Consider the following 57300-nt stretch of genomic DNA (forward strand, 5'->3'; position numbering starts at 1 on the left):
AGGTCGCCGCCAGTTTTTTCAAAACCTCAATCATTTATTTGATTGAGGTTTTTTTGGCTTTATACCTATATGACTTAGCCAACTTAAACTATCCTATCCTATCATCAATTTATTGATTAACCTCTCAGATCATCTTTCTGAGGGTTTATGTACAACTCACATTCTTTGAAATTTGTATCCACGGTCTGGGTTTGTTATTTTTAGTATTATACCGTTTTTGAACATTGTGTAATTAGTTTAATACTAGATTCTGTGAACCAATGGATTTCTGTTAGGTATTATTTATGAGAGTTTTTCTTTGGACAAATTTGGACTTTTTTTGATAAAAGTCCGATTATATCTTTGTTAATAATAAAAATAATTATTTTGGTTAAAATAATTTTAAAGGTTCAGCCTTATGGAAAAGTTATTGAAAAATGTATAGGAAATTACCGTTTGGGAATTAGCAAAAAAGATTCAGATGAAATTTTTAAAATCAGAGGGTTTAAAGTTTTCATAATTTTAGATAACATTGCAATTGAATTGGAAACAACTTGCGGAAGCCCAAACACGAAGGGTTTTGATTTGTATAACAAAGATTTAGATATCTGGATCAAAGAAAATTTATTTTGTGATTATGAAAAGGGTAATCCAACTAAATTAGAATTTGAAATTCTTGAAAATCATACTGATTATATAAAATTAAAATTTGTAAAAAAAATTGCAAATTCATCTAAAAATTATTAATTATGAAAAACAAATACATTTTTATCGGTTTGTTATTTTCTATTTTTGGTAAAGCACAAGTTTTGGAAAAGGATAACTATAATTCTTACAATATAGGTAATGTTGGTTCTTTTGTTTTTAATGGACATACATTTCCCGGAGTAGGAGGGATGTTTACGTCTTATTATTCAGGGACTATTCCTTTAGATTTTCAAATAGTGTCAATTGATAATATGCACGATAAATCTTTAAAAATAACTAGTGGCGAAACCCAGTTTAAAAATGATGATAATAGGCGGTTTGTTTGGAAATCTGAATTTCGTTCTAAATGGGATGCTAGAATAGCGGGAAACAATATATTAAAAGTCACGTTGGAAATTTTCACAGGAGATTGTAAAGGAGAAAATGTTAATTTGGGCTCTGAAGTACAAGAAAGTAATGGCTACGTAAGCTTAGGCAGGCTAGTAGGTATTAGTTATAATACTTCTACTCAAAAGTTTCAAGTAGGAGCATTACTTACTAAGGAGAATGAATATGGTAATGGAGGTACAGTTTTTCGATACATTAATGTACCATCTCCGACAATTCCTGCCAATACTTGGGTTTCAGTAGGCTATACCTATAATAAAGTAACAGGAGATATTACTTATAGTATTAATGGTATATCATCAACTTTAGTCGTAAAAGGTTACTATGTTAAAAATTGGTATACTCCTAATCAGCATGTTATATTTTCAACTCCTCCTATGGAATCTACAAATGTAGCGACTACTTTTGCTGTTGACAATTATATTGTAGAGGCGGTCTCTACTTCATTATCTTCTACTGAAATAGCAAATTATTCTTCGGTTGTTGATGTCTTCCCTAATCCTACAAAAGGTATTTTCCATATCAATTCAAAAACGAAAGAAGATGTTTTTATTTATAATTCTTCGGGGCAATTCTTAAGAAAAGAAACTGTAAAAACAGGAGATAATATAATAGATATATCTGCATTTTCAAATGGAGTTTATTTTATTCAAAAAGGTAATGAAAAACATAAATTGATTAAAGAATAACTAATTTTTATTTACTTTTGGGCTTTCATTCTACTATGACCTCAGAAGAAAACCAAAAAGAACTCCAAAAACTGATACGGGAAAAGTTCGTAAAACCTTTAGATTCTATAAAAAGTTTTGAAGAACTAGCTGAGAAAACGTCTTTAAGTTTACAAACTTTAAGACGTTTTTTCGGAAAAATAGATACACATAAACATATAGGTACTACTTCGCTGTCTATATTGTGCAAATATGTAGGCTTTCGGGATTTTTCGGATTTTATGGCAAATTATGAAATACAAAATGAGTTATCGGAAAAAGATAAAAGTTTCATTAAAGATATGTCTGTGTTTTTCCGAAATGGAGAACATTATAATATAGATTATCACCAAAATACAATTATTGTAGATACTTTGAATGATTATGCAGTAGTTATCCACAAGAAAAAAAAATCTGATTTTTTTCTACCAATGCTATCACAAATATCATTGGTGTTCCAACTATTTCTTGGCTTGGTTACCGAATTATAATTTTTTCGGGCAAGATTGGTTTCGTAAGATTTTGAAAGAGCGAATGATAAAATCAGAAAATGTTATAGTGAAATTATCTCAATGTAATTTCTTATTTTTTGGAAATTATCTTTCACGGGGAAATTGTGAATATCTTCCCACGATTGCAAGTCTTCATCTTTTTTACAAACAATACAGAAGTACGTTTAGCTATATGCCATATCACGAAATGCGCTATCACACGATTTTGATGATTCTGGCAAAGGAAAAACAGGACGAAATAGAATTTCATAAAATACTGCACAATTATCTTGACGGTTTAGACAATTCCGGATTGTCCGAAATCCACAAACAGGAGTTATTGATTTTTATTTGCAATACACTTCTTTGGTTGCAAGAATATTCTCTTGCCTACGAACTTTTGAAAACTGCAAAATCCTTTATTAAAAACTATCCAAATCGGGGAGAAAGCGAAAAGGCAATGCATTATTTTGGCATTAATACAGTTTTTGTAAAAACCACTTTTACATTAGCTTGGATTGCCAACGGAGATTCTAAAACAGATGATTTTAAATTATCGGATTCCGATTTTGAAGACATCACAGGTTTACTCTACAATAATTATATCAAAATAATGTATTTTGTAAATTGTATAGTTACCGAAAATGGAATGATAAAAAAGAAACTCCTTTTTTCTGAGCTTAAATCTCTAATTGATATCACCAATTATTCCAAAATCTACGATATTCTTAACGATTTGGATTCCGATTTTTCACGTTACTTTTATTGATTTGCCGTTTTATTATTGGATAAATTTGGACTTTTTTTGTGGAAAACTGATTAATAGATTTGTGGAAAAATTAAATATTTATGAAAGAACTATTACTTATTTTCTCTTGTATTATAATTATCAGTTCCAAAAAGAATGAAAATTCTATCCAAAATTTACCAATCGAAGATTCTTCTGTCGCAATAACTAAGACCAATGAAAATAGTGCAGAAAAATTTGAAACACCTTCACAAAAACAAAACAATTGCAGTGGTAGAGATGAGAAAGGAAATTATAAAAATATAGTAATCAACCGTCTTCGAGATACTGGTAAAATACCACAATTTGTAGAGTTTAATGGTAACGGAAATTATGTTGTACAAGCTTATGATACAGAATACGGATTAACTTTCGGAGGATATGTAACCATTAATGAATGTGGAGAAGTAATAGATGTACAAGTAAATGCAGACCCAAATAACCAATGATTTTTGAAATTAGAAATAGCCTTAACCATTCAATCTACAGGAAAAGGAAAATGGAGATTAGGCTTAAATACTTCCGATTTTATTAACTGTTTTAACCATAAAGAAATAGTGATTTTTAAATTGGTTGAAGAGAGCATTGAAACAAAACTGTTTGTATCTAAACCTGACTATCCATCCATCCATTCATTGATTAACCTCAAACATTATTGTGATTGAGGCGTTTTTGTGGGCTGTTGAGAATAAGTAAGTGTGTTAGTAGAGCTCGGAATAACTAAATAAGTTCTACACCTGGAAAAGCCGGTTAAAAAGAAAAAGAGAAGTGCTATAAGCCGGATTCTGTTATAGCCTGTTATTTATCTGCGATTTGCATTGCTGCAAATCTTGAGCTGCTTACCCCTCATCAACGGACGGGCAACCCTTGACTGATGATATACTTAGCATTGCACCGCATAGAGTTTACCGGGTTTCACTACAGCCGTACTGTACTTGCTTTCTGTTGCACTTGTCCTATTTTCACAAATGACGGATGTTATCCGCTATGCTGCCCTCTGGTGTCCGGACTTTCCTACCCGCCACAAGGCGGATCAACAGGCCGCACTTCTCTTTTGCAAATCTAGTGATATTGTAGGAATTTTCTATTGTTATCCACAAGTTCTTTTGTGCGCAGCGCATCCCGGATGGAACGGCATGTCTGAGCTCATTCCAAAATAGGGGAGAATTATGCTGTGGTTTTTGGGATAGCGAGTAGTGACAGTCGGAAATGATGCCCAAATTAGCATCTTTGTGTGATTATTTCTTATCTTCGTTTGCGGAATGGACAGTAAACAGACAGAGTTTTCTAAACTGATAAAGGATAACCAAGGGCTTATTATAAAAGTCTCGCGCCTTTATACCCATTCTCTGGAAGATCGTGAGGATCTTTTTCAGGAGATTGTGTTACAACTTTGGAAATCTTACGACTCATTCCAAGGGAATTCTAAGATCTCGACCTGGATGTACCGCGTGGCCCTGAATACGGCTATTACGCTGTTCCGTAAGAAAACCAAGCAACCTTTGACTGATGAGCTTCAGGACTTTCATGGTAAGGATTTTGTTGAGGATAATGGTGAGAAGGAGCAGGAAATTGCCCTTTTGTATAAAGTAATCAAGATGTTGCCGGATGTAGAAAGGGCGATTGTGATGATGTATCTGGATGATGAGCCTTACAAAGAAATTGCGGAAACGCTTGGTATAACTGAAGTGAACGCCCGTGTGAAAATGAACCGATTGAAGAAAACACTTAAAGAATTAATGATAAAGCATGCCTAACCAAGATTTTGATATAGATTCTTTTAAAAAATCCTGGCAAGATCAGGTGATTTCTTATGATTATAATCAGAAGGATATTGAGCAGATGCTGAATAGCGGGTCGCGAAATTACGTTAAGTATATTTTGTGGATCAGCATTGCAGAATTTTTTGTGTTTGGCGTTATCAATTTTGTGACGTTGTTTTCTTCCAATTTTCATACAGATTTTACGAGTATTCTTAATAAACTACAGATCAAAAACCAATCTGAGGTTGAGTTTTCCCTGGATAGGCTTTATAATTGGATGAAGGTTGCCAGCCTTGTAATAACTGGTTTTTTTGTAGTTGTTTTTTACATTAATTATAAAAGAATTAATGTAGAAGCTAATTTGAAAAAGTTTATCATTCACATTATCGCCTTCAAAAAAACGGTTAATCTTTTCATTATTTCCAACATTGTCCTGCTTCTATTATTCATTGGATGCTCTACCACTCTTATTATTTATACCATCCGGATGCAAAAAATACATTTAGATAATCCTACATTTTGGGGACTTATAACAGGCGTTATTCTCAGTCTTTTGATTTGTATTATTCTGATTCTTGTATATTATAAAATTGCTTATGGTATTATCTTGAAGCGCCTTTCTAAAAACCTGAAACAGCTGGAAGCGATTGATTCTCAGAAAAACTAAGAACCGATATGGGCACAGTTCATCAATTTTCCACAATTTTACGTATCTTTGCAGCCATAAAAGTTCTTTGAAATGCTGGGAAGAAGACAAATCCGCGAAAAGATTGTAGAAACACTGTATTCTTATTATCAAAATCCAATTAAGTATGATGTACTGGAGAAAAAAATGTTTCTCGACATCAGCAAAATCTATCATCTTTACATCTACGAAATCAATTTTCTTGTAGGGCTGAAACGATTTGCTGAGGATCAAATTGAAATTGGAAAAAATAAATTTTTGAAAACCAATGCGGATGAAAATCCCAATCAAAAGTTTGTATGTAACCAGGTGTTGATTCAGTTAGAAGATAATGAGGAACGTAAGAGTTTCTCTTCAAAACATAAAGATCTTATCTGGGATCCCAATGATGAACTTCTTGTAAAGACTTTCCAAAGGATAAAAGCTGGGAAACGCTATCAGGAATACATGGCAGATGAAACAATATCTTTTGAGGATGACCAAAAGTTTATTGGTAAACTGTTTTTGCGCTATGTGGCAGAAAATACAGATTTACACGACCGTTTTGAGGAAAAGGAAATGTCTTGGGCCGATGACTTCCATATTGCCAACAGCATGATTCAGAAAACCATTGGTTTTATGAAAGAAGGAGAAGCGTCTCACACACTCATCCGTATGTTGAAGGATGATGAAGATGAGGCGTTTGCCACAAAATTGCTAAGGTCATCTCTCAATAACTGGGAAGAGACCGAAAAAAAATTGGGGGAAAGACTTCTCAACTGGGATCTTGAAAGAATTGCCCTCATAGACCGCATTATCTTGATTGCCGCTATCACAGAGATGGATCAGTTCCCGGCAACAGCATCCAGAATTATTATTAATGAATATCTTGATATTTCTAAAATCTACGGAACAGAAAAATCCAATATTTTTATTAATGGTATTCTTGATAAATATACCAAGGATCTGAATAGGATCTAAGGGAATACGACAAAATCAATCAAATCATATTAAATTAGATTAAGTATGAAATCTATCAAATTATTAAGCCTCGTTGCATTATGCACCATTGCTTTTTCCTGTCAAAAAAAGGAAGCAAGCGCACCTGCGGCTGAGCATATAGACTCCACAAAGGCAGCTCATATCACCAATGCTTTGTCGCAAGAGGAGCAACCACAAGATGAAATGCTGAAAGAAGCTAAGGAAAAGCCTTTGACAACGGTAGCGTTCAGTGAGACCGATCACAACTTTGGCGAAATCAAAAAAGGTGAAAAAGTAGAACATGTTTTCGAAGTCACTAATACCGGAAAAAATCCATTAATTATTTCCAACGTTAAACCAGGCTGTGGTTGTACAGTTCCAGACTATACAAAAGAGCCGATATTACCAGGAAAAAAAGGAAAAATCACCCTACATTTTGATTCTACAAACTTTGATGGCGCAGTCAACAAAGCTGCAGACGTCTATGTGAATGTAGAAAAAGCTCCTGTAAGATTAACATTCTCCGCTAACATATTACCATAATTATTATGCTGACCATATTTTTGCAGGCTGCCCCGGCGCAGTCTATGACACCAACTATTATCATGATCGGACTTATGTTCGTTGGATTTTATTTTCTGATGATCCGTCCGCAAATGAGAAAACAAAAACAAGAAAAGTCTTTTCAAGAAGCTTTAAAACCTGGTGCCAAGGTGGTAACCACTTCGGGGATGCACGGAACCATTTTTTCAATTAACGAAGATGGCGTAGTTTTGGAAACTTTAAGTGGCAAGCTTAAATTTGAGAAAGCTGCTATTTCAAGAGATTTTACAATGGCAAGATTTCCTGAAACTTTCGGGGTAGAAAAAAAGAAATAGAAGTTTCTTTTAGGAATAAAAAAAGCGGGTGAAAATTTAATATTTTCGCCCGTTTTTGTTTTATAATCGTTTATTTGGTGACGTTATCAATAAACTCCAAAATCGACTCTTTGCTCCAGTCCATAGAACTGTCCTCTTTCTTTAGGATCCTGCCATCTTTTGCAACAAGATAAGTAGTAGGAAATGCAGAAGGGAGGATTTTAGGATCTAACGGGCTTTCTGCGATATAAACAGGAACCGTATAATTGTTTTCTTTCAAAAATTTCCTTACAGCATCTTCCTGATCCTGCATAGCTATCAAAGCAAATTCGAGTTTGTCTTTTCGCAGATCATACAGTTTTTGGATGGTAGGCCATTCGGTCCTGCAAGGTGGGCACCATGTCCCCCAAAAATTAAGAAATAATACTTTGCCTCGCAGGTTCTTAAGATTGGTGCTGCTGGTGTTAATACCTTTCAGATCTACATCCAAAACTGTCTCGCTGAGCATCGTATCATTATTGATTTTTTCAACTGTTGGGCTCATCGCAATCTGCTCTGTCACAAAATCACGCAAAGGTTTAATAAGCACAAATGCAGATAAAACAAGAATCAAGATAATGTAAATGATATTTTTTCTGAAAAAATTCATGATTGATATTTCGATAGATTTGGACTGTGTTATAGCTATTTGAGAAGAGCGTTAAACGTATCTCCCTGTCTGATGTCGCCTGTGTTATAACCTTTCATAAACCATTCTTCTCTTTGCGCAGAGGATCCGTGTGTAAAGCTTTCCTGATTAACATAGCCTTGCGCTCTTTCCTGTATATTGTCATCACCCACCGCCGCCGCTGCGCTCATAGCTTCCTGAATATCGCCCGGTTCCAAAAATTTCTCTCGGTTTTCTGTCTGTTTAGCCCAAACACCAGCATAGAAATCGGCCTGCAATTCTGTAGCCACAGAGACTTTATTCAATTCCGTCTCAGGATAGCGGCCGCTTTGTCTCAGGTTGTTGGTTTTTGCTAATGTTCCCAAAAGATTTTGGATATGATGGCCATACTCGTGAGCCAAAACATAGGCTACAGTAAACTGACCTACTTTTGCCCCAAACTTTTGTTGAAGTTCATTAAAGAAGCTCATGTCCATATAAATGGTTTGGTCTTGTGGGCAATAGAAAGGCCCCATTTCTGACTGCGCGGTGCCACATCCCGAGCGGGTTGCATTTTCAAACATCACCACTTTGGCTGGCGTAAACCTGATACCGTTTTGGTTAAAAACTTTGTTCCAGGTTTCCTCATTTTCAGCGGTCAGCATTCGTACAAATTCGCGAACATTCACTTCTTGTGGCGTGAGTGCGCGCTGCTCAGTTTGCGTTTGGCTAGAGCCACTGTTATTAAGAATTGCCGATGGGTCACCGCCAAGGAAAAAGACTATGGCTGCTATAATTATTGTTCCCAATCCTCCGCCCACAAGAGCTCCGCCGCCGCCGCCGCTTCCGCGTCTGTCATCTACGTTATCACTTCTGTCGTTTGTCCATTTCATAACTTAAAATTTGTGTTTTAAAATTAGCAAATTCTTTTGGATTGCAGTTGTATAAGCTAGCTGAGCAGTTCCTTAATGGATTTTTTTATTAAAATCAATCATTTTCAAAGCGGTTACAGCTGCCTCTACTCCTTTATTACCTAGGTTTCCACCACTTCTTGCCATCGACTGTTCTTTGGTATCATCGGTTAGCACACAAAAGATTGTTGGTGTATTGGTAAGGATATTACAATCCTTAATACCCTGTGTAACGCCAGAGCAAACGTAATCAAAATGAGGGGTTTCCCCACGGATAACGTTTCCAATAGCAATCACAGCAGCAAATTTATTGGTTTTACAAAGCTTCATACTAGCGAAGCTCAATTCAAATGCGCCGGGAACATAGAAGATTCCAATGTTTTCTTCTCTGATGCCTTCCTTCAAAAGAGTTTCAACAGCTCCATCTCGAAGGTTAAATGTTACAAAATCATTCCACTCAGAAACAACAATGCCGATAGAATATTCATCGGCATTGGGTATGTTAAGTGGCTTATAATCTGAAAGATTGGTAGTTGCCATTTATTTAATAATATTTTGTCATTTCTATAAAAGCGTCGGACTGGCCGTTGTCATAATCCTGATATTTTTCGTCTATTGTAGAAAAATATTTTTTGGCATCAGCGTTTTTCTTAAGTGCCAAAGCCAGCATGCCTGCTTTTTTTGTAAAGTAATAAGACGTGTAGGGATCATCCGAAGCAGAAGATGCTTTGTCAGCCAATGTTAAAGCGTCATCAGCTTTGTTAAGATTGGACATACAATCTGCCATTGCGCCATATTTCAAAGCAACGAGAATTTTGTTGCCAGAGCTGAAGTTATCCAACAAATCGTACGCTTTCTGGTAGTTTCCTTTTTTGAATTCGATTAGACCGGCATTGTAAGCAGACAATTTCCCTGCTTTTGTGCTAGAGAAGTCGTTATATGTACCAACAAAGCCTGGGTTCGCAACAGATTTTCCGCCTAAGGCCAGATCTTCTTTACCATCGGCAAGATTCTTTTGTGCTGCAAGGTAACTTTTGGTAGCTTCTTCATTCTTTGGTTCCAAAATAAACTGTTGGTAACCAAACCAACCCAAAACGGCTACAATCAAAACCCCAAAACCGATCGTAAGGGCTTTAGAATTTTTTTCTAAGAATGATTCTATGTTAAGTGCTTCTTTATCAAGATCTTTAAAGAATTCTACTGTTTCTTTACCTTCGCGTTCTTGTTTTTTGTTATGCAGATCTGCCATAATTTAGTTATAAATGAAGTGCAAATTTAATGCTTTACTTTTGATTTGCAAAAACTTCTTTTTCTGTTAGTTAAATTATTATTAATATTGAAGGATTGAGTAAACTTCCGCATTATATTTCTTAAGCCTTTCTTTGCCTTTCAGAGCTTCCAGATCAATCAAAAAGCTGAACTGTGCAGGTATTGCGCCTTGTTTTGATACTAGTTTGGCAGCCGCTTCTGTCGTTCCTCCTGTGGCCAGCAAGTCATCATGGATGAGGACGCGTTGCCCGGTTTTAAGATGTCCTGTTTTCATTTCAATTTCTGCGGTTCCGTACTCTAGATCATATTTTTCACCAATGAAAGGTGGCGGCAGTTTTCCGGCTTTGCGGATAAGTACAAAAGGCACATCCAGAGCCACGGCTATGGCAATCCCAAAAAGATAACCACGGCTTTCTATGCCGCAAACCACATCAATTTTTCCTCGGCTAAAGTCCGCAAGGTCTGCTATAACTTCTTCATATAATTTTGGTTGAAGAAAAATTGGGCAGATGTCTTTAAACTGTATACCGGGAATGGGAAAATCCGGCACATTTTCGATAGTTTCTTCGAGTTTCTTGATTAATTCTGCAGATGCCATTTATTTTTGGGAGTTGTTGATTTTATAGGTTGTTATTTTCCAATTGTTATTAACGCCTTTCAGTCCATAGGTGACATTCAGGGATGTGGTTTTTCCGCTTTTGTCTGTTACATCATAAGTCACATTCACATTAGCCGAATTATCTTTGTGGTAAGGTACGGTTATGTTTTTTACATTGATATTTTTAACAGAGCCAAATCCAGAGTTGGGGTTGGAGAATTTATCATAAGATCCCCAATTTGGATTTTCCGAAGCTTCGAATGCGGCTCGTAGATTTTGCGAAGAAATGTTGTTTAGGAATTTGCTGACTGCAGCTTTTGGATCTCCAGAAGGTTTTGCAGCTGGAGCTGGTGGGTTTTCCAATCCTGGTGCCGCTTCCGGCGTTTGGTTAACGTTTACAGAATCGTTTACAACAGGTGCAGGAGGTGTGTACAGTGCATCTCCGTTGACAGGAATGCCTGTTTTGATCATTTGCAACACTTTTTTAGTTGTTTTTACACTTAGTTTGATGTCAATTTTATTTTCGAAAATTTTATCTTTTGGCAATGATGCATATTTAATTGTAAAACCTCGGAAAGCTGGATCCTGCATTAGATTTTTGGAGGTTGATATTTTATTGCCGCCGCTCGATATTTCCATAACGGTTTCCAGAGCGGCACCTTCAAAATCAACACGGTTACCATTGTTATCTACCAATTGTGGCACGACTACTAGACCTTTTGATCCTGTAAGGCTGTCGCCTGCAATGTTCCTTACAATAATATTAAGCGCAGCCGCATCGATATCGTTCGGGTCTTTCTCCGAAGCAATTTCATTTCCGAAGATATTCATCTCGCCAAGACTTGGTGGAGAGGTACTGCTCCATGCAATCCCATTTTTCTGGGCGACCTGATCAGCCATCGCAAAAATCTCAGCCGTGTTTTTACCGTCCAACAGTTTTCCCAGGGCGGCAATCTCAGCAATGTCACCGTCTGCTTCTACGCCAAAGGTTTTAAGGATGTATAATGCTTCATTAAATTTAACCTGTTTCAGGGTAGGAAGGCTAGACGCCATATCGTTGATACTCTCCTGAAAGCTTTTTCGGTTGCTGCCGTCGACACTTGTTTTTTTACAGCCGGTCATCAATACCAGCAGCATTGTGAAGACGATGTATTTTATGTATTTCATTTTCAATGGGATTTATTTCTAAAAATAGCAAATCTTCTTGATTTTCTATTCTAAAATTGATCAAAGTGCAAAATTAAATTTAAAATTTATAATTTGCTGATTTTTCAAAGAAAATTAAAAAAAGTAACTTTACAAAAAATTAGACTTAATGCAGAAAAAATTGGTTATAGATGTCCATAGTTTTTCTTACAAAAAAGGCGGAATTCCCAAAGACGAGTCGGGGAATGGCGGCGGATTTGTTTTTGATTGCCGTGGCATCCTGAATCCCGGGAGAGTAGAAGAATATAAATCACAAACCGGCAACGATCCTGGTGTTCAGGAATTTTTGGAGACAAAAACCGAGATGCCGGAGTTTCTAAAGTTGGTGCAAGGTATTGTTTCCATCAATATCAAGAATTATCTGGGTAGAGGGTTTGAAAACCTACAAATCAATTTTGGATGCACCGGTGGGCAACACCGTTCTGTTTATGCGGCTATTAAAACGGCAGATTTCATTAAGGCTAATTTCCCCGAGGCTGATGTAAGTCTGCATCATGATGAGCAGCTGCACCTAAATCCGGTAACTGTATGAAGGCACTGATTTTTGCGGCAGGCCTAGGAACAAGACTGAAACCTTTTACTGAATCGCATCCGAAAGCTTTGGCGCAGGTAAATGGCGTGGCTCTTCTGGAAAGGAATATCAAGTACCTGCAAAGTTACGGTATCAATGATTTTGTAATTAATATTCATCATTTTGGTGGTCAGATTTTGGCTTTTCTGGCTGAGAATGATAATTTTGGTGCTAACATAGAGATTTCTAACGAATCTGATGAGTTGTTGGAAACCGGTGGTGGACTGCTTTTTGCAAAAAGGTTTTTGGAGAACGAAACAGATTTCCTTATTATGAATGTGGACATCTTGACTGATCTTAATATTACTAATTTTGTCAAACATCACCTTAATAAAGGAAGGATGATTACATTGGCCGTATCGGACAGGAACAGTTCAAGAAAGTTATTATTTAATGATCAGATGCTTCTTAAAGGATGGAAAAACCTGATTAATAACCAAAAGAAAGTTGTTGGGGGTATTTTCAAGTTGAGGGAATTGGCATTCAGTGGGATTCATTGTATTAATTCTGATATTTTTGGGAAAATAACCCGAACCGGCAAATTCTCTATAATGGATGAATATATGGATCTGATGAAAGATGACTACATCATTGGATACCAGCACACCGCCAACCTGATAGATGTGGGGAAACCTGAATCTATTGAGGAGGCAGAAAAATTTTTTAAATGACACAGGAAGATAACGAGAAAAAGCTACACGAAAGCCTGAGGCAAAAAACCTGGGATGAGACTGTGACCAAAGACAGCTGGATGGTTTTCAAAATCATGTCTGAGTTTGTGGATGGATACGAAAAGATGGCCAAGATTGGTCCTTGTGTTTCCATCTTTGGATCTGCAAGGCTTAAACCGGATAGTTATTATTATAATATGGCGTCTGATATTGCGAAGAAAATCACAGAGATTGGTTTTGGCGTCATCACAGGCGGCGGCCCAGGAATTATGGAGGCGGCCAACCGTGGTGCCAACGGCAACGGAAAATCCATAGGTCTTAATATAGATTTGCCATTTGAGCAGCACTTCAATCCTTACATCGATAAAGGCTATAGCATGAATTTCGATTATTTCTTTGTGAGGAAAGTGATGTTTGTGAAGTATTCTCAGGGGTTTATCGTTATGCCAGGTGGATGGGGAACGCTTGATGAACTTTCAGAAGCATTGACATTGATTCAGACCAATAAAATCGGGAGATTCCCTATCGTTTTGGTAGGTAGCGAATATTGGAATGGCTTGCTGAACTGGTTTACCAATACACTCGTAAAAGAGGGCTTGATTGCCGAGCAAGATCTAATGTTGTTCCGTGTAGTGGATACTGCGGATGAGGCCGTAGCGCATATCAAGGCTTTTTATGATAAATATTCGGTGAGTGTCAACTTTTGATGTGGCATATAATTTGAGCAAATTCTAGTTAGTATTTAAATAAATTTACGCGATGAAAAAATCAATTTTAATATGGTCTTTTGGTATTTTATTGATCGGTCTTTGTAGTTTCAAGGCTTTGGATTTCTTTTCTTCTATGACTAAAGTAGATTACATAGATGGCACAAAAACACTCAAGTTTACGACCAAACTTAATACATCACATATCTCTCAAGCAGTAAAAATAGATCCTGCAACGGCAGGTTTTGAAGCAGAAGTAAAAAAATATGTTAATAATAATGTAGATGTAGCGGTTAACGGAGCTCCTAAAACGCTGACTTTTACGGGGAGTCAGGTAAATGGTGAAACCGTTTGGGTATATTACGAGATTGGGAATGTTTCTGATATTAGCAGTTTGAAGATAAGAAATAGCTTGCTTCTAGGAACTTTTCCAAAACAGGTAAATATCATGAATATTACTTACAAAGGAAGCCTTAAGACCATTAATTTCCAAAAAGGTAAAGAATCTTCGGAAGTTAATTTTTAATAAAAATGTCAGCAAATTCTGCTTACATTTTTTGTTTTTAGTGACAGTGGGAATGATCCATTCCTTTGCTGCTCCCGGGTTGCTGGATATGCATGGCTTCAGATCTTGGTGACACATAAGGTATTCCCAGTTCTAGACCACGGAGGACGAATAATCCGCCAAGACAAATCATCATTACCGGAATAACCCGTAGTATTTTCACACGGAATGTTGCTGTTATAAAGTTGCCAAGAAAAACCACGGCAAACATAAAAGGAAAAGTTCCAATCCCGAATAAGAACATGAATAGGGCACTCTGCCAAATACCGCCAGAAGCTAATGATGCTGTTAAGGCCATATAAACCATGCCACAAGGTAGGAAGCCATTAAGGAGGCCTGTAGCAAACCGAGACTTGTAATCCTGACGTTGCATGATCTTGCCAAGTTGCATTTTCACTTTCAATAATGCTTTGGAAACCAGTGGAATTCTTGCTGCGAAATCTTTCCCTCCGAATGATGAAACAGCCATTACAATGAGCAATATACCAACTGCTATTGTAAGGTATTGCTGGAAACCTGCAAATTCAAAACTCTGCCCGATGATTCCTAAAATAGCTCCAAGAATAGAGTAGGTGAGGATTCTGCCTAATTGATAGGTGACATTCTGAAGATAAAAATTAGCCTTTTGATTTTTGGTAAGTCCCATAGACAGTGCAATAGGTCCACACATGCCAATACAATGGAAACCCGATGCAAAACCTAGTCCTAGTGCTGATATGATAAGTGCTATTTCCATAAGATGTCGTAATCTACCTGGTAAGGTATTTTATTTTCTTTCCACTTTAATTTTAAGGTATATGAACCTGCAGAAATTACTTTTTTCGGGATGAGAAATACATTGTGCTGAAGCGCAATTTCTTTCTTAACATCCAGGTTAGAATCATTGGTGCGAAACAATACAAAATTGACTTTGCCATTATCTGGCATAATTTCGTTCGGGAATGAAATCATCATGCCCTCCGAAGTGGCTTTGTATGCTGGTTGTTGCTTTAACTTAGTGGCATTGTTTTTTGCATCAATTACCTGCTGGTACTCCAACTCCTCTTCGTAGTAATTATTACTTATCATTTCGGCATTTTGTTTTCCCATAGGAAATACAAATATTAGAAATAAAATAAATATGATAAAGCATCCCAGAGCAATGGCAAGCCCGTGTCCCCAATGTAACTTTTTCATTGTTTTAATTAAAATTGAAATTTAAAAGGTCCTTCAAAATAAGTCGTGTATTTGTCCAGCAATTCACCATTCATATCATAAACGCCTAAAACAAGGTTTTGTTTGGACAACTTCATTTGGCTTTGCGGGAAACTCACATTAATGGTTCCTTTTACCATGGCATCACGTTTCATTACAATTTTTTCAGATCCGCCACCAGATGTAATCTCACCGTTGGCAGGCTCAATAATTTTAATGACAACAGTTTTTGTTTCATTAGATTTATTAAGGAAAGTATAATTGTATGTATTGGTAATTTTATTGTCTCGGATAAAAAATGTCGATCCCGGTGGTTTTAGGAATTTGGCTTCCATATCGCCACGGTTATACAATAAAAATCCTAAGAAACCCATTAAGAAGACAAGAACAGCGGTGTAAGCTTTCATCTTCGCGGTAAATTTGAATTTTTCTTGATTTTCAATTTCCTTCTCAGAAGCGTATCTAATGAGACCTGTCGGCAATCCCACTTTTACCATAACTTCGTCACAAGCGTCTATACAAGCCGTACAGTTAACGCATTCCATTTGAAGTCCGTTCCTAATGTCTATACCGGTTGGGCATACAACAACACACTGTTTACAATCGATGCAATCGCCTTTTCCTGCTTCAGCTCGGTCTTCGCCTTTTTTCCACTTAGAACGGTTTTCGCCTCGTTTGTAGTCATAAAAAACATTAATGGTTTCTTTGTCAATTAGAACCCCTTGCAATCGGCCATATGGACAAACCATTGTGCAAACCTGCTCCCGGAACCATGCAAATACGAAGTAAAATGCTGCCGTGAAAAGAATCATCACCAAGAAATTGGTAGGTTTGGCAAATGGTCCTTCCTGCATTATTTTAAACACCTCTTCATATCCCACAACATACATAAACATGATGTGGGTAATGATTAAGGAGATTAGAATAAACAGAAACCACTTAAGCGATCTTTTTCCTATTTTTTCTGATGTCCATGGCTGGTTGTCAAGTTTGATCTGCTTGTTTCTATCACCTTCTATGGCGTACTCTATTTTACGGAAAATCATTTCCAGAAATATAGTTTGGGGGCAAATCCAGCCACAAAAAATCCTACCGAAGGCTACTGTAAATAATATGATAAAAACAAGTGAGGTAATTGCGCCAAGAGCGAGAATGAAGAAATCCTGAGGATAAAAAGGCTGCCCAAATATAAAAAACTGTCTGTCTATAATATTGATGAGCAATATAGGATTCCCATGAAATTTGAGAAATGGTATGGTGAAATAAACTATTAGCAGTAAGATGCTTACGATCACCCTGTAATTGGTATATTTTCCTTTTGGTTTTCTAGGATACACCCATTTTCTTTTTCCGGTGTTATCCATTGTGCCAACAGAGTCCCGAAATGTTTCGGCTTCTGCCACCCAACTTTCAGCTTCGTTATACTTTTTTTCTGTTGTACTCATAAGTTATGAATAAAAAAAAGAGATCGCCCGGAAAATAGCTGTAATTAAGCTTTTTCCAAATACCAGTCCCAAGGCAGGACGGTATTTTTTGACAATCTCTCTTGTATGTTAAAAATTATTTTTCCCAGTGTGCCTCTGTACCTTGTGGTGCAGCACCTCCCTGAGCTGGCGTAATTGGCGCCTGTTCCTGATTAATGTGATATACATATGCTGCTACATTTTGCATATCAAAACCAGATACTACACCATTTTTACCCCATGCCTGCATGGTAGGATTGTTTTTACTACCATTGTCAACCATGTAAAAAACGTTTTTGAATAATGTTTTTTCAGGCTGGTTGATCCAGAAATTGTCGGTTAAGTTTGGTCCTATACCACCTTTACCACCTTCACCATGGCAAGACACACAGTTGGTTTCGAAAACTTGTTTACCAGCCTCTACATTATCTTCGGAAAAAACGGCAGTTTCCAATGTTGGCTGTGTTACAGTTTTCATATACTCATCTACTGCCGCAATCTGCTCTTTATATTCTTGGTCATACTCTTTGTATGGATGAGCAAAATCTGTTAAAAAGTAAGATGATATGTAAAGGATGCAATATGCCACACCAAAATAGAAAAGACCTAACCACCATTTTGGAAGCTGATTATCTAGCTCCATAATACCGTCAAATCCATGATCGATAAGGATGTCTTTTTCTTCTTTCTCTGATTGACTTTTGAAAGCACCATTCCACAGATATTTAAAATAAGGTATTTTTTTCTCTGTGATATAAGCTGCTTTTTCTCCATCTGTCAATTTTTTGAATTTCTCATTCTCTATCAGATCGCCAATGGCTGTTTGGATAAATACAATGATTATACTAATAAGTGCTGTACCCAAAAAGTATTTGGAGGTCAAAAAATCGGATGTTTGGGAGAACATGTAAAAGACTACAAGCAATAATCCTAATACAATTAGAATATTAATATAAACAGGGGTTCTTCTTTTCATGATTGATTATCTTTTAAGTTACAAAGTTTTGTTGTCATCATCTTCTATTGAGTCATCATCCAAGGGTAGATTTTCTTCTTCCTTATAGTATTTTTTTGGTCTGTTGATCACAATATAAACAACTACCAGAAAAAACAGGATAAAAATCACCATGGCTAAGGTTTGGAAGAAACCCGCATTTTCTACGTTGGAGACAATGTCTTTAAAACTTTGAGGAATCATTTTAATAAAATTTAATTACTGGCAGTTTTAACTTCTGTAGTTTTGATATCTGTCCCTAGTCTTTGCAGATAAGAAATCAATGCTACAATTTCTCTTTTTTCCAATGGAACAAACTGTTCTCCAGCTTTTGTCTTATTCGCTTTAGCTTCTGCAAATGATTTTTTCACATCGTCTGCTTCGGCAAAAACATTTTTAACAATACCACTTGCCTGATGATTCATCCAGCTGTCAACACTGTCTACCTGAGCCTGTGTGTACGGAACATCGAATGTGTTTTTCATCAGTTCTATCTTAGCTTTGCTCTTGCTTCTGTCCAGCGTATTTTCAATCAACCAAGGATATCTAGGCATGATAGAACCTGCAGATGTAGATCTTGGGTTATACATATGTTTGAAATGCCAAGAATCTGGTCTTACACCACCTTCTCTCTGCAAATCCGGCCCAGTTCTTTTGGAACCCCATAGGAATGGCCTGTCATAAACAAACTCTCCTGCTTTGGAATACTGTCCGTTTTTACCGTTAAATCTTACCACCTCGTCTCGGAAAGGGCGTATCATTTGAGAGTGGCAGGCATTACAACCTTCTCTGATATAGATATCTCTTCCCTCAAGCTCTAGTGGAGAATAAGGCTTAACCGCCGATATGGTAGGCACGTTGTCTTTTACAAAAATGGTAGGTAAGATCTCCATAGCACCCCCGATTGCCAGTGCAATGAAAGCAAAAATTGATAAGAATAATGGTGTTCTTTCCAACCAAAGGTGGAATGTTTCACCTTCTTTTCTGCCTTTATTGATTTTTGCCAATGCAGGAACTTCAGCAGGAACTTCTTTTTGGAATGATCCGCTTCTGGCTGTTGCAATAACATTGACAACCATAAGACAAGCACCAAGAAAATATAGTAAACCTCCTACAAATCTCAATTTAAAGTAAGGCAGAATAGCTGTTACAGTATCCAACCAGTTTTTATAAACCAATGTTCCGTCTGGGTTAAACTGTTTCCACATAAGACCTTGTGTGAAACCAGAAATGTATAAAGGAACGGCATAGAAAATAATCCCTAAAGTACCCAACCAGAAATGCCAGTTAGCTAATTTTACAGACCATAATTTGGTTCTCCACATTACCGGGATAAGGTAATATATCACCCCAAAAGCCATAAAGCCATTCCATCCAAGGGCACCAAGGTGAACGTGACCAATAACCCAGTCTGTAAAGTGACCTACCTTGTTAACCGTTTTTGTCGCCAATAGTGGCCCTTCAAAAGTGGCCATACCATAACAAGTAACTGCGACAACAAAGAACTTAAGTACAGGGTTTTCCCTTACTTTATCCCAAGCTCCTCTCAGTGTCAGCAAACCGTTAAGCATACCTCCCCAAGATGGTGCAATTAGCATAATTGAGAAACCTGTACCTACAGCCTGAGCCCAAGCTGGTAGTGCTGTATATTGTAAGTGGTGAGGTCCTGCCCAGATATAAACAAATATAAGTGACCAGAAGTGGACAATAGATAATTTATAAGAAAATACCGGTCTGTCTGCAGCTTTTGGTACGAAATAATACATCATACCCAATACAGGAGTTGTAAGTACAAATGCCACCGCATTGTGACCGTACCACCATTGTACCAAAGCATCTTTTACACCAGCGTAGGCAGAGTATGATTTCCAGCCCGCAAAGGATAGAGGAACTTCCAAGTTGTTGAAGATGTGAAGCATGGCAATAGCCACCCACGTTCCTATATAGAACCATATGGCCACATACAAATGCCTTACTCTTCTTACGGCAATGGTCGCAAACATATTGATACCAAATATCACCCACAATACGGTAATTAAAATATCAATAGGCCATTCGTGCTCTGCATATTCTTTAGATGTATTAATACCCATAAAGAAAGTAATCACTACAGACACAATCATCAGCTGCCATCCCCAGAAATGAATCCACGACAGTGTATCACTCCACATTCTGGTTTTTAGAAGTCTTTGCATAGAGTAATAAGCTCCAGCAAAGAAAGAGTTACAGACGAATGCGAAAATTACCGCACTTGTATGCAGCATTCTAATACGTCCAAAACCAAATGCACCCTGCGAATTGATTAGCCCCTGAAGACCGCCCGTTCGCAATGTGTGAATGGTTGGGTCATCTGTTCCCAGAAAAAATTCTGGTAATTCAGGATAAAATAATAACAACGCAGCGGTAAGTCCTAATAAAAAACCTACAATGCCAAAAATGATTGTCGCAATAAGAAAGGCGCGAACAATCCCGTTGTCATAACTAAACTTCTGTGTTTCCATATCTACAAATAGCAATTATTCTTTATTATCTTCTTTAGGAGTTGCCTCCGTATCTTTTTCTTCTTTTACCTCGTCATCAAACAAAATCCGAACTGCCGGTGATTCATCATCTTCAAACTGTCCTCTTCTGGCTCCAATAATGAATATTATCAAGAATATTACAGCCAGCGAGACGCTGCACACGATCATCAGGTATAGGATCTCCATTTGTCGGACAAATTTACATTAAAAAGAGTTCCCAAATTTAGTTAAAATTACTGACTTTGATCAGAATGACCCAAATATGGATAATTTATAATCGCTCTAAATAATAGTATTGTTAGAACTTTATTTTGAAATACTTAGAGCTTCTAATCCATGTGGCAAGCGTTGTAAAAGTAACCACTGTAATAGAGCTGATAGGCATAAAGATAGCGGCGAATAATGGGTGCATTTTTCCCGAAACTGCAAAACCAATCCCTATGATGTTGTAGCATAGACTTATGACAAAAGTAATCTTAACAATACGGATGGCATCTTTGGAAAGATGAAGGAATTTATCAAGCTCGGTAATTTTTTCACCGGTCATAATGACGTCTGAGGCTGGTGTAAATGTATTGCTGTCATCGGCAATCGCGATGCCTACATTGCTTTGTTTAAGGGCGCCGGCATCGTTAAGGCCATCTCCCAACATAGCGACCTTTTCGCCTTTGTCCTGTAATTCTTTAATGAAATCCAGTTTGTTCTCGGGGTTTTGATTGAATTTCATCGTAGCCACATCAGGAATTAATTTTTCCAGGATTGATTGTTCTGATGCATTATCTCCACTCAGGATGTTGATTTTATAATTCTTTAAGTGAGAAAATAGTTGAGAAAGATTTTTTCTGTATTCATTTTTGAACAAAAATTTACCCAAAAACTGATTGTTTTTGCTGATATAGACGGCTGTCTCCAGATTTAAAGGCTGTTCTCCTACAAAACTGGCGGAGCCTATTTGATAATCTGCACCCCTTACTTTACCATGGTAGCCTTTCCCAGAAATTTCTTTAAAATCTTCCACCTCAAAATAATCATCGTTAACTTGTAGAAAATCGTACAAGGATTTGGAAAGCGGGTGGTTGGAGTTTTTGAGGAGTGATTTGATGTTCTTTAGGTCATAGTCATCTATTTCATTGCCAGAGAAATGGATATTGGTTTTCTTGTTTTCGGTAATAGTCCCGGTTTTATCAAACACCAAAGTGTCAACTTTTGCAAGCCTTTCTATTGTAAGCGTGTCTTTGACATAGAATTGGTTTCTCCCAAGGATTCTCATAATGTGCCCAAAGGTAAACGGTGCCGACAATGCCAAGGCACAAGGGCATGCCACAATCAGGATAGCAGATACTACCTGAAACATTTTTTCCATGTCAACGCTCGACCAATATAGGCCTGCTACTAAGGTAATTCCCAATACAACAAAGGTAAAATACTTGCTGATGGTATTTGTCATCGTGTCCAGTCCGGTTTCAAATTTTTTGAAAGCCTCCTTGTTCCATAGTTGAGTCAAGTAGCTTTGATCCACACTTTTGATGACTTCCAGTTCAAGCACAGAGCCGGACTGCTTACCGCCAGCAAATATTTTGTCGCCAGGTTTTTTAGATATGTAGGCGGATTCTCCGGTGATGAAGCTGTTGTCGATATTGCCTTCCCCTTTGATAAGTATTGCGTCTACCGGGATAATCTCTTGATTTCTAACCATAATTCTGTCTCCAACGGCCAGTTCCGACAGTAGGATGTTTTCTTGTTTTCCATCAAAATCGACTTTGGTAACGGCAATAGGATAAAAAGATTTATAATCTCTGTCGTAAGAAAGTGAGTTGTAAGTTCTTTTTTGGAAAGTTTTCCCCAATAGCATAAAAAATAGCAAGCCACAAAGTGTATCAAAATAACCCGGGCCGTAATCTGTTAATACCTCATAAACGCTACGCCCGTACAATACAAAAATACCCAGCACGATTGGTACGTCTATATTGACGATTTTGTTTTTCAAACCATACCACGCGGATTTGTAATAGTCAGATGCTGAGTAGAATACCACTGGGGTAGCCAGCAAAAACATAATGAGCCGGAACAGGTTTTTATAAGAATCCAGCCAAACGTCATTACCGTTAATATATTCCGGGAAGCTAAAAAACATGCCGTTTCCAAATGCGAATCCGGCTACTGCCAGCTTAATCAGAAGACTTTTATCAAGATTGTCATGTTTTTTGTCGGCAGTTTCTAGGTTGATAACCGGCTTATAACCCAAATTGGTGAGAAATTTGGCGAGTTCACTCAGTTTAAGATCTTCATCTTTAAAAGAAATCTGAAGTGTTTTCCTGGTAAAATTAACCTGAGAGTACTTGATGTTTTTATTGATGGTGTGGAGACTCTCCAAAAGCCAAATGCATGAAGAGCAGTGGATGACCGGAATTTTAAAAGTAACGAGCGTTGTGCCGCCTTCTGAAAAATCCACAACTTTGGAGAAGATTTCGGGAGTGTCAAGATAATCGAATTGCGTCGTGTTTTCGTCACTTGGTCTTACACCCGAATTTTTGTTGATTTTGTAAAAATTATCGAGATTATGGACATTAAGTATTTCGTAGACAGACTGGCATCCGTTGCAACAAAAGACCTTATCATCAAAAAGGATTCGTTCTTTATCGATTTTCTGACCGCAGTGGAAGCATTGTTCTGCCATTAAAAAATTCTCAGATATTTGGATCACAAAATTACGCTAAAAATCTTTGTTCATCGTGTTAAAAAATCCTATTTTTGCTGATAAATGTCATAGATATGTCTCTGGAACAGCAATTGGTTATAGAAGAAAACTTCTCAAAAGCTTTTAATAAAGAATCCCTGCGCAGCAGTTTGTCTCCTGAGGATTTTGAATCTTATAAAAATGCCCTCAAAAATCTCGAATTCTCAAAAGGTGACATCGTTTTCGAAGATGGTGAGTCACCAAAAGGGGTTTATTACATAGAAAAAGGCACCGCCAAATTGTCGAAATCCGGAGTGTATGGGAAAGATCAAATTCTGAGGTTCTGTAAAGATAAAGACCTAATCGGTTACAGATCTTTACTTTGTGGTGAGAATTTCCAGGCCAAGGCAGAGGCTATGACTTCTATGAAAGTACAGTTTTTACCTTCCGAGATCTTTCTTCATCTCCTAGAAGTGGATCCCAAACTATCCTATGCCATGCTGCAAAAAATTGCCTATGAATTGGGCGAATCTGCCAATACGGTAACCTTTCTGGCTCAAAAAACGGTAAGGGAAAGGCTGGCAGAAATCCTGGTTTTGTTGGAGCAAAAATTGGGAACAGATCCCGAAGGTTTTATCAAAATTTCTTTGACAAGGGAAGAGATCGCCAACCTCATCGGTACAGCTACAGAAAGTGCCATCCGTTTGATTTCCGAATTTAAGCAGGATGATCTGATTTCGGTAGAAGGAAGGAATATCAAAATACTTAACAGAGACAAACTCATTAAGCTAGGTCACGTCGTGATTTAATAGTTGATAAACGCTAAGTGATAGGTGATTTTATAAGCATTCTTATCATTTCTAATTAATAATTCATCATTTAAAATTCCTATGTCTGTACATTCAGAAATAAAAAAAATCACCACCGAAACCTTACGAAAAATGAAATTCGATAAGGAAAAAATCACCATGCTGACGGCTTACGATTTTACCACTGCCAAAATGGTAGATGCCGGAGGTGTAGATTCTATATTAATTGGTGACTCTGCGGCAAATGTTATGGCTGGTTTTGAAACCACTTTGCCTATCACCTTGGATCAAATGATTTATCATACACAATGCGTGGTGCGTGGTGTGGAAAGAGCTTTGGTAGTGGCGGATTTGCCATTTGGAACTTATCAGAGTAATCCCGAGAAAGCCTTGGAATCTGCCGTGAGGATGATGAAGGAAGGTGGCGCCCATGCTATTAAGATAGAAGGCGGCAAAGAAATCGAAGATTCTATCAGGAAAATAGTTAATGCGGGAATCCCGGTTTGTGGACATCTTGGGCTGACACCTCAAAGTATTTACCAGTTCGGGACTTACAAAGTTCGGGCAAAAGAAGAGGCCGAAGCTGAAAAGTTGATTGCAGACTGCAAACTGTTGGAAGAGTTAGGTTGTTTTGCTGTGGTGTTAGAAAAAATTCCTGCAGCTCTCGCCAAAAAAGCTTCAGAAAGTATTTCTATCCCGACCATAGGGATTGGAGCCGGTCCGGATTGTGACGGGCAGGTTTTGGTTTACCACGATATGGTAGGGATGAATCAGGGGTTTTCACCCAAATTTTTGAGACGTTATCTCGATTTGTATTCTGAGATTACCGGCGCTGTTTCCCAATATGTGAAAGATGTAAAAAGTTCGGATTTTCCTAACGAGAAAGAGAGTTATTAGTTGTATCAAATAATTGATTTTTACCCTTTCAAATATTGTCTTTTGAAAGGGTTTTAATTTAAAAAGAGCGGAATGAGAAATCCAGGTGCCATACTTTCGATGTTGTTTTCAATCTTGTTTCTATTGTCCTGTCATTCTCAGAAAATGAAATATGGAACAAAAACCGAAATTCACGATAGAGCCGATTCTTTAAAGTCTTTAGCCAGAATAAAGTACATCAAAAATTTAGATTATTCAGATTATAAGCCGGGGAAATTTGATAACAGGAAAATTGCGGTTAATTACCGTTTTCTGAAACCAAATAAAGTTGAACAGGGCAAAAAATATCCTTTGATCTTAGTCTTCCACGGCTCTGGTGCGGTGGGGAATAATAATACATCGCAGATGGGGATTTTGTCTAGGATGTGGCTGCTGCCGGAGAATCGGGAGAATTATCAGGCTTACGTTTTGGCGCCACAATTCCCCGTTCGGTCATCCAATTATCATCTTGATGAAAGCAGGAATGTAAAAGTTTCTGAATCTAATGAATACCTCGATCTGGTCTTAAAATCAATTGATTCATTAATCATCAACGAAAACATCGATAAAGACAGGATTTATGTAATGGGCTTTTCTATGGGAGGCGCAACAACGTCCAACGCTATTTCCAAAAGGCCGGATTTGTTTGCGGCTGCTATCAATATATCAGGGATTTCTCAGTTTGATAAAATCGATGAACTTACAAAAATGCCGATTTGGATTGTTCACGGGAGTTTGGATACCGATAATTTTCCTCAAAGCAATTTCAGGTTTTTTGATGAAATGAAATCCAAAGGTCGCGTTTTTCTTTGGGAATATAAAGACAAATACCATAATAATATTCTGTCGGCAGAATTGGTGGATGAAATCCCAAAATGGCTTTTTAAAAATATAAAAAATAAAGAATGAGAAATTTTCAGGCGCTCATCGCCGCAACCTCCATTGGAGCTATACTTTGCCTTGTAGTAGGGTGGTTTGGACTCTTTCCACCGGATATTAATTATTTGATTAGCAAACGTGTTTTTTATGTCTTGGTAGGAGCTAGTTTTATTATTCAGGCTCAGGTGCTGCTTGACAGGCGTTTCTACTATCCCTTAATGGTTGCTGGCATACTTTGTATTGTAGGTGCATTTTTGCCATTGGATTCTGAGATAGCGGTGATCAAAACAGTAGGCCTTCTTGGAGGTGTCATTATTTCCATGTTTAGCAGGAATCGTGTCTCAAGAGATTAGAATTATGAGTGATCAAAATTTTACAGACTCTCAGATTGTTTATGAAGACAATCATATGATGGTTATCAACAAAAAAGCCGGGCAGCTTGTGCAGGGCGATAAGACCGGCGATGAATCTTTGTTAGAATTGATTAAAGATTTCATCAAAAAAAGAGATAATAAACCGGGTAATGTATTCCTTGGTTTGGTTCACAGAATAGACCGGCCCACTTCTGGATTGGTAATCTATGCGAAAACGTCAAAAGCGTTGTCACGGCTTACGCAGATGGTAAAAAACCGGGAAATCAAGAAAACCTATTGGGCAATTGTGGCTAAGGAAATGATTCCCCATTCGCAAAGGCTCATTCATTATCTCAAAAAAAATGAGAAGAATAACAAAGCCATCGTTTTCCCGAAAGCGACCGAAGGCGCCAAGGAAGCGATACTGACTTATAGCCTAATCAAAACTCTGGATAATTATCAGCTATTGGAAATTGATTTGGAGACAGGTAGGCATCACCAGATCCGGGCGCAACTTTCCAAAATTGGCATCCCAATCAAAGGTGACCTGAAGTATGGTGCGCCAAGATCCAATGCAGACGGCGGGATTTCCCTTCATGCTAGAAAACTGGATTTTGTTCATCCGGTGACTAAAGAAGCTGTCGAAATTATCGCTCCCGTTCCGCAGAACGATGCGGTTTGGCAAGCTTCTGAATCATAAAAAACTCCGAAAGAAACTTGTTTCTTTCGGAGTTTTAATATTATAAGGTTGATGTCTCTTCTTTCTTTTCTTGATTGAGCATATTCGGCGCTTCTTTGGCCAATTTATTTTTTGTAGGGATCTTGTAGTTGAAAGATAACCCAAAGTTTCTAGAATCATTTTTGTTTCGGATGAAGACATTCGGAACAGCATTCGTTGTCCTAAGATTGGTCTCAACAGTATTGAAAACGTCGTTGGCAAACAAGGTCAGCGTCATTCTTTCTTTGTTGAATTTTCTGGATAGGGATAAATTTAATGTATTATAGAATGATTTGTTTGGATAGAAGAAGAACTCATTTCCTTTTGTTAAATAAGTGTAATTGGCAATGAATTTCGTTTTAAAAGGTAAAATAAATTGTCCAGTTACATTATAAGTCCAGTAGCCCTTCGGGTTGATAATCTGATCTATCTGTTGCAGCTGATATGAGCCGTAGAGGAAGATAAAGCTAACCTTATCGGGATTCATATCCATCTTCATAATATCCTTGAATGGTGTATTGAAAATTGCTAATGGAACCGGGAATCCAATGTTGAAATTGTGCGTTTTCATTCTGTCCAGATTATCACTAGTCTGTGAGATCAGGTCGCCCGTTCTGGATACTTTTTGCACTACCTGATTCTTTGTATTGGTAAAATTGTATCCTATAAATGCATAATTCAATGCACTTAATTTAATTTCGAAATTATCGAAAATTGTAGGCTGCAGGTTTGGGTTTCCTGTGTAATCTATATTCTCATTGCCATATCTGGTATTGTTTGGGTTCAGGTTGGCAACACTTGGTAAGGTTATTTTTTTGTTATAATTGATATTAAAGAATGCAACTTTTGGGATAATATTATATTGGATACTGGCATTGGGAAACACTTTGAACTTTTCAAAAGATCTCAGATCACTATAAGCTCCGGTCTGTTGGTTAAGGCTGGTTCCGTTAATATTATAATTTTCTCCCCGAAGTCCTAAAACAAAATCCATTTTCCCTTTTGTTGCACTGGCTTCGGAATAGAAAGCGGTAGTTTTACTTTTGTAATCCAGGTTTTTTATGCTGAAACTGTCTGCGGAAAAATCCACTTGATCATAATAGGCGCCAAGACTAATTTTGCCCTCATCCAGTATTTTGATAGGTTGTGCATAGTCAACGCGGAGGTTATATACATTTTGATTAGAGCCATTGTTCAAAATCGTTTCTGTAGTGGAAGGAATGGGTAAAATATTTTTACCGGCTTGGGCAAAATCATTATTAAAATTGGTATAAGAGCCTTTGAATTCCAGCTTTTTATTTTTATCATCAAATTTTTTCTGATAGGTTGCGGTAACTTCATTACGTGTATTGGTTTGATCCACTTTATCCTTACCGTTAGATGCTGTTCCCTGAAATAGCGAGTAACGATCCACATAACGATCGGATGATCCCAAAGACAAATTGTAATTCAATAATAGGCGATCTGCCCCAATGTCGAAAGTGAAGGCACTTCTCAGATATTGATTTCTGTTATAATTATCATTGTACAATCTAGAAATTTCATCAATAGTAGATTTGGTTTCGTTTTCGTTGTAAGATTGCCCCACATTCAGTTGCCATCCAAACCACTTGTTTTTGGAATTCAGCGTAAGGCTGTTATTAAATTTATTTCTGAATTTTTCATAATCACTAAAACGGTAACCGCCGGCATAAGTGGCCGATAGGTACGACTTGGCGTTCCTGCTTGTAATGATGTTAATAATGGCACCACCGGAGGTTGCCGGGAATTCTGCCCCAGGTTGCGTAATGATTTCTATTCTTTCTATGCTGTTGGCAGGGAGACCTTCTAGGTAGGCTGTTAGCTGGGTGCTGTAGATGTTAAGCGGCCTGCCATCCATATATACATCCAGTGCTTTACCTTGATAAATCATCCCCGCCATCTCGGAGACAACCAATCCGGGTATTTTTTGCAATCCTTCCAGCGTATTTCCAGAGTTGAGGTGCGGTTGCTCAGAGAAATCATAGATTGTCCTGTCCGCTTTTTGCTCAACCGCTTTTTTGGTTTTGGTAATGGTTACCGATTCTATCTGTTTTTCGTTGTTGTCATTGTCTTTTTTAGGTGTTTCCTGTGCTGACAGGTTTTGTAAAAAAAATAATGCGCCAATCGCGATAGTAGATTTTATCTTCATAGTTTAGTTTATCACCTATTAGACAGTAGAAATCCTGTTTTGTTACAAGTTAATTAGCTCTGTCTTTTTCATCAAAACTGATATTTTTCTTTTTGATTTGTTTTTTGTGGTTTCCGAAGGTGTAATTGACACTCAGGCGCAGGCTTCGGCCATCCCAATAATTGTTCATATATTGTGTGTTGTCTTTGAAATAGATTTCGCCACGATACCGCTGCGCAAAAATATTGCTGACCGACGCATTAATCTGAAGTTGTTTGTCCAGCAATGCAATTTTTATCCCCGAATTGAGGTTTGAAAAATTGAGAAAGTAAGAATTCACATTTCTATAAGGTAAATCCTGGCTGTAGTTCAGGAAAAAAGAAACGGTTTTTTTTCTATTCAGCATCACCGTGTTATAGATGGAATAGCTTACCGAATATCCTTTTTGCGGTGTTGCTTCAATATTATAGATTTTGGAATCTGTTAAAGAACCGTTCACTGAAAGGCTGGCTTCCCAAATTTTAAAAAAATTGTCGGTGTAGGAAGCATTAAAACCATAAAAGTTATTGTCATAATGATTGAGATAGGTCCCGATTTGTGACAAACCATCTAAAAAGGAAACCTGACCAAAGCCGTCGGTTAGTCTTAGGTAGTAGATGGTTGCCGACCACTTGTTATTATAGGTGTAGCCTAATTCCAGATTGTTAATGTAAGATGGCCTCAACAAAGGGTTTCCCGAAGAATAAGAATAGGGATTTTCATACCAGCGGAAAGGATTCAGGTTGCTCATGCTCGGCCGGTTAATTCTCCTGGAATATGATAAGCTAATAACATTTTTCTCTTCTTTATATGATACAAAAGCGGTGGGGAACCATTGCCCATAATTATACTTGTTACCAATGTTGTCCGCTGGTGTAAAGCTTTTTGCCTGAGTGTTCTCATAGCGCAAACCGGCTTTGGTTTCCCAATGGTCTCCGAAGTTTTTGGCGTAACTGGCGTAGGCTGCATAATTTTCTTCCTGATATTGGAAAAGATTGGCTTTCTGAATATCAGGGACTTCCTGATTGTTGATGATATTGTAATAACTAAGGTCGGTATGGTTCTTAAACTGATTATATTTCAAGCCGGTTTCTATAGTCCCAAAAGAGAAAGGCAGCTCTAGGTCGCCTTGTACCGAGAAAATCTGAGGTTTAACTTCGGACTGGGTCCTCACATTCTGAACACTGTTTTCTGGCAAAGAGAGCGTAGAAAACCGAACGTCTGTGGGATTATTATTCTGGTAAAAATTAGCCGCAAAACTGAGTTTTTTCCCAAGCGTATCCAGCTTTACGTCATAGTATGTGCTCAGTGTATGCGTCGGCGATTTTTCCCTGTGATAAGTAGTGGTAAAGAGGTTTTTCTCAATATTATCACTGCTAATATTTCTGGTGGTATTGGTAATGTCCATCCCGGATTTGTCGTGTCCGTAGATGTATTCTAATCCAACTTCAGATTTCTTGGTGATTTTGTAAGAAACATTGATACTTGGCGAAAGATCCTGCCACATATCTTTGCGGAGAGATTCGCTATAGTTTTGAGAGCTTCCCAAGATCGAATACCTTTCATTAGATCTTTTTGCGCCGTCCGTATAATTGGTTTTGAGGCTCAAGCTCAGTTTTTCGGTTTGATAATTAACCGCGCCGCTGATGTTTCCATTGTGATAAGTTCTTTGTGTCAATGCTGTGTTGATGTTTCCACTGAAACCAAGATTGGGATTTTTCTTCAGAATAATATTGATGAGTCCGCTGTTTCCCTGCGCTTCATATTTGGACGGAGGTGTGGTAATCACTTCGATTTTGGCAATATTTTCTGAACGAATATTTTTCAGATAATTGATAAGTGCACTGCCGGAGAGATTCAGCATTTTTCCATTAATCATCACATTCACCGCGCTTTTCCCGATAATAGAAATCGAACCAAGGTTATCATCTACTTTCAGCATGGGAACGTTCGCCAATGTTTCTGCTCCATCCATCCCTTGTGACGCAATGGAGGCTTCTACATTAAAGATGAGGCGGTCGGCTTTTCTTTCCAGCAATTTTTTCTTAACAAGGATATCAACCTGTTCTATCGTTTTAAGACTGTCTATTTTGGTTTGAGACAGTACGCATATCGGAAAAAGAGCAGTAATTATTAGATATTTTAATTTCATTTATGGTCTGTATAATGGTTTAGAAAATATTTTTGAATCATTGGCTTAAAGTGCATCATCAATTTTTATCAATTGGAAGCGGTCATCCAATCTGATAAATTCTTCCATCATAGCTGCATGGCCTTGGCCAACGATAATCACGATATTCTCGTCGTCATCAGATACTGCATTTTGAACATTCGAATACATAATAAGATTTCTCCGGTACCAACCTGCCACCAGATCGGAGCCATAAAAATCAGGCGCTTTATTAAGTCTGTTAAAAAGGGAAATGTAAACCGCTTTGTTACGTTGCAGTTCCTCGGGTTTGTTGAAACATTTTAGAATGTCGGCCAAATTATTTTGAGAAAAGCAACGACGGCTTGCAAGCGTTGATTTTTTCATCTCTTCCTGAAATGCATTCTCTGGTAAGGTTTTCATCTCATTGGCCTTTTGCTGGAAAAGGTCAAAGCGCATATCTGCTGGATAATCCATTGCGTAAACCTTACTATTTCCGGCCTTTTTCGCCAGCCTAAATCCAAACTGGAAAATCTCGCCTTCTTCATAATACCTTTTTTGCCAAGCCTTGGTAAGTGTGTCGTTTTGATAATAGGCTTTTCCGTGGTTATACAACTTATAAAGCCTGTCCAGATCGTCTTGATTCTTGGCGGGATATTCTACAAAAACTTTTGAAGGTCTGTAGTTTTTATTTATTTTTTGTGTTATTTTTTCCAGATCATTTTGCCGCTCAGGATTTAGGATGTTTATCTCTTCAGATTTGGCAGCATCTTTACCGGGGTTGTTAAAATGCATGGTTCCTATCAAGATAATATTGACTTTTTTTTGACTGTAATAAAGAGAGCAGATCATGCTGAGTGCAATTGTAAATAGGTATTTCATAATTTTAATTATTTATAAGGGCAAAGATATTTGTGGTTCATTTCTACTCAAATACTGTTTAGATTAAGCTGCATTTTTTTCAGGTTAAACCATTTTCGTCGGAAAAATAACCGTGTTCATCGGAAAAGTTTAGGAAATAAGAATGAGATCAACATACATTTGGGTATGAAAAGACAACATATTATATTTCTTCACATTTTTTACTGGATTTTCTTTGTATGGTATCAGTTCCGGTATCAATTTGTTCCTGATAATAATGGTGAACAGTTTTTCGTCTACGCACTGGGGTATTCTTTTCTTTTTGTGAATGTATTGACGTTTTATCTCAACTACTTTTTCATTTTGCCAAGGGTTTACAAAAAACAAAAGCTTTATGCGCTGGCCTGCGGGCTCATCGGGATGTTTGTTTTTTTTGCTCTTTCTAGATATTTGATTGAGGAAGTTTTGTATCCTGTTCTTTTCGGATTCCATAATTATCACGAGAAAACGACCTATACCTTTTACTTATACGATAATCTGTTTTACAGCTACACCACGATTTTTATCAGCACATTGATTTGGTTTCTTAATAATGCGCTGACGGTAGAAAAAGAAAAACGCCAGCTGATAGAAGAGAAGAAAAACTCCGAACTCCAGGCTTTGAAAACTCAAATCAATCCGCATTTTATCTTCAATTCTTTGAATAATATTTACTCGCTTGTCTATCAAAAGTCAGATAAAGCGTTGCCTGCTATCGAGGAACTGAGTCAATTGCTGAGGTACAGCACCAAGGATTTGGAGAAGGATTATATCACCATTGACAAAGAGATCACCTATATCGAAAGCTTAATTGGGCTGGAGAAGCTTCGCATCAAAAATCCGGAACTCATCATTTTTGAAAAGAATATTCATCATCCAAAAACAGAAATTTCGCCCATGTTGTTGGTGCCATTTGTGGAAAACGCTTTCAAACATGGCGATTTTAACGGGAAAGGATTTATTCTCAAGATTATTGATACGGATGGCGTACTGCATTTTTATCTGCAAAACTGGAAAACCAACAGGCAAAAAGATACTTCGTCGGGGATTGGAATTGAAAACGTGCGGAAGAGGCTAGAGATTTTGTATCCCAAAAAATATCAACTTGAAATAAAAGATTCTGATGCCGACTATATTGTAGATTTGAAAATAGATGTTACACCATGACAAAGATAAAATGCATCATCGTGGACGATGAGTTTCTGGCGATTTCGCTGCTGTCACGCTATGTCGAAAAAATCCCTTTTCTGGATTTGGTTTACTCCACAGAAAACCCAATTTCTGCACTTGAATTTCTTCAAAATAACCAAGCGGATTTGATCTTTTTGGATATCCAGATGCCAGAACTTTCCGGCATCAACTTTATGAAAATAGTTGGCAATAGGCTGAAATACATTTTAACGACCGCCTATTCCGAATATGCCCTAGAAGGTTATGAACACAACGTTATTGATTATCTTCTGAAACCCATTTCATTCAGCAGGTTTGAAAAAAGTGTGGAGAAAGCTAAAGAACGTTTTGACCTGAGACAACTTCAGGAAAAGTCACATTTTTTTGTAAAATCTTCGGGTCAGCAGCATAAGATTTTGTTTGATGATATTTTCTATATCGAAAGTATCAAAGATTATGTTAATATCAAAACTGACAATCAGGAATACATCGTTCTGGATACACTCAAATCTTTGGAAAACCAGTTGCCAGAATATTTTGTGAGAGTGCACAAATCTTTTATTGTGAATACCAATAGAATCCTAAAAGTAAACCTTAAAAGTATTATTCTATCATCAGAAACGGAGATTCCTTTAGGTGAAACCTACAAGTCCGGGTTTTTACTGAAACTTAAATCATAATTTTTTCTGTCCTTTAAAGTAAAAAAATAATAGCGCCGTCATATTCATATGGAGTCGCTATCTTTACAGCCAATGACCGAAAAAAGATCTGCATCAATAACAGAAGTCGTGAAAAATTACGGCTCACAGCTCTTGCGCTTTATCAATTCTAAAGTGGCAAAGACTGAGGATGCAGAAGATATACTTCAGGAAGTCTGGTTCCAGACCAGCCGGCTAACCAATCTGGATGAGTTGGAAAATGTGGGAGCCTGGCTTTACTCGGTAACGCGTAATAAAATTATTGACAGCTATCGCAAAAAGAAAACCGAATCCCTGGAAGATTTTGTCTATCAGGATGAAGACGGTGAACTGAATGTGAAAGATATTCTTTTGGCAGACGACAGCAATAGCCCGGAACTAGCGGTGTTCAAAGAGATGTTTTGGAAAGAACTTATGGACGCACTAGACGAATTGCCCGAGAAACAAAGACGGGTTTACGTACAAAACGAGCTGGAAGATAAAACCCTGCAGGAGATTGCCAATGAAGAAGGTGAGAATATCAAAACCATCATCAGTAGGAAGTCTTATGCCGTGAAGCATTTGCGAAAAAGGTTGCAGCAACTGTACATCGATCTTAAAAATTAAAAGAAAAAAATGAGAAAGCATAAAAAAAAGTTTTGGATGATATTTCCTTTTGTAATTGTTGCAATCGGATTATTTATTTGGTTTTTCCAATGGTTGTGGAATATCATTTTACCCGATGTTTTGGGCGTTAGGAGCATCAGCTACTGGCAGGCCTTCGGAATTTTGTTGATTTCCAAAATACTATTTGGTTCTTACTCTGGTAAAAAAAGGTTTGGAGGTCATTCTTCCTGTAATGATGATTATAAAAGCGCATGGAAACAGAAATGGGAATCCCGTTTTTGTGACAGCGAAGAGGAGCGGGAAAAATTCAAGGAAATGTGGAAACAACGCTTTGAAAGCAAATTTTGCAAACCAAACCCAGAGCAGGAGAAAGTTTGATCTTAAATAAAAAAACCTCACAAATCTGTGAGGTTTTTTTATTGTTATAGAAAAGGAATATAATTAACTTTCTCTTTCCATTGCTTTGATAAGGTTGAGGGCAGAACCTGCCTTAAACCATTCTATCTGTCCTGCATTATAAGTATGATTAGCTTTGATGGTATCTCTGCTTCCATCAGCATGTACAAACTCCAAGGTTAGTTGTTTGCCTGGCGCAAACTGATCAAGGTCTAGGAAATTAATGATATCATCCTCCAAGATTTTATCATAATCTTCTTTATCTGCAAACGTTAATCCCAACATACCTTGTTTTTTCAGGTTCGTTTCATGGATTCTTGCAAAGGATTTTACCAGAACAGCCCTTACGCCCAAGTGTCTTGGTTCCATGGCGGCATGTTCCCTAGAGGAACCTTCGCCATAATTTTCATCACCTACTACAATCGTTGGGATGTGCGCCGCTTTGTATTGTCTTGCACTATCCGGAACGGGTTTGTACTGGCCGTCCAGTTCATTTTTGACATTATTAGTCTCCATGTTAAAGGCGTTAACCGCCCCAATCAACATGTTATTGGAAATATTATCCAAGTGTCCGCGATATTTTAACCAAGGTCCAGCCATAGAAATGTGGTCTGTCGTACATTTTCCGTAAGCTTTGATGAGTAATCTGGCACCCGTAATATTCAGTCCGTCCCATGCCGGGAATTCTTCAAGAATCTGTAACCTATCCGAAGCCGGGGATACGATAACTTCTACATTGGAACCATCCGCTGCAGGCGCAATGTATCCTGGGTCGTCCACATCAAAACCCAACGTAGGCAAGTCGTCACCACTTGGTTCGTCAAGTAAAACTTCTTCACCGTTTTTGTTTTTAAGTTTATCTGTCAATGGATTGAACCTCAAATCTCCTGCAATAGCTAATGCTGTAACCAATTCTGGCGAACCGACAAAGGCATAAGTATTAGGATTTCCGTCTGCCCTTTTGGAAAAGTTTCTGTTAAAGGAGTGGACGATGGTGTTTTTCTCCTGTTTTTCTGCGCCTTCACGCGCCCATTGCCCAATACATGGACCACAGGCATTGGCAAAAACTTTACCGCCAATCTCATCAAATGTTTTGAGGAAACCATCTCTTTCTACGGTAAAACGTACCTGCTCAGATCCTGGTGTGATGGTATATTCTGCTTTTACTTCTAGATTTTTTTCTTTGGCCTGTTTGGCTACGGATGCAGCCCTGGCAATATCCTGATAAGAAGAGTTGGTACAAGAACCTATCAATCCCACTTCTATCTTGGTTGGCCAGCCGTTTTTCTCAGCAATCTCTTTCATTTGCGAAATAGGAGTCGCTAAATCCGGTGTAAATGGCCCGTTGAGGTAAGGTTCCAGTTTATTAAGATCAATTTCGATGACTTGATCATAATATTTCTCAGGATCGGCATGCACTTCGGGATCAGCTTTCAAAACGTGGGCTACCGCATCAGCTGCTTCCGCCAAATCTGCCCTGTGCGTAGAGCGGAGGTATTTGCTCATGTTGGCATCATATTCAAAGATCGAGGTTGTCGCGCCTATCTCTGCGCCCATATTACAGATTGTTCCTTTTCCTGTGCAGGAAAGGGATTGTGCTCCTTCTCCAAAATATTCTACAATAGCACCGGTTCCGCCCTTAACAGTCAGGATTCCGGCTACTTTCAGGATAATATCTTTAGGAGCAGCCCAGCCGTTAAGTCTTCCCGTTAATTTGACGCCGATCATTTTCGGGAATTTCAGTTCCCAAGCCATTCCTGCCATCACATCTACGGCATCCGCACCGCCAACACCAATGGCCACCATACCCAATCCACCGGCATTCACGGTGTGGGAGTCGGTACCAATCATCATTCCGCCAGGGAAGGCATAATTTTCTAAAACCACCTGGTGGATAATCCCCGCACCGGCTTTCCAGAAACCGATTCCATATTTATTAGAAACCGATTCTAAGAATTGGTAAACTTCGTTATTTTTATTTTCGGCATCAACCAAATCTTTCTCTGCTCCAATTCTTGCTTGTATCAAATGGTCTAAGTGAACCGTTGATGGAACAGCTACCTTTTTCTTACCAGCCTGCATAAACTGCAAAAGTGCCATCTGCGCCGTGGCATCCTGCATAGCTACTCTGTCCGGCGCAAAATCTACATAGGAGTCGCCACGCTTGAAGGCGTCTTTATGCTGCGAAGGGAAAAGGTGCGCACAAAGGATTTTCTCAGAATAAGTAAGAGGCCTTCCCATGAAAGCTCTTGCTTCATTTACCCTGTTTTCGAAATCAGCGTAAACTTTTTTAATCATATCCAAGTCAAAAGTCATATCTATAATTTTATTTTAATAATAATGTAAATCCCAAAATCATGATTTGAGTAGGAAATCAACTTGTTTTTATTTATCAAACATTATTCCTATAGTCTTTAAAATAGGATTAATACGATGAATAGGTGCAATAATTTATTGCTATCAAGTTAAGGAAAAAAGAAATTTCTCGTATTTGAAGTAGATGAAATTAAAGGTAAATAAGCTTAAATGGAATCGTTCTAAAAAAAGCTCGTTTAAAAATATCCACTAGAAGCTCAACATGATAATTCATGCTTTGGATCTAAAATTAAAAAAGGAAGATTTTCTGATGAAATCTTCCTTTTAGTATTAAGAAAAGCTGTGAGCCTTTACTTTAAAATTAATTATGCCCAACTGCTACCAGTTCTTTGATAGAAGGGACAAATGTGGTTAAATCAATTCCTTCCACTGCTTCTTTGTATTCTTCGATGCTTGGTATTCTACCTTTAATAGCTGATAAAACAACTACCGGTGTGGATGCCAATAGGGATTCTCCTTTTTTACGTTCGGAATCTTCAACAACTCTTCCCTGAAAAAGACGGGTAGAAGTGGCCAAAACTGTGTCACCTTTTTCTGCTTTTTCCTGGTTACCCATACATAGGTTACAGCCAGGGCGTTCTAGGTACATAATGTTTTCGTATTCGGTACGGGCATGGTTTTTTGGGGCATTATCATCGAATTCGAAACCGGAATATTTTTCTAGCAATTCCCAATCGCCTTCCGCTTTTAGTTCATCAATAATATTATAGGTAGGTGCTGCAACAACCAAAGGAGCCTGAAATTCTACTTTACCATTTACTTTTTCCAGATTCCTCAACATCTGAGAAACAATCTTAAGGTCGCCTTTGTGAACCATGCAAGATCCTACGAAACCAAGATCCACTTTTTTCTCGCCAGCATAGTAGGTGAGATCCCTAATGGTGTCGTGGGTGTATCTTTTGGAAACGTCCTCGTTATTAACGTCCGGATCGGCAATCATTGGTTCTGTAATCTGATCCAGGTCAACAACTAATTCTGCATAATATTTGGCATTAGCATCAGGAGCCAAAGCTGGTTTTTCACCTGTTTTGATTTCTTCGATTCTCTTATTGGCTTTGTTGATGAGTCCTTGCAATACTTGATTATGATTGTCCATTCCTTTGTCAATCATAATTTGGATTCTTCCTTTTGCGATTTCTAAAGATTGGATAAGCGTATCATCTTCGGAAATACAAATAGAAGCTTTAGCTTTCATCTCTGCGGTCCAGTCGGTAAATGTAAAGGCTTGATCAGCAGGAAGTGTCCCGATGTGAACCTCGATAATTCTTCCTTGGAAAACATTTTCACCATCAAATTGTTTCAACATCTGAGCCTGTGTAGCATGCACCACATCACGGAAGTCCATATAAGGTTTCATTTTCCCTTTGAAAGTCACTTTTACAGATTCCGGAATTGGCATAGAAGCTTCACCCGTTGCCAAAGCCAATGCTACAGTACCGGAGTCGGCACCAAAAGCAACACCTTTGGACATCCTTGTGTGCGAATCTCCACCAATGATGATGGCCCATTCGTCCACCGTAATATCATTAAGAACTTTGTGGATAACATCGGTCATCGCATGGTATTCCCCTTTTGGATCCCTTGCTGTAATAACACCGAAGTCATTCATAAACTTCATCAATTTAGGGATGTTTGCCTGTGCTTTTTTATCCCAAACCGAAGCGGTGTGGCAACCTGATTGGTAAGCGCCGTCCACGATTGGGGAAATGACTGTTGCAGCCATGGACTCCAACTCCTGAGAAGTCATAAGTCCTGTGGTATCCTGAGAACCAACGATGTTCACTTCTACACGAACATCTGATCCGGCATGTAGTAATTTACCTTCGGGAACGCCTACTGCATTTTTGTTGAAGATTTTTTCAACGGCAGTTAAACCTTGTCCTTCGATTGTGATTTCTTTAGACGGTGCAAAAACTGCAGGAGCTGTAATCCCTAAAGTTTTAGCAGCAAAAGTTTGTATTTTTTTACCAAAAACGATAGCGTAAGAACCGCCAGCTTTGATAAATTCTAATTTTTGAGGCGTGAAAGATTTGGTGATATCTTTCAATTCTTTGTCACCGTTGTATAATTTTTTTTCTTTTGTGTTGATGGTAAGCACGGTTCCTGTAGCCACAGAATAAGCTTCTTCCAAAACAGGTTCTCCTTTTTCATTTCTTACCAGTTCTCCGTTGGCATCATGTTTTTTTACCCAGTTTTGCAAATCTATCCCGATACCTCCAGTTACATCAACAGTGGTTAAGAAAATTGGAGAAATACCGTTGGTACCAGCAACTATGGGCGCAATGTTAACAAACGGGATATAAGGACTTGCTTGTTTCCCTGTCCACAACGCTACGTTGTTTACTCCCGACATACGGGAAGAACCAACGCCCATTGTCCCTTTTTCTGCGATAAGCATCACGCTTGCATCAGGATGCTGAGCCTGTAGAGCTTTTATTTCTTCCTGTTGTTGTGGCGACATCATGCATTTTCCGTGTAGTTCACGGTCAGATCTGGAGTGTGCTTGGTTTCCTGGTGACAGCAAATCTGTAGAGATATCCCCTTCAGCAGCAATATAGGTTACCACTTTTATTTCTTCCGGCACTTCCGGCACTTCTGTGAAAAACTCTGCTTTTGCATAGCTTTCCAAAATATCTTTAGCAATCTCGTTGCCGTTTTCATAAGCGTCTTTTAATCGGTCTGTGTCTGCATCATATAAGAAAACCTGTGTTTTAAGCACTTTTGCGGCTTCTTTTGCAATCGCTTGGTCATCGTAATCAAGAGCCAGATCCAGCAATACTTTGATGGAAGGTCCACCTTTCATGTGAGATAACAGCTCAAAAGCATAAGCTGGTGTAATCTCATCAACCACAGCAATGCCCAGAATAATTTCTTTCAGAAACTGAGCCTTGACACCCGCTGCACTTGTTGTGCCCGGCAAGGTGTTATAGATAAAAAAGTTAAGAGAATCTGCACGGTATTCGTGATTCACGTCCTTGATTTGTGCGATGATTTCGCTAAGCAAAGCAGCACTGTCAATTGGTTTGGGGTGAAGTCCCTGTGTTTTTCTTTCTTCAATTTCTTTAAGGTAATCCTGATACAAGTTCATATAGATGTCTTTATAATGTTTGATAACAACCCAATTTATTTTGACCTGAAAGATTCAGGTTTTCAAAGTATTAAGGTTGCGTAAATAATGTTAATAAACCGTCTTAGATACAAAAAGTATAAGCACGGTACTATTTTTGAATTAAATTCGCCCAAATTTACGAAATTCTTAAGATTTTTAAGAATAGAATAATTTAGATTAAAAATAAATTAGATAAGTTTTTTCTATTCTTTATATTTGTATCATAATAGTTTATAAATTATAGCATTAACATCCCTGAATGAATTCCGGTAATAATCCAAACAAAAAGCTGCTAATTAATACCTTGGTATTGGGCTTGGCTGCAGTGCTTGTCTTGGTTTATTATCAATTTGATCCGGTAAAAAGCTCCTTATTCGTGGCCTGTCCACTAAAGTCTGTTACGGGATATGACTGTCCCGGATGTGGATCTCAGCGTGCGTTCCATGCGTTGCTTCATTTTCGTCTTGGAGAGGCATTTCGTTACAATCCATTGTTTGTAGTGGTTTTAATGTTGCTGGTTGTCTGGCTTCTGTTGTGTGTCAAAAACAATAAAGTTCGTGACTGGCTCCTTACTTTTTTTCGCAGTAGGGGATTTATCATTACGGCATTAATAATAGTTTTGCTATTTTCGCTCTTTCGGAATACCGATTTCTACAGAGGTATTTTTGAACATTAGAAACACACACTTTTGACGATGAAAAACTTATTAATCATGCCCGGCATCTTATGCTTTGTGCTGGCATTTTCTCAACAGAATAGTCCTGTCCCAAAATTGATTCCCCAAACTATTAATGGGAAAAAAGGGTATGTGAACCAGCAGGGTAAAACAATTATTAACCCCGAGTATAAAATTGCCATGTTTTTTACCGAGGATTGCAATCTCCTTAATTCTCCCAAAAAAAATCTAAGAATTTTCGGTTCTGCAAACTATGCTACGGTTGAGAAGAACAATATCACTTACCGGATCAATAAAAAGGGTGCCCGGGTTTATGAATATAAAAAAGCCGATCTCGGAAAATGTGAGGAGCCTTATGAAGCACCAAAATACAAACCTTTTGCCCTGAATGGCAATTACGGATTGGTAAGCAAAGATAGTATAGACCTAGGTGGATACAAGGATTTTGACATCTATCCACAATATGATATGCTGTATGTTTTGAATAGTGACCGGGAAAACCCCATGATTGTCGCAGTAAAAAATAACAGGTTTGGCGTTGTGGATAAAGCTAATAAAATCATTCTTCCTTTTGTCTATAATGACATCAAGGTTAATCTTTCTTGGAAGACTGCTCACTTATTTGAAGTCTCCCAGGATGGCAAAAATTATTACTTTGTGGATGAAAATAATAAGGCATATTAAAAAAATGTGTATTTTCGCAGCCAGAAATTTAAGGGGTGCTGTCACAAGCTGAGATTATACCCAATGAACCTAGAACAGGTAATGCTGTTTAGGGAAACATTCATTATAATTGATGAATGATAACAGATAAATGATAGTAGTGAAACAGATCATTTATCAAACATCATTTATCATTTATATTATAGTCGCCCCTTTTATTCCTATAAATTTTAACAATTAAAAATTTAAAAGAATGAAAGGATTTGTTTTTTTAGGGGTTTTCATCGCTCCGTTTTATTTTTCACAAACAGTACAGGACACGGCAAAAGTGACATCTATTCAGGCTGTTGCGTTTACAAAGAGGACGCCGGTTGCCAAAACCATTATTAATGTAGAAAAGGATTTGGCCGACAAAAACTTGGGGCAGGACTTACCAATTTTGCTCAAAAATCAAATGTCGGTGGTTTCCACTTCGGATGCCGGGAACGGCGTTGGTTACACTGGTTTTAGGATCAGGGGAACTGCCGGAACAGCCATTAATGTTATGATGAATGGCGTGCCCTACAACGATTCCGAATCTCAAGGAACCTTTTTTGTAGATGTCCCGGATCTGGCCAGCTCGGCATCGCAGATTGTTATTCAAAGAGGGGTTGGGACGTCATCTAATGGTGTTTCTGCATTTGGGGCGAGTGTTAATGTAATCTCGAAAGATCCGTCAGACACATTTTCGGTAAAGACAGATGATTCTTACGGCTCATTCAATACCCAAAAGTATTCTGCGGAGATCAATTCTGGAAAATTTTGGAAAAACAGACTGTCTGTAATGGGAAGATATACCTACATCCAGTCTGATGGATATATAGACCGTGCAGCGTCCAAACTCAATTCCTATAATTTTACAGCGATGTTTCAGGAAAAAAATACAGAGCTGAGATTCTTAGCGTTTGGCGGAAAAGAAAAAACACATCAAGCGTGGAATAGCGGCCTAACCAGAGCAAAGTGGGAGGTTGATCCAAAATTTAATAAATCTGGAGCTATCTACGATGCCAGCGGGGAAAATATTGTCAGCTTTTATAATAATGAGAATGATAACTACACACAAAATCATTACCAATTATTATGGAATCAAAAATTCTCCGATAGCTGGAAACTGGAAACCACAGCGCATTATACCAAAGGCAAAGGATGGTATGAGAATTATAAACAAGGTGCCAAATTTTCTAAATACAATCTTCCTAATATATTTGAGAACGGAACAGAACTTAAAAGGTCAGATTTTATCAGAAAAAAATGGCTGAACAATGATTTCTACGGTGTAATATCTACATTATACGGGCATCTTGGAAATCTTGATCTTAATTTTGGTGCGGTTGCGAACCAATATTACGGCAGACATTATGGCAATGTAACCGGGGTTTATTTTCCAGAGATTAATGAATCTGAATATTACCGAAACCGTTCGGTGAAAAATGAAGTTGCTGGTTTTGCTAAAGCGATTTACAAATTGGGTGCATTAGAACTTTTTGGAGATTTGCAGTTGCGTAACATTGGCTATGATGCCAAAATTATAATGAAAGGGGATGGTGAGGGCATAGATATGGATAAAAAGTGGACATTTTTCAATCCTAAGGCCGGGATTAATTATATCATCAACAATGGAAAATTGTTTGCCTCTTATGCCAATGCTCATAGAGAACCCAACAGAGATGACCTTATTGCAAATCCTTATACCAAGCCAGAGACATTACATGATGTAGAGCTGGGATTGGAGCAAAATTTGGGTAAGATATCCTTTACGGCCAATGCATACTATATGTATTATGTTAATCAGTTGGTTCTGAATGGGCAGATCAATAATGTGGGAGAATTCATACGCACCAATAGCGGAAAAAGTTATAGGCTAGGGGTAGAATTAGGTGTGGTGTCTAAGCTGACGAAAGATTTGCAGGTTTCCGCAAATGCCACTTTCAGCGATAACAGGAATCGTAATTTCTATTCAGAAGATAGCACTGGCGCCTTGCAGAGTTATGGGAATACACAGATTTCTTTTTCTCCTAATATTATCGCCAATGGAAATGTTCAATATTCTCCATTTAAGGATTTTAATTTGGGAGTAACGGTACAATATGTAGGTAAGCAATATCTTGATAATATGGGTACAGCGGTTAATCAGTTAGATTCTTATTTTGTTCCCGATTTCTCTATGTCTTACAAGCTGCCATTGCAGAAACAGGATGTAAGCCTGAGGTTCTTGCTAAACAACTTCACAAATACCAAGTATGTTAACAATGGTTATGTTGATGATGGTCCAATTTACTTTGCACAAGCGGGGATCAACTTTATGTTTGGTGTTTCCATCAAGATCAAATAATGAGTAAGAGTTTAATTTTTAACAGATAATTTCATTCATTCAGAATTAATTGATGACAGATTAGATCAAGTGTTATCAAATTAATCAATTTTTATATCAATTCTAAGCTTGCTGTAAAAGGCAGGCTTTTCTGTTTCCTATAATCCTAAAAATGTGTAGTTTTGTGCCGATGAATTTTGAATATTTATTATATCAATATCTTCTTAAGAATAACAGCGCAGAGGTGCCGGATTTTGGTGTTTTTCAACTAACCAAAGAGTCCGCGAAGATTGATGCGGAAAATGCCATCATCACTCCGCCTAGGGAGACTGTGGTGTTTTCTTATAAACCTGCTGTCTTTTCCAATCATCTGGCAAAATACATCGCCGATGAAACTGGCGACAACCTTTTTGTAGTGCAGATGAACATGAAGGCAGAAGTGGCCAATTGGAAGAAGTTACTCCAGGAGCAGCAGGTGTTAGATCTCAAACATCTGGGGCAGTTTCAGATGGATGAGACGGGGGAGGTTGTTAAAATTGATGATAACAATACAGATGTTTTTGGTTATGAGGAAATCAACCTGCAAACCCTAAAACATCCTAAAACAAAGAAAGAGGACGTTTCTCGGGATTACAGATTCCGGAAAAATATTATCTGGACTTTCCTCGCCATCATTCTTTTGGGAGTGGCTGCTATTTTTATTTTTGGAGATGAGGAACTGATTTTTGGAAAATCGTCTCAGATTCCTCAAAAAGAAATCCTCAAGAAAACCTCACCGAAGAAGACTATTGTAATTCCTAAAAAAGATTCTGCCAAGACAGATACTATAAAATCTACAACACATGCAAAAATCCAAAAAATCAATAGATAGCCTTACCATAATGACTAATATTGTCCTACCGAATGAGACCAATTCTTTGCGGAATCTTTTCGGGGGCGAGCTATTGGCCAGGATGGATCGTGCGGCATCTATCTCGGCTACCAGACACTGTGAGAGAAGGGTGGTGACAGCTTCTGTCAATCATGTGTCCTTTGATGAGCCAATTCCAGAAGGTGGTATTGTAGTTTTGGAAGCCAAAGTTTCCAGGGCATTTTCTACCTCTATGGAGATTTATGTAGATGTGTGGCTGGATGACCCAATCAATCAAAGAAAAACACATACCAACACTGGGATTTACACCTTTGTTGCGGTGGATGAGTTTAACAAGCCAGTGCCAATTCCGCATCTGGAGCCGGAATCCGAAGAAGAAGTGGAGCGTTTTCATGCGGCTTTGCGCAGAAAAGAACTGTCACTCATCCTCTCCGGCAGGATGAAACCTGCAGATTCTATAGAACTTAAAAAATTATTCTTAGGTGACGAAGCCTAACAAAATATCTGATAACGGGCTTTATAGTCCGTTTTTTAATTTGTAAGAAGGTTTTTCTTCTCATTATTAACCATTTCATTTTTAAATTATGAAAATCCTCCAACTTGATAAAAATCACCCATTAATTACTGAACAGCTAACAGCAAAAGGTTTTGAGATAGAAGAAGACCATACTTCGGGATACGATGAGGTTCTTGGGAAAATCAAAAATTACGATGCGGTTATTATCAGGAGCCGGATTCCGCTGGATAAGAATTTTTTGACACATGCGTCTCACCTCAAGTTTATTGCGAGAGTAGGCGCCGGGATGGAGAATATCGATGTAGAAACAGCCGCGAACTTAGGTATTAAGCTTATCAATTCCCCAGAGGGTAACCGGGATTCTGTAGCAGAACACGTTGTAGGGATGTTACTTGTGCTGATGAATCGTTTATTTATTGCTTCCAACGAGGTTAAAAATGGTATCTGGAAACGCGAAGAAAACCGTGGAGACGAATTATTGGGTAAAACTTTTGGTATTATTGGATATGGGAACATGGGAAAGGCTGTGGCTAAAAGACTTTCCGGCTTTGGGGTTGAGGTTATTTTTCACGATATTTTGCCTAATCTTTCAGATGAATTTGCTACACAGGTTTCTTTGAGCGAGCTTCAGGAAAGAGCCGACATTTTAAGCCTTCATATTCCATTGACGGATGATACTTATTATATGATTGATGAAGAATTTATTTCGAAAATGAAACATCCTTTCTATTTCATTAATACCGCAAGGGGAAAAAATGTTGAGACGAAATTTTTAGTAGAAGCCATCAAGGCTGGTAAGGTTTTAGGCGCTTGCCTAGATGTTTTAGAATACGAAAAATCTTCTTTTGAAAAATTAGAATCAGAAAATCAGGATTTAAAATTTCTTCTAGATTCTGAAAAAGTGATTGTTACACCACATATTGCCGGGTGGACACACCAGAGCAAAGAAAAGCTGGCGCAGGTGATTGTAGACAAAATTTTGGTAGATTTCCATAATTAAATTCTTAAAAAAATCTAAAAATTCAGTCTTATATTTTAACAGTTCTTAAGAAATTTACAGACCTGATAAAAAATCATTTTATGTTAACTTGCGGATCTTTAGAAGTTGGTATATAATGAATTTTAGAAAATTAATGACCGTCGCTTTTGCGGCGATGGCTATTCATTCCTGTAAAAAAGAGGAAAAAAAATCACAAGAAACATACGAGTCAAAGTTGCCTAATTACGGCAATGTAGACCTTTCCACAGTCTTTACTCCAGAAGATTGCGTGCTAAATGACCAATCTACGGTTTTGCCCATAATCAATAATTATTACCAGAAAGTTTGGGAACAGGGCGACCTTAGCGGAGGATTATTGGTGGCGAAAGGAAACAAAATCTATTTCGAAAAATACAGGGGATTTGGCAGGGAAGGCCATCAGATGCCGATAGACGCCAATACACCTTTGCACGTGGCATCCGTAAGTAAGACGATGACTTCTATGGCTGTTCTCAAGTTGATAGAAGCCGGGAAATTAAAGCTGGATGATGACCTTACCAAATTTTTCCCCAAATTTCCCTACAAAGAGATAACCGTTTTCAGTCTGCTGTCGCAGAGGAGCGGATTGCCAAAATATGAACATTTTGACCAAAGTATAAAGCCTGTACCCGAAGAATTGCAACAAGAATTTTTGACCAATCAGGATGTACTGGACATGTTGATTAAGTATCAGCCCGCTCTTGCAAGGATTTCCAATACTGGGTTTATGTATTGCAATACAAATTTTGCACTGCTCGCACTGATTGTAGAGAAAGTTACAAAAACACCTTTCCCCCAAGCAATGCAGGAGATTGTTTTCAAACCTCTCAAGATGAGCCACACTTATATTTTTCAGAAAAAAGATATTCCTACGGCATCACAATCTTTTCTCGGGGGTTATAAACTTTACCCACTGTCAAATCTTGATCTGATCTATGGTGACAAAAATGTTTATACCACACCAAGAGATTTGCTCAATTTTTCTGTAGCGATGTTTTCCAAAGATTTTTTGAAAGCTGAATTGGCAGGCAAAATTTTTGAACCGAACAGCAACGAGAAAAAGGGTGTTAATAATTACGGACTCGGTTTTAGGATGAAAGAGTTTGATAATGGCGAAAAACTCACATACCATAACGGCTGGTGGCACGGCACCAACTCAGTTTTTGCGCATCTGTTGAAGTCCAAAGTAACAATTATCGCGATTGGGAACAAATATTCCGGGAAAGTATATTCGGCGTTGTCATTATCCGGCTTGTTTGAGGATTTTCCGTTTGAGATGGAAAAATTCAAAAAAACAATGAATCCAAAAGGCGGCGTAGAAGGGGATGCCGCGAATGGGGGAGAATAATCTGGCACATGAACTTTGTTATTGATGATGATGTCATGAGGAATATATAGAATAATAATAAACTGATTATAAGAACTTTAATGATTATTAAAGTTCTTTTTTTATTTTTGATGTAATATATGAAGAGGCATAACTGTCTTACTTATAAACAGCCAGGAATTTTAAAAGATTCAGAACCGAAAACTTTGGATCCCAAACCTTAAACAGGAATTATGACTCAAGACGACTTTAAGCTAACGGTATTTATTCTCAAAGATGAGATGTACCGTTTTGCCAAAAAGTTTCTTGCGAGTGCAGACGAGGCCGAAGATGTGGTAATGGACCTGATGATGAAATTTTGGCAAAAAAAAGATCAGTTAAAAGTGGTGGAGAACCTGAAAAGTTTTGCCCTAAGGAGTGTTAAAAACGAATGTCTCAACCGGCTGAAGCACCACGAGGTAAAACTGGGATTTGTAAGCCAAACCAGGCACAACTCCGAGCTTTATCAGATAGAAACAAATAATATGCGGGAACAGATCTTGGGATTTATCAACCAACTGCCCGAAAAACAAAAAATGGTCATTCACTTGAAAGATGTAGAGGAATATGAGATTACCGAGATTTCTCAGATAATGGAAATGGAAGAAAATGCCGTGCGGGTTAACCTCATGCGAGCCCGGCAAAAGGTGAAAGACGCTATAAACAAACTTTATGCATATGAAGAGCGACAGATACAAGGATTGGGAATCTAGATTTTTTGACGGCGAGCCGCTAACGCCAGAGGAAGAGCTGTTCCTGAAAAATGAAAGCGACAACCCTTATTTCTCATTTCTGAAAGATGAGAAAGCGGAAAAGCTAGATCTTAGTTTTGAAGAGTTTTTGAAAAGGACAGAACAGCCGGAAGAAATAAAGGTGATTCCTATTAAGAAAACAATACCGATGATGTATTGGCTTGCGGCCAGCCTTGTGATCATGTTTGGACTCATGGTATTTTGGATGCAGCCCACTGCGCAGGATGCAGAAAAGCAGATCGCCCATCAAAATGTCGTAAAAGATGATGTGGCTAAGAAATCAACTATTGAAAAACCAACTGGTTCTGAAAAAGTAAATGAAGTAAACGAAACTGCTATTGCAAAAACAGAAATCAAACATAAGAATTCTCAAAAACAACAAAATAATGAGCTTGGTCAACACCATGTTTATTTAGCAGATTATGAGTTTAAAGAACACAAAGCGGATAACCAAAAATTGGACAAAAATGGGATCTCTGACTACAACCCCAATTATGTCATCATAAATGGGAAACCTATCTACAATGAGCAGGAGGCAATTGCCATTACCGAGGATACATTCAATTATTTTGCAAGTAACGTGAGCCAAACCATAACCGAGGCAGAGAATGTCCAAAACATGTCTAAAGATCTTTACAACATTATAAATTTCTAACCTCAAAATAAGTTGCTGTAACCAATTTGCTATTATTTACGCAGCGTATTTTATAATATTACTAATATCAATTATGAAAAAAATATCAATATTAATGATTCTTTTTCTGCTCTCTACCAATATTTTTGGGCAGACAGAAAAGCTGAACGCTTTGTTTGACCAATATCAGGACAAGGAAGGCGTGACTTCTATCAAGATTGCAAAACCGATGTTCAAAATGCTGAACAACCTCAAGATTGATAACGAAGAACTGGGCAGGATTCAGCCATTGCTGGGCAAGGTCAACGGTCTCAAAATGTTGATTCTGGAGAAACCAAGGACATCGTCAAAAGCGGATTCCGAAGATCAAAAAATCCTGAAACAAACAGGTTCTATAGAAAAGGAAATCACATCATCGCTTAAAAATCTCAATTACGAGGAACTGATGACGGTGAACAGCAAGGATAACAAGATTAAATTCTTGGCTCAGAACACTTCTGCAAGCACATTGGACAATCTGATTCTCAATATCACGTCTGAAGATAATACCGTGCTGATGATGCTTGATGGCAAAATCTCTATGGATGATGTCAGCCGTCTGATGGAGGAGAGCAAAAACGTAACCGCTATTAATCCTGCTAAAACAATAAGTACCTCTACACATACCATTACAGATAATACGGGAACCACTACTTTTACCACTACAGATACCGGTTTTTCCGGGACAGGGAGTGATCGTGTAGTCCCCGCATTCAATGGGATAGAAGTATCAACAGGTGTAGATGTAGAGTTTAGCCAAAGCCCGAAGCAAAGTGTAGTGCTGAAGGTGGATGCGGACAAGCAGCAATATGTAATGACGGAAGTAGAAAACGGGTTGCTGAAAATATTTGTGAGAAACAGAAGCGTGAAAAACCTTAACTTCAATAGTTTGAAAGTTATCGTCTCCGGACCAAAATTGTCAAAACTGATCACCAAATCCGGGGCGTCTTTTAAAACGGCAACGCCTGTTACAGAAAATTCTTTTAATGCCAGTTTTTCATCCGGATCTCAGGTTACAGGCGATTTTAGGGTCGCAACCGCCACGGCAATAGAACTTTCTTCCGGTGTAAGTGTGAAGATGAGTCTGCAAACCAAATCCCTGGCTCTGGAAGCAAGCAGCGGAAGCTCAATCAAATTGAGCGGCAAGGCAGATTCGGGCGTTTACAGTGCCAGCAGTGGCAGTTCGGTTTCTGCTAGCGATTTTGTTACGAGATCTGCTGTGGTGGATGCTTCTTCTGGAGCCAGTATCAAGGTAAACACCACCGAAAGTATTACCGCAAGTGCAGGTTCGGCATCATCGGTACAGTACAGAGGAAATCCTTCTAAAGTTACCAAGTCTGCGCAGGAGATTACGGGCGCAAGTATCACTTCAATTAATTAAGCTATGTTACGTTTTATCTATTTTATCCTGTTTGTTATTTTGGGCTTCTTTTTACAGTCCTGCATGGTTTCTCACAGAAAGGTGCACACCGATTTTTTTGATAACCCCGAGTTTAAGAATAATTCTACCTATGTCAGCATCAATGTTCCAACCTTTCTGGCCAAATCATATGTAAAACAGGCTTTGAAAGCAGATGGAGATAGTAAGGAAGTGATTGACCTTGTGAAGAAAATCAGCGATGTCAAAGTGTTGGTTATACAAAGTTCCAAAACACCTGTCAAATCAGAATTCCAGAAATATTTGAACCGGAACAATTATCAGGAATGGGTGTCTGTAAGGCAACAGGGGCAGGTGGTAAGTATCAATGCGCTACAAGCCAAAGATATAATTAATAGGATGATTATCAATATTAATGACGATCATAACCAAAATGTTTTTGTAGATGTGAAGGGGAAGTTTTCTCCTGATGATATCTCAAAAATCATCAATGCTACAGAAAAAAATCAAATCAAAATTAATCATTTCTAAACAGGAAAAACCACCTATTAGGTGGTTTTCTTGCTTTTATAATTAGTCTTTTATCCTCAGGAATTCTTTGGCGAGTTCTATCATTTTTGGGTCGCCAGTGTATTTGCCCCTTTCGTCTGAGAGTTTTACCGTAGGGATCCATTCATTATTAATCCCTTTTACAGAGATGAGTTTCATAACGATGTTCATTGGTTTGAGGCCAACATCATTGGTAAGATTGGTTCCGATACCAAAGGAAATACCAATTTTTCCACGGCAGTAATTCGTGATTTCTTCTACTTTTTCCAGATTGAGCCCGTCGGAAAAAATAATATATTTGAAGAGCGGGTTGATTCCGTTTTCCTCGTAATGGGCAATGGTTTTGTTGGCAAATTCAAAAGGGTCGCCGCTGTCATGCCGCACGCCGTCAAACAGTTTGGTAAACATCTTGTCAAACTGCTGGAAAAAAACATCCGTCGTATAAGTATCCGAAAGAGCCACGCCCAAGTCGCCCCGGTAAACATTGACCCAGTTTTCCAACGCGATAGAATTGGCCATCTTGAAACCATATTGCGCCGCATGAAACATAAACCATTCGTGGGCATGCGTACCAATTGGTTTTACCTTGTATAACATCGCCAGGTGAACATTGGATGTTCCTATAAATGTTGAACTTTTATCCTGCGTCAGTGCGTCCATCACCAAGCGGTGCACTTTGTAGGAATGCCGTCTCCGGGTTCCAAACTCTGCAAACGGAACGCCCAGTTCGGTAAGGTGTTTAGCTTTTTCCACGGTTTTTTCAATAACCTCTTCATTGGTTTGCCGCTCCAGATGGTTCATTTCATAATGAAGCTCACTGATAAGAGCCAGCAGAGGGACTTCCCAAAGAATGGTCCTGTACCAGAGCCCTTCTACAGAAACCTTCAGCTCTGTGCCGGTTTGTTCAATCTTAACTTCGGACGGGTCATAATGGAAACCTTCCAAAAAATCAAGATAGGGCAGTGCAAGATATGGGCAGGTAACGGTAAGGTATTTCTTTTCGTCTTTGGTAAGTTTCAGTTCTGCCATGGCATTCACGGATCTTCTCAATTCTTCTGCAAAACCCTCCGGGAAGCTGTGTTTTCCGCGATTGATGAATTCGTATTTGACGATTTCGTTCGTGAACAGTTTCACGACAGCGTTTTGCATAGTGATCTTGTAAAAGTCATTGTCTAGGATAGAGTTGAGCCTTACCTCGCGCATAAAAATATCATTTTACACAAATTTACACTATACCTTTTTAGTTTTACTATTTTTGTCAAAATTTTTTGGGATGAAAAAAGCATTGCTCTATTTTGTAATAGGAACATTAATCAGTTTTTTAATCAAACATTTTACCGGAGATGAGACCAATGTTTGGATTAAACTTTACAGTGCAGTCGCATTTGGTATCGGTTGGGGATTAGCTTATTTTGTAGATCATCCAGAATGGCCGCTGGTGAAAAAAATGGGTATTTCTTTAATTGGGATTGCTGTTTTGGTAGTCGTAGGATTGGTCTTTTTTAATTTCGAAATTGCGATTCCGTCAGTCATAAAATTTTCTACCGTGTTTGTAGCTTATTATATGATCGCCAGTTTCCGCGAAAGCAAATCGCTGAGGTATTAGATATTTTGGGCAGCTTATCCGCCCTCCGTTCCCGCTATCCCGAAAAGGCCTTTGCTTTTTGCCTATCCATTTTTCGGGATGAGCTCCACTCAGGTCGGGCTGCGTGCCATTCGCTGTTATAAAAACAAAACCCTTTCATCATTGTGGAAGGGTTTATTTATATCAATATTGAAATCGATAAATCATTTAGTGCATCATCAGGAAGCTTACCACGCCCAGACCAATTACTAGAAACATAAATGCGAAAAAATTAAACATAAACAACACGCTTCCAATGATAAAGCTTATGACGCCGTGCGTATGATAAACCTTGTGATGAGCAATGAAAAAGTAGATGATACTGTAAAAAAATAGGACATTCATAAGTAGGTAGATGAGAATGTTCACCGAATTTGGCAAAACGGTGCTTAATTTATATAGCATTAAGAATAGTAAAATCGTTAGCAGCAGGAAACTAAAATAATGCAAAGTGAAGATCCCGTGGTCAAAATACCACCATTTCCTTTTATTATGGAATATCCATAAGAAAAATGCAAAGACAGGAAGATAGATAAAAAGAGCTTTTGGTAGATTATGAAAAGAAGTTTCTGCTAGTTTTTTTAGAATTTCTCCTTTTGGAACACCTTGTTCTTTCAACTCAAAAAGCTTATGAGCAAAAGGTACATTGATGAAATCATAAAACTTTGGATTTTTTGCTTTTGCAGAATCAAAAGATTTTCTGTTCGTATAGCCATTGACCTCAAAATTATCATCAAGCTTTTTACTCATATCAAAACTATTCCGAAGTTCATTAAGCTTTGCAGAATCTTTAAGTACAGCATTAGCCTTACTAATAGCCACAGAATCTCTTCCTTTCAACGCACCATCAGTCTTGATGCTATCTAACATTTTACTTGCTTCTGTCACATTGTTGACTTTTAATTCCTTTTCACTTTTAGATTCTTTATTGTCTCCGTAATTGAAATTAAAAGGTGGAAAAACCGCAAAAAGGAAGAACGTGATAAAACTGACAAAGATGTAAAGCTTAACGGGCGGAACAAATTTCTGTCTTTTTCCTTCTAGATAAGTAGTGGTCAATTTTCCTGGTTTGAACAGTAAATTTTTGATAGTTCCCCAAAATTGTCCGTCATAATGGGTGAAATCTTCTACAAAGTGGGTGAACAGATAATAGAAGGGTTGCCGGGTTTCTATATTTTCTTGTCCGCAATGGGGACAAAAGCGCTCCTCTACATAGTGCCCGCAATTGAGGCAATTTTTTTCCTTTCTCAGTTTTCCGTGGCTCATTTCATAATTTTTCTCAAAAATATAAAAAAGCCTAATGCTAATGTTATGAATTTTTAAGAAAAAATAAAAGTTTTCTTAATGGTTATGGAATCTTAATCTATTAACTATTAGAAAATTATAATATTTTTTGAGGGAAAATTTTTCATCCAAGAAAAAATTCATACCTTTGCACACCCTTTAAGGGAAAATTATGTTTAATCGTAAACGATAAATTGTGAATACATTAAGTTACAAAACAGTATCGGCAAACAAGGCTACCGCAAATAAAGAATGGGTTGTGGTAGACGCTGCTGAGCAACCGTTGGGAAGACTAGCTTCTACCGTTGCAAAGATTTTGAGAGGTAAGCACAAAACGAATTACACACCACACGTAGATTGTGGAGACAATGTAATCGTTTTGAACGCTGGGAAAGTTACACTTTCCGGAAACAAGTGGGCAGACAAAACTTACATTTGGCACACTGGATATCCAGGTGGACAAAAGTCTATGACTGCTGAAGAGCTTAGAAAAAAAGATGCTCTTAAAGTATTGGAGAGATCTGTAAAAGGTATGTTGCCTAAAAACAGATTGGGTTCAGCTTTATTCAAAAACCTTTATTTATATGAAGGAACAGAGCATAAGCACGAAGCGCAACAGCCAAAAGTAATCAATGTTAACGAATTCAAATAATTAATATGTCTACAGTACACAAAATCGGAAGAAGAAAAACTTCTGTTGCAAGAGTTTATGTAAAACCAGGGACTGGTAACATTACTATAAACGGGAAAGATGCTAAAACGTATTTCTGTACAGATGTTTTAGTTTATAAAGTAAATCAGCCATTTTTGTTGACAGAAACTTTAGGTCAGTATGACGTAACAGTTAATGTTTTTGGTGGTGGTATCACAGGTCAGGCAGAAGCTGTAAGACTGGGTATTTCTAGAGCATTGTGCGAGATCAACGAAGAATTCAGATTGGCGCTTAAGCCTCATGGATTGTTGACTAGAGACGCAAGAATGGTGGAAAGAAAAAAACCAGGTCAGAAAAAAGCGAGAAAGAGATTCCAATTCTCAAAACGTTAGAAAGCTTATGGCTATTGGCTTTTGGCGAATAGCTCTAAACGATTTCTTAAAATTTTTTTTAACCCAACGCTGGAAAGCCAATTGCCAACGGCAAGAAGCCAACAGCCACTTTGCCCGTTAGGTTTAGCATCCAAACTCCGCTCCCATCTAAAGCTGAGTTGATTGCAAAAAAGCGGAAAGTAAACTAACAAAAAACAAGAAAACATGGCAAAAGCAAATGTAAAAGACCTTCTAGAGGCTGGTGTACACTTCGGTCACATGACCAGAAAGTGGAACCCAAATATGGCTCCATACATTTTCATGGAGAAAAACGGTATTCACATTATCGACTTACATAAAACAGCTGTTAAATTGGACGAAGCTTGTAGCGCTTTGGAAAAATTAACTTCTGCAGGTAAAAAAGTTCTTTTCGTAGCTACTAAAAAGCAAGCGAAAGAAGTAGTAGCAAAACACGCTGCTGAACTTAACATGCCTTATATCACAGAAAGATGGCCAGGAGGAATGTTGACCAACTTCGTAACTATCAGAAAAGCGGTTAAAAAAATGAACGCTATCGATAAAATGAAGAAAGATGGAACATTCGAAACTTTGTCTAAAAAAGAAAGATTACAAGTAGATCGTCAAAGAGCAAATCTTGAGAAAAACTTAGGATCTATCGCAGACATGGTTCGTCTTCCTTCAGCTATTTTTGTAGTTGACATCATGAGAGAACACATCGCAGTTACAGAAGCTAAAAAATTGGGTATCCCGGTTTTTGGTATCGTAGATACGAACTCAGATCCAAGAAAAGTGGATTTTGTAATCCCAGGAAATGATGATGCTTCCAAGTCTATCGATATGATTCTTTCTGTAGTAGCAGATGCTGTTAAAGAAGGTCAGTCTCAAAGAAAAGCAGAAAAAGAAAAATCTAAAGAAGAAGGCGAAAAAGTTTCTGCTGATGCAGATGCAGACTTTGATGCAGAATAATTAGAAATTTTTCTATCATATAAAAGCGGTTCAATTAATTTGAATCGCTTTTTTTATTTGAATTGATTTGAGTTTATCGTACCAATTTGTTAGGTTTGGGCGCCTTTATCCGCCTTCCGCTCCCAATCTTTTCACTCCACTCCGTTCCGTAAAAAGGATTTTCGCTCAAGTCGGGGCGCAGATTCTATTTTCAATCCATATTCGTTAATGAATAGAAACAAAAACCCTTTCAAAGTTTTAAACTCTGAAAGGGTTTTATTTTTATTGAAAGATTATCCTTTAACCTTTGAATTCGCCCATGGCGATAAATTTATCTTGTCTTTCTGCAACCACTTTTTCAGTAGGCAATTTAGAAAGTGTTTTGATGTCTTTTAAGATCACTTTTTTCACATTTTCGAAAGTTGCGGCATAATCATAATGCGCACCACCAAGCGGTTCTGGGATAATGGCATCAATAAGCTTTTGTTTTAGCATATCTTCACCGGTTAGTTTCATGGTATTGGCTGCTGTTTCTTTGTATTCCCAGCTTCTCCACAGGATAGCAGAGCAGTTCTCTGGCGAAATAACAGAATACCAGGTGTTTTCCAGCATATAAACTTTATTACCTACACCAATGCCTAACGCGCCACCACTGGCACCTTCGCCAATAATAATGGTGATAATAGGTGTTTTTAGCTGGCACATTTCGTAGATATTTCTGGCAATCGCCTCACCTTGTCCGCGTTCTTCGGCTTCCAGTCCAGGATAAGCGCCTGGTGTATCAACAAAAGTAACAACAGGAATATTGAATTTCTCTGCCAGTTTCATCAGCCTCAACGCCTTTCTGTAACCTTCGGGGTTAGACATCCCAAAACGTCTGTGCTGGCGTTCTTTAGTCGTTCTACCTTTCTGTGTGCCAATCAGCATAACGGTATTACCACTGATGCTGGCAATACCGCCAATCATCGCAGGATCATCACCAAAATTCCTGTCGCCGTGCAGTTCT

General features: G+C 38.0%; 60 protein-coding genes and 1 other RNA gene (1 of these 61 only partly in view). 38 read left to right on the top strand and 23 right to left on the bottom strand.

The window, feature by feature from the left end:
* The first annotated feature begins 366 nt into the window (after positions 1-366).
* From AC00Y6_RS06670 to AC00Y6_RS06690, 5 genes are all read left to right on the top strand, one after another.
* Positions 367-726, top strand: coding sequence for a hypothetical protein (locus AC00Y6_RS06670; RefSeq protein ID WP_474489835.1), 360 nt, complete (start codon positions 367-369; stop codon positions 724-726).
* Between the two features lie 2 nt (positions 727-728).
* Positions 729-1763: a T9SS type A sorting domain-containing protein gene (locus tag AC00Y6_RS06675; protein WP_474489836.1), complete on the top strand. Its 1035-nt coding sequence runs from the start codon at positions 729-731 to the stop codon at positions 1761-1763.
* 35 nt (positions 1764-1798) lie between these two features.
* Positions 1799-2272, top strand: a complete 474-nt coding sequence (locus AC00Y6_RS06680) for a hypothetical protein (protein ID WP_474489838.1) — start codon at positions 1799-1801, stop codon at positions 2270-2272.
* 67 nt (positions 2273-2339) lie between these two features.
* On the top strand, positions 2340-3041 hold the full coding sequence (locus AC00Y6_RS06685) for a hypothetical protein (RefSeq protein WP_474489839.1): 702 nt from the start codon (positions 2340-2342) through the stop codon (positions 3039-3041).
* Between the two features lie 80 nt (positions 3042-3121).
* Complete coding sequence (locus AC00Y6_RS06690) at positions 3122-3508, top strand: hypothetical protein (RefSeq protein WP_474489840.1); 387 nt, start codon at positions 3122-3124, stop codon at positions 3506-3508.
* Positions 3509-3817: 309 nt separating this feature from the next.
* Here the strand turns inward: AC00Y6_RS06690 and rnpB are convergent.
* Positions 3818-4112: RNase P RNA component class A (gene rnpB, locus AC00Y6_RS06695), an RNA gene on the bottom strand.
* Between the two features lie 209 nt (positions 4113-4321).
* Between rnpB and AC00Y6_RS06700 the strand changes: the two genes are divergently transcribed.
* From AC00Y6_RS06700 to yajC, 5 genes are all read left to right on the top strand, one after another.
* A complete protein-coding gene (locus AC00Y6_RS06700; protein ID WP_474489841.1) occupies positions 4322-4816 on the top strand; it encodes an RNA polymerase sigma factor in 495 nt (164 codons plus the stop codon).
* Positions 4809-5489, top strand: a complete 681-nt coding sequence (locus AC00Y6_RS06705; RefSeq protein ID WP_474489842.1) for a beta-carotene 15,15'-monooxygenase — start codon at positions 4809-4811, stop codon at positions 5487-5489. The genes AC00Y6_RS06700 and AC00Y6_RS06705 overlap by 8 nt, the downstream gene beginning before the upstream one ends.
* Before the next feature lie 72 nt (positions 5490-5561).
* Positions 5562-6467, top strand: a complete 906-nt coding sequence (locus tag AC00Y6_RS06710) for a transcription antitermination protein NusB (protein WP_474489843.1) — start codon at positions 5562-5564, stop codon at positions 6465-6467.
* Between the two features lie 45 nt (positions 6468-6512).
* Positions 6513-7010, top strand: a complete 498-nt coding sequence (locus AC00Y6_RS06715) for a DUF1573 domain-containing protein (RefSeq protein ID WP_474489844.1) — start codon at positions 6513-6515, stop codon at positions 7008-7010.
* A gap of 5 nt (positions 7011-7015) precedes the next feature.
* A complete protein-coding gene (gene yajC / locus AC00Y6_RS06720; RefSeq protein WP_474489845.1) occupies positions 7016-7345 on the top strand; it encodes a preprotein translocase subunit YajC in 330 nt (109 codons plus the stop codon).
* 70 nt (positions 7346-7415) lie between these two features.
* Here the strand turns inward: yajC and AC00Y6_RS06725 are convergent, their stop codons facing one another.
* The 6 genes from AC00Y6_RS06725 to AC00Y6_RS06750 all read right to left on the bottom strand — a co-directional run bounded on the left by AC00Y6_RS06725 (position 7416) and on the right by AC00Y6_RS06750 (position 11915).
* Entirely contained in the window at positions 7416-7973 is a 558-nt protein-coding gene (locus tag AC00Y6_RS06725; protein WP_474489846.1) for a TlpA family protein disulfide reductase, read from the bottom strand.
* A 35-nt stretch (positions 7974-8008) separates the two neighbouring features.
* A complete protein-coding gene (ypfJ, locus tag AC00Y6_RS06730) occupies positions 8009-8863 on the bottom strand; it encodes a KPN_02809 family neutral zinc metallopeptidase (RefSeq protein ID WP_474489848.1) in 855 nt (284 codons plus the stop codon).
* Between the two features lie 72 nt (positions 8864-8935).
* Positions 8936-9421: a 6,7-dimethyl-8-ribityllumazine synthase gene (gene ribH / locus AC00Y6_RS06735; RefSeq protein WP_474489849.1), complete on the bottom strand. Its 486-nt coding sequence runs from the start codon at positions 9419-9421 to the stop codon at positions 8936-8938.
* A 4-nt stretch (positions 9422-9425) separates the two neighbouring features.
* The gene (locus AC00Y6_RS06740) at positions 9426-10130 is read right to left on the bottom strand and encodes a tetratricopeptide repeat protein (protein ID WP_474489850.1); all 705 of its coding nucleotides are present in this window, start codon (positions 10128-10130) and stop codon (positions 9426-9428) included.
* An 81-nt stretch (positions 10131-10211) separates the two neighbouring features.
* Entirely contained in the window at positions 10212-10748 is a 537-nt protein-coding gene (locus tag AC00Y6_RS06745) for an adenine phosphoribosyltransferase (protein WP_474489851.1), read from the bottom strand.
* Positions 10749-11915, bottom strand: a complete 1167-nt coding sequence (locus AC00Y6_RS06750; protein ID WP_474489852.1) for a DUF6694 family lipoprotein — start codon at positions 11913-11915, stop codon at positions 10749-10751. It abuts the gene before it with no gap.
* 148 nt (positions 11916-12063) lie between these two features.
* Between AC00Y6_RS06750 and AC00Y6_RS06755 the strand changes: the two genes are divergently transcribed.
* Genes AC00Y6_RS06755 through AC00Y6_RS06770 form a run of 4 tightly spaced genes read left to right on the top strand, consistent with a single transcriptional unit; the run spans position 12064 to position 14429 of the window.
* Positions 12064-12486: a RapZ C-terminal domain-containing protein gene (locus AC00Y6_RS06755; RefSeq protein ID WP_474489853.1), complete on the top strand. Its 423-nt coding sequence runs from the start codon at positions 12064-12066 to the stop codon at positions 12484-12486.
* Complete coding sequence (locus AC00Y6_RS06760) at positions 12483-13196, top strand: nucleotidyltransferase family protein (RefSeq protein WP_474489854.1); 714 nt, start codon at positions 12483-12485, stop codon at positions 13194-13196. Before AC00Y6_RS06755 ends, AC00Y6_RS06760 begins: the two co-directional genes overlap by 4 nt.
* A complete protein-coding gene (locus AC00Y6_RS06765; protein WP_474489855.1) occupies positions 13193-13903 on the top strand; it encodes an LOG family protein in 711 nt (236 codons plus the stop codon). Before AC00Y6_RS06760 ends, AC00Y6_RS06765 begins: the two co-directional genes overlap by 4 nt.
* 52 nt (positions 13904-13955) lie before the next feature.
* On the top strand, positions 13956-14429 hold the full coding sequence (locus AC00Y6_RS06770; RefSeq protein ID WP_474489856.1) for a DUF6702 family protein: 474 nt from the start codon (positions 13956-13958) through the stop codon (positions 14427-14429).
* 37 nt (positions 14430-14466) lie between these two features.
* On the opposite strand, the gene AC00Y6_RS06775 is transcribed toward AC00Y6_RS06770, so the two are convergent.
* The 8 genes from AC00Y6_RS06775 to AC00Y6_RS06810 all read right to left on the bottom strand — a co-directional run bounded on the left by AC00Y6_RS06775 (position 14467) and on the right by AC00Y6_RS06810 (position 23318).
* Positions 14467-15204, bottom strand: coding sequence for a sulfite exporter TauE/SafE family protein (locus AC00Y6_RS06775; RefSeq protein ID WP_474489857.1), 738 nt, complete (start codon positions 15202-15204; stop codon positions 14467-14469).
* The gene (locus AC00Y6_RS06780; protein WP_474489858.1) at positions 15195-15644 is read right to left on the bottom strand and encodes a FixH family protein; all 450 of its coding nucleotides are present in this window, start codon (positions 15642-15644) and stop codon (positions 15195-15197) included. The genes AC00Y6_RS06775 and AC00Y6_RS06780 overlap by 10 nt, the downstream gene beginning before the upstream one ends.
* Positions 15645-15652: 8 nt before the next feature.
* Positions 15653-17107 (bottom strand): cytochrome c oxidase accessory protein CcoG, encoded by a 1455-nt coding sequence (ccoG, locus tag AC00Y6_RS06785; RefSeq protein WP_474489859.1) that lies wholly within the window; start codon positions 17105-17107, stop codon positions 15653-15655.
* Positions 17108-17222: 115 nt separating this feature from the next.
* A complete protein-coding gene (locus tag AC00Y6_RS06790; protein ID WP_474489860.1) occupies positions 17223-18101 on the bottom strand; it encodes a cbb3-type cytochrome c oxidase N-terminal domain-containing protein in 879 nt (292 codons plus the stop codon).
* Positions 18102-18119: 18 nt separating this feature from the next.
* Complete coding sequence (locus AC00Y6_RS06795; RefSeq protein WP_474489861.1) at positions 18120-18323, bottom strand: CcoQ/FixQ family Cbb3-type cytochrome c oxidase assembly chaperone; 204 nt, start codon at positions 18321-18323, stop codon at positions 18120-18122.
* 11 nt (positions 18324-18334) lie between these two features.
* Positions 18335-20620, bottom strand: a complete 2286-nt coding sequence (gene ccoN / locus AC00Y6_RS06800; RefSeq protein WP_474489862.1) for a cytochrome-c oxidase, cbb3-type subunit I — start codon at positions 20618-20620, stop codon at positions 18335-18337.
* Positions 20621-20635: 15 nt separating this feature from the next.
* Entirely contained in the window at positions 20636-20827 is a 192-nt protein-coding gene (gene ccoS, locus AC00Y6_RS06805) for a cbb3-type cytochrome oxidase assembly protein CcoS (RefSeq protein WP_474489863.1), read from the bottom strand.
* A gap of 112 nt (positions 20828-20939) precedes the next feature.
* The gene (locus tag AC00Y6_RS06810) at positions 20940-23318 is read right to left on the bottom strand and encodes a heavy metal translocating P-type ATPase (RefSeq protein ID WP_474489864.1); all 2379 of its coding nucleotides are present in this window, start codon (positions 23316-23318) and stop codon (positions 20940-20942) included.
* A 95-nt stretch (positions 23319-23413) separates the two neighbouring features.
* Here AC00Y6_RS06810 and AC00Y6_RS06815 point away from each other — a divergent pair, with 95 nt between their 5' ends.
* The 5 genes from AC00Y6_RS06815 (at position 23414) to AC00Y6_RS06835 (ending at position 26974) form a co-directional block, all read left to right on the top strand.
* Positions 23414-24127 (top strand): Crp/Fnr family transcriptional regulator, encoded by a 714-nt coding sequence (locus AC00Y6_RS06815; RefSeq protein WP_474489865.1) that lies wholly within the window; start codon positions 23414-23416, stop codon positions 24125-24127.
* A gap of 81 nt (positions 24128-24208) precedes the next feature.
* Entirely contained in the window at positions 24209-25024 is an 816-nt protein-coding gene (gene panB / locus AC00Y6_RS06820) for a 3-methyl-2-oxobutanoate hydroxymethyltransferase (protein WP_474489866.1), read from the top strand.
* 72 nt (positions 25025-25096) lie between these two features.
* Positions 25097-25951 carry a carboxylesterase family protein gene (locus AC00Y6_RS06825; RefSeq protein ID WP_474489867.1) on the top strand — a complete coding sequence of 285 codons (855 nt, stop codon included), beginning with the start codon at positions 25097-25099 and terminating at the stop codon, positions 25949-25951.
* Positions 25948-26274 (top strand): hypothetical protein, encoded by a 327-nt coding sequence (locus AC00Y6_RS06830; protein WP_474489868.1) that lies wholly within the window; start codon positions 25948-25950, stop codon positions 26272-26274. The genes AC00Y6_RS06825 and AC00Y6_RS06830 overlap by 4 nt, the downstream gene beginning before the upstream one ends.
* A gap of 4 nt (positions 26275-26278) precedes the next feature.
* Positions 26279-26974, top strand: a complete 696-nt coding sequence (locus AC00Y6_RS06835) for an RluA family pseudouridine synthase (protein WP_474489869.1) — start codon at positions 26279-26281, stop codon at positions 26972-26974.
* 40 nt (positions 26975-27014) lie between these two features.
* Here AC00Y6_RS06835 and AC00Y6_RS06840 read toward each other — a convergent pair whose 3' ends face one another.
* From AC00Y6_RS06840 to AC00Y6_RS06850, 3 genes are read right to left on the bottom strand one after another with little or no spacing between them, the layout of a single operon-like run.
* Positions 27015-29162: an outer membrane beta-barrel protein gene (locus AC00Y6_RS06840; protein ID WP_474489870.1), complete on the bottom strand. Its 2148-nt coding sequence runs from the start codon at positions 29160-29162 to the stop codon at positions 27015-27017.
* A 49-nt stretch (positions 29163-29211) separates the two neighbouring features.
* Positions 29212-31332 (bottom strand): TonB-dependent receptor domain-containing protein, encoded by a 2121-nt coding sequence (locus tag AC00Y6_RS06845; protein WP_474489871.1) that lies wholly within the window; start codon positions 31330-31332, stop codon positions 29212-29214.
* 45 nt (positions 31333-31377) lie between these two features.
* On the bottom strand, positions 31378-32211 hold the full coding sequence (locus AC00Y6_RS06850; protein WP_474489872.1) for a DUF5694 domain-containing protein: 834 nt from the start codon (positions 32209-32211) through the stop codon (positions 31378-31380).
* Positions 32212-32376: 165 nt separating this feature from the next.
* Between AC00Y6_RS06850 and AC00Y6_RS06855 the strand changes: the two genes are divergently transcribed.
* The 4 genes from AC00Y6_RS06855 to AC00Y6_RS06870 all read left to right on the top strand — a co-directional run bounded on the left by AC00Y6_RS06855 (position 32377) and on the right by AC00Y6_RS06870 (position 35081).
* Complete coding sequence (locus AC00Y6_RS06855) at positions 32377-33396, top strand: sensor histidine kinase (protein WP_474489873.1); 1020 nt, start codon at positions 32377-32379, stop codon at positions 33394-33396.
* Positions 33393-34079 (top strand): LytR/AlgR family response regulator transcription factor, encoded by a 687-nt coding sequence (locus AC00Y6_RS06860; RefSeq protein ID WP_474489874.1) that lies wholly within the window; start codon positions 33393-33395, stop codon positions 34077-34079. Before AC00Y6_RS06855 ends, AC00Y6_RS06860 begins: the two co-directional genes overlap by 4 nt.
* Before the next feature lie 72 nt (positions 34080-34151).
* Positions 34152-34703, top strand: coding sequence for an RNA polymerase sigma factor (locus AC00Y6_RS06865; RefSeq protein ID WP_474489875.1), 552 nt, complete (start codon positions 34152-34154; stop codon positions 34701-34703).
* Positions 34704-34712: 9 nt separating this feature from the next.
* Positions 34713-35081 (top strand): hypothetical protein, encoded by a 369-nt coding sequence (locus tag AC00Y6_RS06870; protein WP_474489876.1) that lies wholly within the window; start codon positions 34713-34715, stop codon positions 35079-35081.
* Positions 35082-35144: 63 nt separating this feature from the next.
* On the opposite strand, the gene AC00Y6_RS06875 is transcribed toward AC00Y6_RS06870, so the two are convergent.
* Positions 35145-37415, bottom strand: a complete 2271-nt coding sequence (locus AC00Y6_RS06875) for an aconitate hydratase (RefSeq protein WP_474489877.1) — start codon at positions 37413-37415, stop codon at positions 35145-35147.
* Positions 37416-37776: 361 nt separating this feature from the next.
* Positions 37777-40563: a bifunctional aconitate hydratase 2/2-methylisocitrate dehydratase gene (locus AC00Y6_RS06880; RefSeq protein ID WP_474489878.1), complete on the bottom strand. Its 2787-nt coding sequence runs from the start codon at positions 40561-40563 to the stop codon at positions 37777-37779.
* A 280-nt stretch (positions 40564-40843) separates the two neighbouring features.
* On the opposite strand from AC00Y6_RS06880, the gene AC00Y6_RS06885 reads away from it, so the two are divergent.
* The 11 genes from AC00Y6_RS06885 (at position 40844) to AC00Y6_RS06935 (ending at position 51379) form a co-directional block, all read left to right on the top strand.
* Complete coding sequence (locus tag AC00Y6_RS06885; protein ID WP_474489879.1) at positions 40844-41260, top strand: DUF2752 domain-containing protein; 417 nt, start codon at positions 40844-40846, stop codon at positions 41258-41260.
* An 18-nt stretch (positions 41261-41278) separates the two neighbouring features.
* Entirely contained in the window at positions 41279-41944 is a 666-nt protein-coding gene (locus tag AC00Y6_RS06890; RefSeq protein WP_474489880.1) for a WG repeat-containing protein, read from the top strand.
* Between the two features lie 232 nt (positions 41945-42176).
* Entirely contained in the window at positions 42177-44294 is a 2118-nt protein-coding gene (locus tag AC00Y6_RS06895; protein ID WP_474489881.1) for a TonB-dependent receptor, read from the top strand.
* Between the two features lie 151 nt (positions 44295-44445).
* Positions 44446-45144 (top strand): HU domain-containing protein, encoded by a 699-nt coding sequence (locus AC00Y6_RS06900; protein ID WP_474489882.1) that lies wholly within the window; start codon positions 44446-44448, stop codon positions 45142-45144.
* Positions 45116-45640: an acyl-CoA thioesterase gene (locus AC00Y6_RS06905; protein WP_474489883.1), complete on the top strand. Its 525-nt coding sequence runs from the start codon at positions 45116-45118 to the stop codon at positions 45638-45640. Before AC00Y6_RS06900 ends, AC00Y6_RS06905 begins: the two co-directional genes overlap by 29 nt.
* 88 nt (positions 45641-45728) lie before the next feature.
* Positions 45729-46661, top strand: coding sequence for a 2-hydroxyacid dehydrogenase (locus tag AC00Y6_RS06910; RefSeq protein WP_474489884.1), 933 nt, complete (start codon positions 45729-45731; stop codon positions 46659-46661).
* Positions 46662-46776: 115 nt separating this feature from the next.
* Positions 46777-48027, top strand: coding sequence for a serine hydrolase domain-containing protein (locus tag AC00Y6_RS06915; protein ID WP_474489885.1), 1251 nt, complete (start codon positions 46777-46779; stop codon positions 48025-48027).
* Positions 48028-48239: 212 nt separating this feature from the next.
* Positions 48240-48758 carry an RNA polymerase sigma factor gene (locus AC00Y6_RS06920; protein WP_474489886.1) on the top strand — a complete coding sequence of 173 codons (519 nt, stop codon included), beginning with the start codon at positions 48240-48242 and terminating at the stop codon, positions 48756-48758.
* Entirely contained in the window at positions 48724-49452 is a 729-nt protein-coding gene (locus AC00Y6_RS06925) for a hypothetical protein (RefSeq protein WP_474489887.1), read from the top strand. The genes AC00Y6_RS06920 and AC00Y6_RS06925 overlap by 35 nt, the downstream gene beginning before the upstream one ends.
* Before the next feature lie 73 nt (positions 49453-49525).
* Complete coding sequence (locus AC00Y6_RS06930; RefSeq protein ID WP_474489888.1) at positions 49526-50851, top strand: DUF4252 domain-containing protein; 1326 nt, start codon at positions 49526-49528, stop codon at positions 50849-50851.
* Between the two features lie 3 nt (positions 50852-50854).
* Positions 50855-51379, top strand: coding sequence for a DUF4252 domain-containing protein (locus AC00Y6_RS06935; protein WP_474489889.1), 525 nt, complete (start codon positions 50855-50857; stop codon positions 51377-51379).
* A gap of 42 nt (positions 51380-51421) precedes the next feature.
* Here AC00Y6_RS06935 and pncB read toward each other — a convergent pair whose 3' ends face one another.
* Entirely contained in the window at positions 51422-52600 is a 1179-nt protein-coding gene (gene pncB, locus AC00Y6_RS06940; protein WP_474489890.1) for a nicotinate phosphoribosyltransferase, read from the bottom strand.
* 70 nt (positions 52601-52670) lie between these two features.
* Here pncB and AC00Y6_RS06945 point away from each other — a divergent pair, with 70 nt between their 5' ends.
* The gene (locus AC00Y6_RS06945) at positions 52671-53003 is read left to right on the top strand and encodes a hypothetical protein (RefSeq protein ID WP_474489891.1); all 333 of its coding nucleotides are present in this window, start codon (positions 52671-52673) and stop codon (positions 53001-53003) included.
* A gap of 186 nt (positions 53004-53189) precedes the next feature.
* Here AC00Y6_RS06945 and AC00Y6_RS06950 read toward each other — a convergent pair whose 3' ends face one another.
* Positions 53190-54287, bottom strand: coding sequence for a DUF3667 domain-containing protein (locus tag AC00Y6_RS06950; protein ID WP_474489892.1), 1098 nt, complete (start codon positions 54285-54287; stop codon positions 53190-53192).
* Positions 54288-54501: 214 nt separating this feature from the next.
* On the opposite strand from AC00Y6_RS06950, the gene rplM reads away from it, so the two are divergent.
* From rplM to rpsB, 3 genes are all read left to right on the top strand, one after another.
* On the top strand, positions 54502-54957 hold the full coding sequence (gene rplM / locus AC00Y6_RS06955) for a 50S ribosomal protein L13 (RefSeq protein WP_072997642.1): 456 nt from the start codon (positions 54502-54504) through the stop codon (positions 54955-54957).
* 5 nt (positions 54958-54962) lie between these two features.
* Complete coding sequence (gene rpsI, locus AC00Y6_RS06960; protein WP_474489893.1) at positions 54963-55349, top strand: 30S ribosomal protein S9; 387 nt, start codon at positions 54963-54965, stop codon at positions 55347-55349.
* Between the two features lie 204 nt (positions 55350-55553).
* Positions 55554-56315, top strand: coding sequence for a 30S ribosomal protein S2 (rpsB, locus tag AC00Y6_RS06965; protein ID WP_474489894.1), 762 nt, complete (start codon positions 55554-55556; stop codon positions 56313-56315).
* Between the two features lie 279 nt (positions 56316-56594).
* Here the strand turns inward: rpsB and AC00Y6_RS06970 are convergent, their stop codons facing one another.
* On the bottom strand, positions 56595-57300 hold the 3' portion of the coding sequence (locus AC00Y6_RS06970) for an acetyl-CoA carboxylase carboxyltransferase subunit alpha (protein WP_474489895.1). 251 nt of this gene lie beyond the right edge of the window; the window shows 706 of its 957 coding nt (coding positions 252-957); its start codon lies beyond the right edge, outside the window; it ends in the stop codon at positions 56595-56597.

It is taken from the genome of Epilithonimonas sp., assembly GCF_056329745.1.

Excerpts from the sequence above, each read along its gene's own strand:
- AC00Y6_RS06780 (WP_474489858.1), bottom strand. The coding sequence starts at position 15,644 with ATGAAAAAGTTACATTGGGGACACGGGCTTGCCATTGCTCTGGGATGC.
- rpsB (WP_474489894.1), top strand. The coding sequence starts at position 55,554 with ATGGCAAAAGCAAATGTAAAAGACCTTCTAGAGGCTGGTGTACACTTC.
- AC00Y6_RS06700 (WP_474489841.1), top strand. The coding sequence starts at position 4,322 with ATGGACAGTAAACAGACAGAGTTTTCTAAACTGATAAAGGATAACCAA.
- AC00Y6_RS06875 (WP_474489877.1), bottom strand. The coding sequence starts at position 37,415 with ATGACTTTTGACTTGGATATGATTAAAAAAGTTTACGCTGATTTCGAA.
- AC00Y6_RS06850 (WP_474489872.1), bottom strand. The coding sequence starts at position 32,211 with ATGAAATACCTATTTACAATTGCACTCAGCATGATCTGCTCTCTTTAT.
- AC00Y6_RS06765 (WP_474489855.1), top strand. The coding sequence starts at position 13,193 with ATGACACAGGAAGATAACGAGAAAAAGCTACACGAAAGCCTGAGGCAA.
- AC00Y6_RS06710 (WP_474489843.1), top strand. The coding sequence starts at position 5,562 with ATGCTGGGAAGAAGACAAATCCGCGAAAAGATTGTAGAAACACTGTAT.
- AC00Y6_RS06675 (WP_474489836.1), top strand. The coding sequence starts at position 729 with ATGAAAAACAAATACATTTTTATCGGTTTGTTATTTTCTATTTTTGGT.
- AC00Y6_RS06790 (WP_474489860.1), bottom strand. The coding sequence starts at position 18,101 with ATGAAAAGAAGAACCCCTGTTTATATTAATATTCTAATTGTATTAGGA.
- AC00Y6_RS06770 (WP_474489856.1), top strand. The coding sequence starts at position 13,956 with ATGAAAAAATCAATTTTAATATGGTCTTTTGGTATTTTATTGATCGGT.
- AC00Y6_RS06705 (WP_474489842.1), top strand. The coding sequence starts at position 4,809 with ATGCCTAACCAAGATTTTGATATAGATTCTTTTAAAAAATCCTGGCAA.
- rpsI (WP_474489893.1), top strand. The coding sequence starts at position 54,963 with ATGTCTACAGTACACAAAATCGGAAGAAGAAAAACTTCTGTTGCAAGA.
- AC00Y6_RS06895 (WP_474489881.1), top strand. The coding sequence starts at position 42,177 with ATGAAAGGATTTGTTTTTTTAGGGGTTTTCATCGCTCCGTTTTATTTT.
- AC00Y6_RS06815 (WP_474489865.1), top strand. The coding sequence starts at position 23,414 with ATGTCTCTGGAACAGCAATTGGTTATAGAAGAAAACTTCTCAAAAGCT.
- ccoG (WP_474489859.1), bottom strand. The coding sequence starts at position 17,107 with ATGAGTACAACAGAAAAAAAGTATAACGAAGCTGAAAGTTGGGTGGCA.
- AC00Y6_RS06745 (WP_474489851.1), bottom strand. The coding sequence starts at position 10,748 with ATGGCATCTGCAGAATTAATCAAGAAACTCGAAGAAACTATCGAAAAT.
- pncB (WP_474489890.1), bottom strand. The coding sequence starts at position 52,600 with ATGCGCGAGGTAAGGCTCAACTCTATCCTAGACAATGACTTTTACAAG.
- AC00Y6_RS06845 (WP_474489871.1), bottom strand. The coding sequence starts at position 31,332 with ATGAAATTAAAATATCTAATAATTACTGCTCTTTTTCCGATATGCGTA.
- AC00Y6_RS06910 (WP_474489884.1), top strand. The coding sequence starts at position 45,729 with ATGAAAATCCTCCAACTTGATAAAAATCACCCATTAATTACTGAACAG.
- AC00Y6_RS06855 (WP_474489873.1), top strand. The coding sequence starts at position 32,377 with ATGAAAAGACAACATATTATATTTCTTCACATTTTTTACTGGATTTTC.
- AC00Y6_RS06915 (WP_474489885.1), top strand. The coding sequence starts at position 46,777 with ATGAATTTTAGAAAATTAATGACCGTCGCTTTTGCGGCGATGGCTATT.
- ccoS (WP_474489863.1), bottom strand. The coding sequence starts at position 20,827 with ATGGAGATCCTATACCTGATGATCGTGTGCAGCGTCTCGCTGGCTGTA.
- AC00Y6_RS06840 (WP_474489870.1), bottom strand. The coding sequence starts at position 29,162 with ATGAAGATAAAATCTACTATCGCGATTGGCGCATTATTTTTTTTACAA.
- AC00Y6_RS06920 (WP_474489886.1), top strand. The coding sequence starts at position 48,240 with ATGACTCAAGACGACTTTAAGCTAACGGTATTTATTCTCAAAGATGAG.
- AC00Y6_RS06680 (WP_474489838.1), top strand. The coding sequence starts at position 1,799 with ATGACCTCAGAAGAAAACCAAAAAGAACTCCAAAAACTGATACGGGAA.
- ribH (WP_474489849.1), bottom strand. The coding sequence starts at position 9,421 with ATGGCAACTACCAATCTTTCAGATTATAAGCCACTTAACATACCCAAT.
- AC00Y6_RS06740 (WP_474489850.1), bottom strand. The coding sequence starts at position 10,130 with ATGGCAGATCTGCATAACAAAAAACAAGAACGCGAAGGTAAAGAAACA.
- AC00Y6_RS06775 (WP_474489857.1), bottom strand. The coding sequence starts at position 15,204 with ATGGAAATAGCACTTATCATATCAGCACTAGGACTAGGTTTTGCATCG.
- AC00Y6_RS06825 (WP_474489867.1), top strand. The coding sequence starts at position 25,097 with ATGAGAAATCCAGGTGCCATACTTTCGATGTTGTTTTCAATCTTGTTT.
- AC00Y6_RS06900 (WP_474489882.1), top strand. The coding sequence starts at position 44,446 with ATGTGTAGTTTTGTGCCGATGAATTTTGAATATTTATTATATCAATAT.
- AC00Y6_RS06690 (WP_474489840.1), top strand. The coding sequence starts at position 3,122 with ATGAAAGAACTATTACTTATTTTCTCTTGTATTATAATTATCAGTTCC.
- panB (WP_474489866.1), top strand. The coding sequence starts at position 24,209 with ATGTCTGTACATTCAGAAATAAAAAAAATCACCACCGAAACCTTACGA.
- AC00Y6_RS06865 (WP_474489875.1), top strand. The coding sequence starts at position 34,152 with ATGACCGAAAAAAGATCTGCATCAATAACAGAAGTCGTGAAAAATTAC.
- AC00Y6_RS06905 (WP_474489883.1), top strand. The coding sequence starts at position 45,116 with ATGCAAAAATCCAAAAAATCAATAGATAGCCTTACCATAATGACTAAT.
- ccoN (WP_474489862.1), bottom strand. The coding sequence starts at position 20,620 with ATGGAAACACAGAAGTTTAGTTATGACAACGGGATTGTTCGCGCCTTT.
- AC00Y6_RS06950 (WP_474489892.1), bottom strand. The coding sequence starts at position 54,287 with ATGAGCCACGGAAAACTGAGAAAGGAAAAAAATTGCCTCAATTGCGGG.
- AC00Y6_RS06870 (WP_474489876.1), top strand. The coding sequence starts at position 34,713 with ATGAGAAAGCATAAAAAAAAGTTTTGGATGATATTTCCTTTTGTAATT.
- AC00Y6_RS06715 (WP_474489844.1), top strand. The coding sequence starts at position 6,513 with ATGAAATCTATCAAATTATTAAGCCTCGTTGCATTATGCACCATTGCT.
- AC00Y6_RS06945 (WP_474489891.1), top strand. The coding sequence starts at position 52,671 with ATGAAAAAAGCATTGCTCTATTTTGTAATAGGAACATTAATCAGTTTT.
- AC00Y6_RS06885 (WP_474489879.1), top strand. The coding sequence starts at position 40,844 with ATGAATTCCGGTAATAATCCAAACAAAAAGCTGCTAATTAATACCTTG.
- AC00Y6_RS06930 (WP_474489888.1), top strand. The coding sequence starts at position 49,526 with ATGAAAAAAATATCAATATTAATGATTCTTTTTCTGCTCTCTACCAAT.
- AC00Y6_RS06890 (WP_474489880.1), top strand. The coding sequence starts at position 41,279 with ATGAAAAACTTATTAATCATGCCCGGCATCTTATGCTTTGTGCTGGCA.
- ypfJ (WP_474489848.1), bottom strand. The coding sequence starts at position 8,863 with ATGAAATGGACAAACGACAGAAGTGATAACGTAGATGACAGACGCGGA.
- AC00Y6_RS06935 (WP_474489889.1), top strand. The coding sequence starts at position 50,855 with ATGTTACGTTTTATCTATTTTATCCTGTTTGTTATTTTGGGCTTCTTT.
- AC00Y6_RS06835 (WP_474489869.1), top strand. The coding sequence starts at position 26,279 with ATGAGTGATCAAAATTTTACAGACTCTCAGATTGTTTATGAAGACAAT.
- AC00Y6_RS06725 (WP_474489846.1), bottom strand. The coding sequence starts at position 7,973 with ATGAATTTTTTCAGAAAAAATATCATTTACATTATCTTGATTCTTGTT.
- yajC (WP_474489845.1), top strand. The coding sequence starts at position 7,016 with ATGCTGACCATATTTTTGCAGGCTGCCCCGGCGCAGTCTATGACACCA.
- AC00Y6_RS06760 (WP_474489854.1), top strand. The coding sequence starts at position 12,483 with ATGAAGGCACTGATTTTTGCGGCAGGCCTAGGAACAAGACTGAAACCT.
- AC00Y6_RS06795 (WP_474489861.1), bottom strand. The coding sequence starts at position 18,323 with ATGATTCCTCAAAGTTTTAAAGACATTGTCTCCAACGTAGAAAATGCG.
- AC00Y6_RS06755 (WP_474489853.1), top strand. The coding sequence starts at position 12,064 with ATGCAGAAAAAATTGGTTATAGATGTCCATAGTTTTTCTTACAAAAAA.
- AC00Y6_RS06925 (WP_474489887.1), top strand. The coding sequence starts at position 48,724 with ATGAAGAGCGACAGATACAAGGATTGGGAATCTAGATTTTTTGACGGC.
- AC00Y6_RS06750 (WP_474489852.1), bottom strand. The coding sequence starts at position 11,915 with ATGAAATACATAAAATACATCGTCTTCACAATGCTGCTGGTATTGATG.
- AC00Y6_RS06860 (WP_474489874.1), top strand. The coding sequence starts at position 33,393 with ATGACAAAGATAAAATGCATCATCGTGGACGATGAGTTTCTGGCGATT.
- AC00Y6_RS06810 (WP_474489864.1), bottom strand. The coding sequence starts at position 23,318 with ATGGCAGAACAATGCTTCCACTGCGGTCAGAAAATCGATAAAGAACGA.
- AC00Y6_RS06880 (WP_474489878.1), bottom strand. The coding sequence starts at position 40,563 with ATGAACTTGTATCAGGATTACCTTAAAGAAATTGAAGAAAGAAAAACA.
- AC00Y6_RS06830 (WP_474489868.1), top strand. The coding sequence starts at position 25,948 with ATGAGAAATTTTCAGGCGCTCATCGCCGCAACCTCCATTGGAGCTATA.